General features: G+C 40.6%; 44 protein-coding genes, 1 tRNA gene and 1 pseudogene (2 of these 46 cut by a window edge). 41 read left to right on the top strand and 5 right to left on the bottom strand.

Annotated elements, in window-relative coordinates:
• Nucleotides 1–560: the 5' portion of a polysaccharide biosynthesis protein gene (locus tag EO116_RS03120; RefSeq protein WP_127160582.1), read on the bottom strand. 997 nt of this gene lie to the left of the window's left edge; only the first 560 of its 1,557 coding nucleotides appear in the window; its start codon is at nucleotides 558–560; its stop codon lies beyond the left edge, outside the window.
• 199 nt (nucleotides 561–759) lie between these two features.
• Between EO116_RS03120 and fba the strand changes: the two genes are divergently transcribed.
• The 3 genes and pseudogenes from fba to EO116_RS08765 form a co-directional block, all read left to right on the top strand.
• Complete coding sequence (gene fba, locus EO116_RS03115; protein WP_127160581.1) at nucleotides 760–1,689, top strand: class II fructose-1,6-bisphosphate aldolase; 930 nt, start codon at nucleotides 760–762, stop codon at nucleotides 1,687–1,689.
• Between the two features lie 156 nt (nucleotides 1,690–1,845).
• Complete coding sequence (locus EO116_RS03110) at nucleotides 1,846–2,028, top strand: hypothetical protein (protein ID WP_127160580.1); 183 nt, start codon at nucleotides 1,846–1,848, stop codon at nucleotides 2,026–2,028.
• A 49-nt stretch (nucleotides 2,029–2,077) separates the two neighbouring features.
• Nucleotides 2,078–2,338 (top strand): annotated as a pseudogene (locus EO116_RS08765) (type II toxin-antitoxin system RelE/ParE family toxin); the annotation flags it as partial.
• 297 nt (nucleotides 2,339–2,635) lie between these two features.
• Here the strand turns inward: EO116_RS08765 and EO116_RS03100 are convergent.
• A complete protein-coding gene (locus EO116_RS03100) occupies nucleotides 2,636–3,499 on the bottom strand; it encodes an RluA family pseudouridine synthase (protein WP_127160578.1) in 864 nt (287 codons plus the stop codon).
• A gap of 295 nt (nucleotides 3,500–3,794) precedes the next feature.
• Between EO116_RS03100 and EO116_RS03095 the strand changes: the two genes are divergently transcribed.
• From EO116_RS03095 to EO116_RS03070, 6 genes are all read left to right on the top strand, one after another.
• A complete protein-coding gene (locus EO116_RS03095; protein WP_127160598.1) occupies nucleotides 3,795–7,244 on the top strand; it encodes a pyruvate carboxylase in 3,450 nt (1,149 codons plus the stop codon).
• A 213-nt stretch (nucleotides 7,245–7,457) separates the two neighbouring features.
• A complete protein-coding gene (locus tag EO116_RS03090) occupies nucleotides 7,458–8,651 on the top strand; it encodes a PLP-dependent aminotransferase family protein (protein WP_127160577.1) in 1,194 nt (397 codons plus the stop codon).
• A gap of 251 nt (nucleotides 8,652–8,902) precedes the next feature.
• Nucleotides 8,903–9,727, top strand: a complete 825-nt coding sequence (locus EO116_RS03085; RefSeq protein ID WP_009354132.1) for an Mrp/NBP35 family ATP-binding protein — start codon at nucleotides 8,903–8,905, stop codon at nucleotides 9,725–9,727.
• Nucleotides 9,728–9,783: 56 nt separating this feature from the next.
• The gene (locus tag EO116_RS03080; protein WP_127160576.1) at nucleotides 9,784–11,100 is read left to right on the top strand and encodes a M18 family aminopeptidase; all 1,317 of its coding nucleotides are present in this window, start codon (nucleotides 9,784–9,786) and stop codon (nucleotides 11,098–11,100) included.
• A 1-nt stretch (nucleotide 11,101) separates the two neighbouring features.
• Nucleotides 11,102–11,659: a hypothetical protein gene (locus EO116_RS03075; protein WP_127160575.1), complete on the top strand. Its 558-nt coding sequence runs from the start codon at nucleotides 11,102–11,104 to the stop codon at nucleotides 11,657–11,659.
• 124 nt (nucleotides 11,660–11,783) lie between these two features.
• Nucleotides 11,784–14,693: an insulinase family protein gene (locus EO116_RS03070; RefSeq protein WP_127160574.1), complete on the top strand. Its 2,910-nt coding sequence runs from the start codon at nucleotides 11,784–11,786 to the stop codon at nucleotides 14,691–14,693.
• A 502-nt stretch (nucleotides 14,694–15,195) separates the two neighbouring features.
• Here the strand turns inward: EO116_RS03070 and EO116_RS03060 are convergent.
• The 3 genes from EO116_RS03060 to EO116_RS03050 are packed head-to-tail and all read right to left on the bottom strand — an operon-like array spanning nucleotide 15,196 to nucleotide 18,484.
• On the bottom strand, nucleotides 15,196–15,954 hold the full coding sequence (locus EO116_RS03060) for a TIGR03943 family protein (RefSeq protein WP_164725870.1): 759 nt from the start codon (nucleotides 15,952–15,954) through the stop codon (nucleotides 15,196–15,198).
• Nucleotides 15,951–17,438, bottom strand: coding sequence for a permease (locus EO116_RS03055; protein ID WP_127160572.1), 1,488 nt, complete (start codon nucleotides 17,436–17,438; stop codon nucleotides 15,951–15,953). The genes EO116_RS03060 and EO116_RS03055 overlap by 4 nt, the downstream gene beginning before the upstream one ends.
• Before the next feature lie 5 nt (nucleotides 17,439–17,443).
• Nucleotides 17,444–18,484: a GTP-binding protein gene (locus EO116_RS03050; RefSeq protein WP_127160571.1), complete on the bottom strand. Its 1,041-nt coding sequence runs from the start codon at nucleotides 18,482–18,484 to the stop codon at nucleotides 17,444–17,446.
• Nucleotides 18,485–18,761: 277 nt separating this feature from the next.
• On the opposite strand from EO116_RS03050, the gene EO116_RS03045 reads away from it, so the two are divergent.
• The 32 genes from EO116_RS03045 to hemG all read left to right on the top strand — a co-directional run.
• A complete protein-coding gene (locus EO116_RS03045; RefSeq protein ID WP_009372173.1) occupies nucleotides 18,762–19,247 on the top strand; it encodes a ferritin in 486 nt (161 codons plus the stop codon).
• A gap of 428 nt (nucleotides 19,248–19,675) precedes the next feature.
• A complete protein-coding gene (locus EO116_RS03040) occupies nucleotides 19,676–20,152 on the top strand; it encodes a CtsR family transcriptional regulator (RefSeq protein WP_127160570.1) in 477 nt (158 codons plus the stop codon).
• A gap of 3 nt (nucleotides 20,153–20,155) precedes the next feature.
• Complete coding sequence (locus EO116_RS03035; protein WP_127160569.1) at nucleotides 20,156–20,674, top strand: UvrB/UvrC motif-containing protein; 519 nt, start codon at nucleotides 20,156–20,158, stop codon at nucleotides 20,672–20,674.
• Nucleotides 20,675–20,683: 9 nt separating this feature from the next.
• Nucleotides 20,684–21,757: a protein arginine kinase gene (locus EO116_RS03030; RefSeq protein ID WP_127160568.1), complete on the top strand. Its 1,074-nt coding sequence runs from the start codon at nucleotides 20,684–20,686 to the stop codon at nucleotides 21,755–21,757.
• Nucleotides 21,754–24,180 (top strand): ATP-dependent Clp protease ATP-binding subunit, encoded by a 2,427-nt coding sequence (locus tag EO116_RS03025; protein ID WP_127160567.1) that lies wholly within the window; start codon nucleotides 21,754–21,756, stop codon nucleotides 24,178–24,180. Before EO116_RS03030 ends, EO116_RS03025 begins: the two co-directional genes overlap by 4 nt.
• A 235-nt stretch (nucleotides 24,181–24,415) precedes the next feature.
• A complete protein-coding gene (locus EO116_RS03020) occupies nucleotides 24,416–25,240 on the top strand; it encodes a sirohydrochlorin cobaltochelatase (protein ID WP_127160566.1) in 825 nt (274 codons plus the stop codon).
• 163 nt (nucleotides 25,241–25,403) lie between these two features.
• The gene (gene cobI, locus EO116_RS03015) at nucleotides 25,404–26,111 is read left to right on the top strand and encodes a precorrin-2 C(20)-methyltransferase (RefSeq protein ID WP_127160565.1); all 708 of its coding nucleotides are present in this window, start codon (nucleotides 25,404–25,406) and stop codon (nucleotides 26,109–26,111) included.
• Nucleotides 26,112–26,121: 10 nt separating this feature from the next.
• Nucleotides 26,122–27,498 carry a cobyrinate a,c-diamide synthase gene (locus tag EO116_RS03010; protein ID WP_127160564.1) on the top strand — a complete coding sequence of 459 codons (1,377 nt, stop codon included), beginning with the start codon at nucleotides 26,122–26,124 and terminating at the stop codon, nucleotides 27,496–27,498.
• A gap of 112 nt (nucleotides 27,499–27,610) precedes the next feature.
• Nucleotides 27,611–27,694: transfer RNA gene (locus tag EO116_RS03005), tRNA-Leu, on the top strand.
• 376 nt (nucleotides 27,695–28,070) lie between these two features.
• Nucleotides 28,071–28,544: a hypothetical protein gene (locus EO116_RS03000; protein ID WP_164726047.1), complete on the top strand. Its 474-nt coding sequence runs from the start codon at nucleotides 28,071–28,073 to the stop codon at nucleotides 28,542–28,544.
• A gap of 343 nt (nucleotides 28,545–28,887) precedes the next feature.
• Nucleotides 28,888–29,895 carry a type I glyceraldehyde-3-phosphate dehydrogenase gene (gene gap, locus EO116_RS02995; RefSeq protein ID WP_062402066.1) on the top strand — a complete coding sequence of 336 codons (1,008 nt, stop codon included), beginning with the start codon at nucleotides 28,888–28,890 and terminating at the stop codon, nucleotides 29,893–29,895.
• Nucleotides 29,896–29,959: 64 nt separating this feature from the next.
• Nucleotides 29,960–31,138 carry a phosphoglycerate kinase gene (pgk, locus tag EO116_RS02990; RefSeq protein ID WP_127160562.1) on the top strand — a complete coding sequence of 393 codons (1,179 nt, stop codon included), beginning with the start codon at nucleotides 29,960–29,962 and terminating at the stop codon, nucleotides 31,136–31,138.
• A gap of 6 nt (nucleotides 31,139–31,144) precedes the next feature.
• Nucleotides 31,145–31,897 carry a triose-phosphate isomerase gene (gene tpiA, locus EO116_RS02985; RefSeq protein WP_231723409.1) on the top strand — a complete coding sequence of 251 codons (753 nt, stop codon included), beginning with the start codon at nucleotides 31,145–31,147 and terminating at the stop codon, nucleotides 31,895–31,897.
• 19 nt (nucleotides 31,898–31,916) lie between these two features.
• Complete coding sequence (gpmI, locus tag EO116_RS02980; RefSeq protein WP_127160561.1) at nucleotides 31,917–33,443, top strand: 2,3-bisphosphoglycerate-independent phosphoglycerate mutase; 1,527 nt, start codon at nucleotides 31,917–31,919, stop codon at nucleotides 33,441–33,443.
• 12 nt (nucleotides 33,444–33,455) lie between these two features.
• Entirely contained in the window at nucleotides 33,456–34,742 is a 1,287-nt protein-coding gene (eno, locus tag EO116_RS02975; protein WP_127160560.1) for a phosphopyruvate hydratase, read from the top strand.
• A gap of 251 nt (nucleotides 34,743–34,993) precedes the next feature.
• Entirely contained in the window at nucleotides 34,994–36,424 is a 1,431-nt protein-coding gene (putP, locus tag EO116_RS02970) for a sodium/proline symporter PutP (RefSeq protein WP_240629115.1), read from the top strand.
• A gap of 451 nt (nucleotides 36,425–36,875) precedes the next feature.
• A complete protein-coding gene (gene recQ, locus EO116_RS02965) occupies nucleotides 36,876–38,699 on the top strand; it encodes a DNA helicase RecQ (RefSeq protein WP_127160558.1) in 1,824 nt (607 codons plus the stop codon).
• Nucleotides 38,700–38,858: 159 nt separating this feature from the next.
• Nucleotides 38,859–39,650 (top strand): thymidylate synthase, encoded by a 792-nt coding sequence (locus EO116_RS02960; RefSeq protein ID WP_127160557.1) that lies wholly within the window; start codon nucleotides 38,859–38,861, stop codon nucleotides 39,648–39,650.
• Between the two features lie 10 nt (nucleotides 39,651–39,660).
• Complete coding sequence (locus tag EO116_RS02955; RefSeq protein WP_127160556.1) at nucleotides 39,661–40,146, top strand: dihydrofolate reductase; 486 nt, start codon at nucleotides 39,661–39,663, stop codon at nucleotides 40,144–40,146.
• Between the two features lies 1 nt (nucleotide 40,147).
• The gene (locus tag EO116_RS02950; protein WP_127160555.1) at nucleotides 40,148–42,550 is read left to right on the top strand and encodes a Tex family protein; all 2,403 of its coding nucleotides are present in this window, start codon (nucleotides 40,148–40,150) and stop codon (nucleotides 42,548–42,550) included.
• Nucleotides 42,547–42,987, top strand: a complete 441-nt coding sequence (gene lspA / locus EO116_RS02945) for a signal peptidase II (protein ID WP_009353699.1) — start codon at nucleotides 42,547–42,549, stop codon at nucleotides 42,985–42,987. The genes EO116_RS02950 and lspA overlap by 4 nt, the downstream gene beginning before the upstream one ends.
• A gap of 8 nt (nucleotides 42,988–42,995) precedes the next feature.
• Nucleotides 42,996–43,913, top strand: coding sequence for an RluA family pseudouridine synthase (locus EO116_RS02940; RefSeq protein WP_127160554.1), 918 nt, complete (start codon nucleotides 42,996–42,998; stop codon nucleotides 43,911–43,913).
• A gap of 11 nt (nucleotides 43,914–43,924) precedes the next feature.
• Nucleotides 43,925–44,440 (top strand): bifunctional pyr operon transcriptional regulator/uracil phosphoribosyltransferase PyrR, encoded by a 516-nt coding sequence (pyrR, locus tag EO116_RS02935; protein ID WP_127160553.1) that lies wholly within the window; start codon nucleotides 43,925–43,927, stop codon nucleotides 44,438–44,440.
• Nucleotides 44,441–44,458: 18 nt separating this feature from the next.
• Entirely contained in the window at nucleotides 44,459–45,184 is a 726-nt protein-coding gene (locus tag EO116_RS02930) for a DUF554 domain-containing protein (RefSeq protein WP_127160552.1), read from the top strand.
• A 93-nt stretch (nucleotides 45,185–45,277) separates the two neighbouring features.
• Entirely contained in the window at nucleotides 45,278–45,622 is a 345-nt protein-coding gene (locus EO116_RS02925; protein ID WP_009353674.1) for a nitrous oxide-stimulated promoter family protein, read from the top strand.
• A gap of 356 nt (nucleotides 45,623–45,978) precedes the next feature.
• A complete protein-coding gene (locus EO116_RS02920) occupies nucleotides 45,979–48,477 on the top strand; it encodes a hypothetical protein (protein WP_127160551.1) in 2,499 nt (832 codons plus the stop codon).
• A gap of 46 nt (nucleotides 48,478–48,523) precedes the next feature.
• Entirely contained in the window at nucleotides 48,524–52,030 is a 3,507-nt protein-coding gene (locus tag EO116_RS02915; RefSeq protein WP_164726046.1) for a cobaltochelatase subunit CobN, read from the top strand.
• 10 nt (nucleotides 52,031–52,040) lie between these two features.
• Nucleotides 52,041–52,979, top strand: coding sequence for an ATP-binding protein (locus tag EO116_RS02910; protein WP_127160549.1), 939 nt, complete (start codon nucleotides 52,041–52,043; stop codon nucleotides 52,977–52,979).
• 38 nt (nucleotides 52,980–53,017) lie between these two features.
• Nucleotides 53,018–54,991 (top strand): VWA domain-containing protein, encoded by a 1,974-nt coding sequence (locus tag EO116_RS02905; RefSeq protein WP_127160548.1) that lies wholly within the window; start codon nucleotides 53,018–53,020, stop codon nucleotides 54,989–54,991.
• 327 nt (nucleotides 54,992–55,318) lie between these two features.
• On the top strand, nucleotides 55,319–56,347 hold the full coding sequence (gene hemE / locus EO116_RS02900; RefSeq protein ID WP_127160547.1) for a uroporphyrinogen decarboxylase: 1,029 nt from the start codon (nucleotides 55,319–55,321) through the stop codon (nucleotides 56,345–56,347).
• Complete coding sequence (gene hemH / locus EO116_RS02895; protein ID WP_164726045.1) at nucleotides 56,334–57,254, top strand: ferrochelatase; 921 nt, start codon at nucleotides 56,334–56,336, stop codon at nucleotides 57,252–57,254. Before hemE ends, hemH begins: the two co-directional genes overlap by 14 nt.
• Before the next feature lies 1 nt (nucleotide 57,255).
• Nucleotides 57,256–57,671, top strand: partial view of a protoporphyrinogen oxidase gene (gene hemG, locus EO116_RS08625; protein ID WP_240629114.1) — the beginning only. The gene runs 1,765 nt beyond the window's last position; only the first 416 of its 2,181 coding nucleotides appear in the window; the start codon lies at nucleotides 57,256–57,258; the stop codon falls past the right edge of the window.

Below are 57,671 nucleotides of genomic sequence, written 5' to 3'. Positions count from 1 at the left end.
GCACCACCTGCAGCCACATCTAATCCATAAGGAAGCAAGATATACGCCGCCCCCAGCATCACTACAACACGTAGTAACTGTTCTACAATTTGGCTAATAGCCGTAGGTGTCATCATTTGCCAACCTTGTAAGTAGCCACGATAGCAAGAAATAAGGGTGACAAAGAATACCGCAGGTGATAGAGCGATTAATGAATAGTATGCCCTAGGGTCTGTAATGAAATTAATGTCAATAAGCCATTGGGCAGAGCCATAGACGGCAATACTGAACAATAGACCGAGAACAAATAGCATTTTGAAAGAAATAGAAAATACTTTCTTGGCTCCCAGTAAATCGTGTTTTGCTAATTTTTCTGCGGTCATAATAGAAATGGCAATAGGAATTCCTGCGCTGGATAGCTGCAACGCCAATAAGTACGCTGGAAATGCCATTTGGTAGATACCGATACCCTCACCGCTGAGAACACGGGATAAGAAAATCCAGTTCAAGCTACCAATAGCTTTCACCACAAATCCCGCAATCGTCAAGATGAGCGTACCCTGTAAAAATCGATTAACCATGATATCTCCTATACTGAAAGATTCGATTGAATCTATGAAAGACTTACTTTTAATTGTACCATAGAATAGGCATGTTCTCAATCATATTGACAACCTTTGAGAATATAGATTTTTCTTGAATCGCTCTAGTAGATACGGTATAATAACAATATATAGTCATTAATAATGTATTTAATTATATACTACAAGGAGGCCCATTATGCCATTAGTATCTACGAAAGAGATGTTTGAGAAAGCCTATGTTGGCGGCTATGCCATTGGTGCGTTCAATGTAAACGACATGGAAATTATCCAAGGTATTGTGGATGCGGCAAAGGTAGAGCAAGCTCCATTAATCTTGCAAGTATCTGCAGGGGCTCGTAAATATGCTAAGCCTGTGTATTTAACAAAATTGGTGGAAGCTGCCTTAATCGATACAGATCTTCCTATCGCTTTGCATTTGGACCACGGTGATGATTTTGAAATTTGTAAAGATTGCATCGACAGCGGCTTTACTTCCGTTATGATTGATGGTTCTAAACATCCTTTTGAAAAAAATGTAGAGTTAACTGCTCGTGTAGTGGAATATGCTCATAAACATGGCGTTGTAGTAGAAGGTGAATTAGGACGTTTAGCAGGTGTGGAAGATGATGTAAACGTTAGCGAAAAAGATGCGTTGTTTACCGATCCAGAGGAAGCCTCTGAATTTGTTCGTTTAACAGGGGTTGACTCCTTGGCGATTGCTATTGGTACAAGCCATGGGGCTTATAAATTCAAAGGCACTCCATACTTAGACTTTGACCGTTTACAACGAGTAGGCGAATTGTTGCCGAACTTCCCAATCGTATTGCATGGTGCATCTTCTGTACCACAAGCATTCGTTGAAAAATGTAACTCCTTTGGTGGTGCTATCCCAGGCGCACAAGGGGTGCCTGAAGATATGCTTCGTAAAGCAGCCACAATGGCAGTGTGCAAAATTAACATCGACACAGACTTGCGCTTAGCGATGACGGCAAGCATTCGTGAAGTATTAGCAAACAATCCTGCTGAGTTTGATCCTCGTAAATACTTGGGACCTGGCCGTGAGGCGATCCAAGCAATGGTGCAACATAAAATTAAAAATGTATTAGGTTGCAACAACAAAATTTAATTTGATTTGAGAAAAGCTGGCATGCTCTTAGAGTATGTCAGTTTTTTTGTTATGGTAAATCATTGTAAAAGTCGTAGTTTTTATTACCAATATTGTAAAAATGGTATATAATAAAGGTATCATATATTTTATATCCATAGTAAGCGAGGTGATAGTATGGAAGCTACTGCAAGAAAACTAAATCTTAGTGTAAACGTGGAAAAGCCGAAATCGTTACAACAATTAACTAAAGAAGAATTGTACAAATGTTTACGTGAAAGTTATCAAGTGAGTATACATGATAATGATGAGACTTATGATGCTCGCGAAGTCATTAAAGGATTGCTGGCAGAGGTTTAATATGGGAACCTATCGAGTACGAATCAATAGGTGAGTTAAAAAGCAGTTAAAAGAGATTGTTCATTATATCACTAATACATTATATAACCCCATCGCGGCTAAAAATATCTTAATGAGTATTGAAAAAGCAATTGATTCTTTGGAAGTCTTTCCATATAGAAATCGGATATTTGATCCGATAGAGTTTCCTGGACTTTATAGGCACTTGATAAAAAAATATGCAATTTATTATTATATTGATGAAGATAAAAAAGAAGTTATAATTATTGGCATTCATAGAGATAATTGGAATGTCATAGGAATTTTATAAATAAGCAAATTAAAAGGACTGTATAACACGCCTAGGCATATTATACAGTCCTTTAATTTCGTTAGTATGTATATCGTCGGTGGGAATCACCGCTCTCGTATAGCTTCTCACTTTTCGATGTATCATACATACATCGTCGGTGGGAATCACCGCTCTCGTATAGCTTCTCGCTTCTCGATGTACCATACATACACCGTCGGTGGGAATCACCGCTCACATATAGCTTCTCGCTTTTCGATACACCGTAATAATAAGATACTACTGTACATAGTATCTGTCAATAAGGAAAAGGGTGTTTTAAGGGGTTTCTTTAAAATATTCTGGCAATGGTGCCTGCAATGTGATCCGCGCTTGTGTTATAGGATGGGTAAAGTAAAGTTCTGATGCATGTAAGCATTGTTTACTTTGCCACGTTACGGAGCCTCCATATAAATCATCGCCTGTTAATGGATACCCTAGAGCACTAAGGTGGACTCTAATCTGGTGAGTTCGTCCTGTGTGCAGATAACAGCGCACATGAGTATGATGTGGATGTTGTCGAACTACAGTGATATCTGTATGGGCAGGTTGCCCTAGTGGATGAGCACAACGTTCAATAATGCTACCCTCTAAGCGAGCAATAGGGAAATGAATAGATAACCTACTGATAGGAATAATACCATCGGTTATAGCATCGTACACTTTTTGAATACGTGTATGCTGCTTGGTGAAAGCATGTTGAACCAAGGCATTCTTAGCAATGATAACGAGACCAGAGGTGTCCTTATCTAGTCTATGGATGGGGTGAAAGCTAGCGTTCATACCTTGTTTTTCAAAGTATGCTAATACGCCGTTGGCAAGTGTGTGGTATCTTTCAGAGGAAGTAGGATGTATAAGCATGCCTGCAGGTTTATTGATGACCAGCAGATGGTTGTCCTCAAAGACAATGTCTAGGTCTATAGGGGTAGGGTCGATGTGTGATGTTTTAGTGAGGTGAACTTTTACGGAATCACCTGGATGTAGTAAGGTATCCCAAGTGGCGGTTTTGTCATTCACAAGGAACGAGCCTTCACGACGAAGACGGCGACGCATAGCTTGTGATACTTTTTGCTCTCGGATAGCTTGATTCATGGAGCATGGAGCATGATCTAATGAAAGTGTGAAATATAAAATAGGTTGCATAGATGTCCTTGTAGTTGAGTAAAGTATATATGTATCCAAATGTAGATTATATAATTTATCATATCATAGAAAGTGATAATATGGTCAATGATTACAAAAAATATATACATATTCCGTCTTACAGATAAAAGTTGTATATTTAGTTTTTTATATTCGTATACTTCTTTCAAGAATTTTACCAATAACCTATGTTTATTGGTAGAAAATTTCAACGTTTAGGAGTATAATGAGGTATACAAATGTCTATTCCAAATGGTAGTAATACTGGGATATGCAAAGTTGAGGAGGGATTATGATGAAACAAATACGCTCGCTATTAGTAGCAAACCGTGGTGAAATCGCTATTCGTGTACTTCGTGCATGTAACGAAATGGGGATTCGCACAGTGGCTATTTACTCTAACGAAGATGCACTTTCATTACATCGCAATCAAGCAGATGAATCTTATTTAGTAGGGGAAGGTAAAAAACCTGTAGATGCATACTTAGATATTGAAGATATTATTCGTATTGCGAAGGAACATGACGTAGATGCGATCCATCCAGGGTATGGTTTCTTATCTGAAAATGCACATTTTGCACAACGTTGTGAAGAAGAAGGGATTACTTTCATCGGTCCTAAAGTAGAACATTTAGTGATGTTCGGGGACAAAGTAAATGCCCGTATTCAAGCCAAAAAAGCAGATATACCTATGATTCCTGGTAGTGATGGTCCATTGAAAGACTTTGCAGAATTAGAAGCATTTGCTGAGAAATATGGCTATCCATTGATGATCAAAGCCGTGAATGGCGGTGGTGGTCGTGGTATGCGTGAAGTGACAAAATATGAAGAACTTCGCGATGCCTATGATCGTGCAAAATCGGAAGCAAAAATGGCCTTCGGTGATGATGATGTGTACGTAGAAAAATTAATTGTAGAGCCGAAACATATTGAAGTCCAAATCATCGGTGACGAACATGGTAATATTGTGCATTTGCATGAACGGGATTGCTCCATCCAACGTCGCCATCAAAAAGTAGTAGAAGTAGCGCCAGCCTTTGCCTTATCTCGTGATTTGCGTGATCGTATTTGTGCAGCCGCTGTGAAAATCATGAAACATGTGAATTATGTCAGCGCTGGTACAGTAGAATTCTTGGTAACCGCAGATGGAAACTTCTATTTTATTGAAGTCAACCCTCGTATCCAAGTAGAACATACAGTAACAGAAATGATTACAGGCATCGATATTGTACATACGCAAATTCGCATTGCCGAAGGTCATGCATTGCACAGTGAAGCGGTAGCCATTCCTGCACAAGAACATATTCGTTGTGAAGGGGTAGCCATCCAATGTCGTATTACTACAGAAGATCCAAATAACAACTTTATGCCAGACACTGGTAAATTAATTACGTACCGTAGTTCTGGTGGTTTCGGTATTCGTTTAGATGGTGGTAATGCTTTCACCGGTGCGGTTATCACACCATATTATGATTCCTTGCTTGTAAAAGCTACATCTTGGGCGTTGTCCACAGAAGAAGCTATCCGCAAAATGTTGCGTTGCTTGCGAGAGTTCCGTATTCGTGGTGTAAAAACGAATGTGCACTTCTTGGTAAATGTATTAGAGCATGAAGTGTTCCAATCTGGAGATTACAATGTTCATTTTATTGACGAACATCCGGAATTGTTCAACTTAAAAAAAGATAAAGATAGAGGTACAAAACTGCTTCGCTACATTGCTGATGTAACTGTCAATGGTTACAATGGACATAAAGAAGAAGTACCAACATTTGAACCTCTCATTATGCCATCTAATGTAGCCGGTGCACCAGCAGCGGGGACAAAACAAAAACTAGATGAATTAGGACCAGAAAAATTCTCTAAATGGGTACAAGAACAACCAAAAGTATTGTTTACAGATACCACATGGCGTGATGCCCATCAATCCTTATTTGCTACTCGTTTGCGTACAGCTGATATGGCTCGTGTAGCCGGTCGTGTTGCGAAGGGATTGCCTAATTTGTTCTCCCTAGAATGTTGGGGCGGTGCTACATTTGATGTGGCGTATCGTTTCTTGCATGAAGATCCATGGGAACGCTTACGTATGTTCCGTGAACAAGTACCAAATATTTTGTTGCAAATGTTACTTCGTGGTTCCAATGCAGTGGGATACACAAGCTATGCAGATAATGTAGTGCGTGAATTTATCCGATTGGCTGGTAAAAATGGTATCGATGTATTCCGCATCTTTGACAGCTTAAATAGCTTAGATAATATGAAAGTTGCTATCGATGAAGTTCGTAATCAAGGTAAAGTAGCAGAAGTGGCTTTATGCTACACAGGAGATATACTAGATCCTCGCCGTGATAAATATAATTTGGCATATTATGTCAATATGGGTAAAGAACTGGCAGCAGCAGGAGCTAATATTTTAGCTATCAAGGATATGGCTGGTTTATTAAAACCTCAAGCAGCGTATAACTTAGTAAGCGCATTAAAAGATGCAGTAGACTTACCAATTCATTTACATACCCATGAAGGTTCTGGTAATGCGATTTATTCCTATGGTCGTGCCGTAGATGCAGGGGTAGATATTATCGACTTGGCATACTCCGCTTTTGCCAATGGTACAAGTCAACCTAGCATGAGCTCCATGTACTATGGTTTGACTGGCCATGATCGTCAACCAACTATGAATGTAGCCTATATGGAAGAAGCATCCAACTACTTTGGTTCTATTCGTCCATACTACAAAGGAGTGGATCACACATCTTCTTACCCAAATACAACAGTATACCAACATGAAATGCCTGGTGGACAGTATTCTAACTTGCAACAACAAGCGAAGAGTGTTGGCCTTGGAGACCGTTGGGAAGATATTAAACGTGTGTATCATGAAGTGAGTATGTTATTTGGTGATATCATCAAAGTAACGCCATCTTCTAAAATTGTTGGAGACATGACTTTGTTCATGGTTCAAAATAATTTGACAGAACAAGATATTTACGACAAAGGGGATGCATTAGACTTCCCACAATCTGTGGTGGAATTCTTCAAAGGCTACATTGGTACTCCATATTTGGGATTCCCTGAACGGTTACAACAAATTGTCTTAAAAGGTGAAAAACCATTGGATGGTCGCCCTGGCGCTATGTTGCCATCAGTTGACTTTGAAGCGGTTCGTAAAGAATTAGCGGAAAAAGGGGCGGGCACTACAGATGAAGATGTGATTGCTCACTGCTTATATTCCAAGGTGTTTGCTGATTATAGTACGTTCAAACATGACTATTCTGATGTAAGTGTATTGGATACACCAACTTTCTTCTTTGGCATGAAACGCGGTGAAAGCGTAGAAGTGACTATCGAACAAGGTAAAACATTGGTCATCAAATACATTCAAATGAGTGAAGCTGATGAAGATGGTAATCGTCATGTGTTGTTTGAATTAAATGGTCAACCTAGAACGATTAAAGTTCATGACAAGCATATTAAAACAACAGGCGTGGTGCGTCATAAAGTGGATCCAACTAAACCTGGTGAAGTAGGGGCTACTTTATCCGGATCTGTGGTGAAAATTGTGGCACAAGTGGGTCAAGCTGTGAAAAAAGGTGATGCCCTTGTAGTGACAGAAGCGATGAAGATGGAGACTACTATTACAGCACCAGTAGCTGGTGTGGTAGGTGTCATCCATGTTCGTGAAGGTAGCCGTATTGAAAGTGGCGACTGCTTGTTAACTATTGAAGAACAAGCGCATGTAACTAACTAGGTTATATCATATGACATACGAAAACAGGAGCAACGCTGTTGCTCCTGTTTATCATATATATGTGAGAATCTGTTATTGTATAGCTATGTCGTAGAAATGAATAGAAATATATAAGAAATAAGAATAAGAAATAAGAATAAGAAATAAGAATAAGAAATAAAAATAAGAAATAAAAATAAGAAATAAAAATAAGATATAAAAGGAGTGATTCTTATGGCATTTGCATTGCCAGAGCGGTCTATTAGTAAAGGCCCTAATTTCATTCGAGATGTGTTTGAGCGGGGCGCAGGGATTCCTGGATTCATCAGTTTTGGTATAGGAAATCCTGCTGGTGAAGTTGTGCCAGTAGAGGAAATTCAAGCAGCTTTTGACCATATTGTACATACAAATCCATTAGAAATTTTACAATATGGTCCTATGCAAGGAGATGCGAAGTTAGCAGAGCAAACATTGCATCGTTTGGTACATGTACATCACATGCCTACAGAAAACCAACAGTTGTTATTATCCATCGGGGCAGGTCAAGACTTAGGGCTAGTACCCCGCACAGTATGTGATGCAGGTGATGAAGTGTACATGGATGCCTATACTTTCACCAGTGCAATTAATGCGGTGCGTAGTGTGGGAGCCAAAGCGGTGGGTATTCCTACCGATGAGGATGGTATGATTCCAGAAGCTTTGGAAGAAGCGGCAAAATCTGGAAAAGGTAAATATATCTATCTGATTCCTAACTTTCAAAACCCTACAGGTATTACTATGCCTTTAGAACGAAGAAAAGCCATTTATGAAATTGCAAAAGCTTATGATTTGTTCATTTACGAAGATGATCCGTATGGAGAAATTCGATTTGGCGGTGAGCGAGTGCCTACTTTCAAAGAAATGGATACGGATAATCGTGTGCTCTATGCAGGGTCCTATTCTAAAACGATTTCGGCAGGATTGCGAGTTGGTTTTTTGTATGGTCCAAGCGAAGTAATCCAAGCTATCCAAGTCATGAAGAATAACTGTGATGGTCAAATGCCGCTAGTCACGCAACGTGTAGTAAGCCATTTGTTAGAACATATCGATTATGATGAGCAAATCCAAAAGGTATGTAAGGTGTATCAAGAAAAATGCCATGTTATGTTAGATACATTTCGTCAATACGGTAGTTCTAAAGTGCATATGACAGAACCTACGGGAGGGATGTTTATATGGATGACATTGCCAGACTATGTGGACTGTGATGCTTTCTTTGAAGAGGCTATTGCTCGTAAAGTAGGCATTGTAAAAAGTGGTGCCTTTGCAGCAGATGGAGTTCCTTATGGACAACATTTCCGTTTAAGCTATACTGTACCATCTTTGGAAGATATCCGTAAAGGCATGAAAATCATTGGAGAATTGACACGTGAGTATTGTGGGGATTAAGTATTTCCACTGTACATGGATTTTATAAAGATGAATTACAAGCGCAATATATGCAGGGTAACTATTTTAGTTATTCACGACTATGTTGCGCTTATCTTATATGGGGATGTTACAAAATTTTTGTATCCTATGATATAATACATATATACCTATAGATATATAGGATATACATGCGTTCACAAGGGTGAATGGAATTTATTATGGTAGAGAAAGTTCTTAGGACTTTCAGACATATAGAAAGAAGGTTTATCATGGCATGTGGAGATAACGGTGGTTGCGGCGGTTGCGCATCTTCTAGCGGATGCGGTACGCAACAACCAGTAGATTTGACAGTAAAAACAAATGATAGAAGTCATGTGAAAAAGGTCATCGGCATTGTATCCGGTAAGGGCGGTGTTGGTAAATCTTTGGTCACAAGCTTGATGGCGGTGAGTCAATCTCGTAAAGGTAAATCTGTAGGCATTCTTGATGGAGATATTACAGGTCCATCCATTCCAAAAGTATTTGGCTTGAAAGACAAAGTGCGTAGTGATGATGGTAAATTGATGTATCCTATCGTGTCTAAAAATGGCGTGAAAGTGATGTCTGTGAATTTGCTATTAGATGATGAATCGGATCCAGTCCTTTGGAGAGGTCCTGTAGTAGGTAATGTGGTAAAACAATTCTTCTCCGATACAGTGTGGGGCGATGTAGATTACTTGTTCGTGGATATGCCTCCAGGAACAGGAGACGTAGCTATGACGGTATTCCAATCCTTACCATTGGACGGTATTATCGTGGTTACATCTCCTCAAGATTTAGTATCCATGATTGTGGAAAAAGCCGTAAAAATGGCGGATATGATGCAAGTACCTATTATTGGTGTAGTGGAAAACTTTGCTTATTTCCATTGCCCAGATAATGGAAAAGATTATAAAATCTTTGGTGAAAGTCACATTGATGAAGTATTGAAAAAATACAATTTATTGTTACTAGGTCGATTACCAATTGATCCTAAAGTAGCAGAGTTATGTGATGCCGGTGAGATTGAAACAATTACAACAACAAATTTAGAATCAGTAGGCTTACCAGAGTAAGCGTGGACAATACCATAGTGTACGTTGTACCTATGGTATTTTTCATAGGAGGAACTATGTGTGAACAGAATGAAGTCGCAACTATGTATGCTGACTTTTTTGAATATATTGAAAGCTCTACTTCACCATATCATACGATGGAGGAGTCGTATCGTCGCTTAGAAGAACAAGGGTTTACACCTTTATCGATGGACGAAGAATGGAATTTGGAAGTAGGGGATTATGTCATTGATGTATACGGTACTACTTTAATAGCATTCCATATCGGAGAACATCCAAGAGAGACATTACGGATTGCCTCTGCCCATACAGATTTTCCAGGGTTTCGGGTGAAGCCTAATCCGATGATTACGGACAAAGGGTATGGTAAGCTGAATGTGGAAAGTTATGGGGGATTAATTCAATATGCTTGGTTTGATCGACCTCTTTCACTGGCAGGTGTGGTAGTGACAAAAGGGAAAGACTCCCTAGAGTTAGATACACATTATGTAGATTTTGCTCGTCCAGTGGCTACGATTCCTAGCTTAGCCATCCATATGAATCGACAGGTTAATGAAAAGGCAAGTTTTAATAAGCAAAAAGAGATGTTACCGCTCATTTTAATGCGTGGTCTTGGCACGGAGTACGAAGATGACAAGACTGTATTAAAAGCTTTATTAGCTGAAGAAATTGGCTGTGAACCAGCAGATATTTTATCCTATGAGTTGACTGTGTATAATACGGATACAGTGGGAACGATTGGTTTTGATGCGGAATATATCAGTGCGCCACGATTAGATAATCTTACATCCTGTTATGCTTGCTTGCAAGGGATTGTAAGTGCCAAAGAACAACAGGCTACGGGGATTCGTATGGCATTCCTATTTGACCACGAAGAGGTGGGAAGTCGTACAAAACAAGGAGGAGCCTCCTTGTTATTACCCAATGTAGTACGCCGTGTGTACCGTGCCTTGGGGCTTTCAGAGGAAGCCTGTGAAGCGGATATTGCAAAAGGGTTCATGATTTCTTCTGATGTGGCTCATGGATATCATCCTAATTATGGCGAGAAAAATGATATTACAAATTACCCAACTTTGAATGGTGGCGTAGTTTTAAAAATAGCTAGCTCTCAATCCTATGCAGGAGATGCGGTGGCACAAGCGATTGTGACAGATTTATGTGAGACCCATGGCATTAAGCATCAAATTTATGTGAATCGCTCAGATATTCCAGGTGGATCTACAGTAGGCTCTATTTCTTCAGCACAATTAGTGATGCGGACCATGGATGTAGGTTTACCACTGTTGGCTATGCATTCCGCACGGGAGTTGATGGGTACCTATGATCAAATGGAATTAAATCGGTTATTAACTGTATTTTTAGGGGAGGTATAACATGGTTTCTATGATGGCAATTTTTGTAGCATTAGTATTGAATCGAATTTCTACACCCTTTCAACGTATGTTTTATGAACGAACTACAGTGAAAGAACAGCAAAAAGAAGAAGTCACAAAAGCATTACAATTGTTAGGGATGATTGTGGTAGCTGTGTATGGTGTGACCGGTAATATTACATTGTTAGGAATTGATGGGGTTACCATTGTGCAAACTGTTCTTGCTATTGCCTTGGGTATTGGGGCTGTGCAAGTGTTTGAAATTGTTTCGGTGTCTCATTTACGCCCTGTCCTGGAAGGACAAGAAACGCCTAAGACGGTATATGATCGCTGGATTTGGGATACTATTTTCATTGTAGGGTTATTATCTGCTCATGTACGGTATGGCTTAGAGTTTTCTTATATGGTCATTGCATGGCTATTATACATTCTGATTCCATATGGCGTTACACGATATAATATGAGCCGTGGCATAGAATTTAGCATTGGGAAAAAAGCCTATAAATGGGGAGCCCTAATCTGGATTTTTGCAGGTCTTATCCATTTGTTTGTATTATGATTCTCAGTGAGAACATGATATAATGAGTTAGCATTATGACAAAATGTTATACATATATAACAACGGTTTGAACTAGTATGCTAGTAAGAGCCGTTGTATGTTTAGTAGATAGAAAAGAGGTAGTATGAAGTTAGATACAGTCTATACAGGCTTTCGTGTAGAGCGAATTGAACCTGTTCAAGAGGTAAATGGCACAGCCTATATGTTACACCATGAGCAATCTGGTGCACGCTTGTTATACATAGATACAGAAGATACAAATAAAGTATTTCATGTAGCATTCCGCACGCCCCCTCATGATAGTACAGGGGTAGCACATATTTTAGAACATTCTGTGTTGTGTGGATCCCGTAAATTTCCTTTGAAAGAGCCCTTTGTGGAACTCGTAAAAGGCTCTCTGAACACATTCTTAAATGCTATGACCTATTCTGATAAAACTGTGTATCCAGTGGCGAGTAAGAATGATACAGACTTTCATAATTTGATGGATGTCTATTTGGATGCCGTATTCTATCCTCGTGTAGCTAAGGATCCAATGATCGTGATGCAAGAGGGATGGCATTATGAGTTAGAATCTCCAGAAGATCCATTGACCTATAAAGGTGTTGTTTATAACGAGATGAAAGGGGTTTACTCCTCACCTGATTCTCAATTAGATCATCATAAAATGGCGCTGTTATATCCTGACACTACTTATGGGCATGATTCTGGTGGATATCCTGATAATATTACAGACTTGACCTATGAAAACTTTAAAGCTTTCTATGATTCCTATTACCATCCATCTAATAGCTATATCTATTTATATGGGGATATGAATATTGAAGAAACCTTAGCATTCATTGATAAGGAATATTTGTCAAACTTCCATGCCATTGAAGTAGATTCTAGTATTGCTATGCAATCTCCTTTATCTGAACCAGTAGTGGCATCTTTCCCATACGGTATTGGTAATGATGAAAGTGATAAGGGCAAAGCCATTCATTCCTTAACCTATGTATTCCCAGAAATGACATTTACTCAAAGTTTAGCCTTTGAAGTGTTGAATCATGCCTTATTTACATCCGGCTCAGCGCCATTGAAGGAAGCTTTAGTGAAAGCAAATATTGGTAGTGATGTAAGCGGTTCCTACATGGATGGGATTCGTCAGCCATTATTTGAAATTAGTGTCACAGGTTCTGAAATCGAAAAACAAGCACAGTTACAGGAAGTGGTGGAAAACACATTACGCCAATTGGTAGATGCAGGTTTAGATAAGGAATTGTTAGAGGCATCCTTAAATCGCATTGAGTTCATTTTGCGAGAAGCCGATTTTGGAGGGCGTCCAATTGGTCTTGCTTACGGCTTACGAGTGATGGATAATTGGCTATATGACGAAGATCCTATTGAGTTGTTACGATATGAACCAGTATTGAAAGCACTTCGTGAAGGATTATCTACTGATTTCTATGAAAAATTATTGCGTACCTATATCTTAGATAACACGCATAAAGGCTTAGTTTCTCTGTATCCAGAAAAAGGTTTGCAAGAGAAAAAAGAACAAGAAGAGACTGCTGAACTAGCGGCTATTAAATCAAATATGAGTGAAGAAGAAATTGCCCATATTATTGATCAAACAGCGAAATTAAAAGAAATGCAACAAGCCGTAGATTCTGAAGAAGCACTGGCAACAATTCCTTTATTAGAATTGTCTGATATTTCTCCTGTAGTAGAAGTAACACCACGTCGTGAAATTGACCATAAAGGTATTCGTGTGCATCACATTGATGTACCAGCTCGTGGCATTAACTATGTTAGCTTGTATTTCAATATGGAATCCTTGCGAGAAGATGAATTATTTTATGCAGAGCTATTGTCAGATGTATTAGGCCGACTAGATACAGAACGTTTTACCTATGCAGAGATAGCAAAAGAAATAAATCTACATTTAGGTGGCTATACCATGGATGTATTGCCAGTCTCTATCCATAATGAACGTGATGCATTTGTACCATTAGCGGTTGTTCGTAGTAAGGCGTTAGCATCTAACATTGGTCATTTAACATCTTTACTTGGAGAGATTGTAGGACGTACAAAGTTTGATAGTCAAGAACGTCTTGTAGAATTATTAAAAGAAGGAAAGGCCATCTGGGATACAGAAGCATTCCGCCGTGGTAATACGATTGTTACTAACTTGCTTATGGCGAAAGTATCGAAAATTGGTAAATTTAGAGATCAAGATACATTAGGCTATTTCCGTCGTTTAGTCGAAGTCTTAGAGAATGAAACATTACTAGCTGGTGTGACAGAACAATTGATGAAAGTACAACAACGTTTATTCCGTAAAGATAACTTGGAAGTATCTTTTGTAGGTACTACTGAAGAACTAGAAACTTTCTTAGCACATCTAGACGATATCACTGCTGTTTTAAGTGATGATAGTTGGGAAGCACAGCTAGAGATGACTCAATCCTATGTGAATGAAGGCTTAGCTACATCTGGTAAGGTGCAATATGTGGCAAAAGGTGGTAACTTCCGTGATCATGGTGGTACACATACAGGTACTATGAGCGTCCTAGAAACTATGTTACGCTACGATTATCTGTGGAATTTGATTCGTGTACAAGGTGGAGCGTATGGAGCCTTTGCTAACTTCCATAATAATGGTAATATGGTATTCTGTTCCTACCGCGATCCAAACTTAGAAAATACATTACAAGTGTACGATGGATTGCCGACCTATTTACGTGAATTAGATTTATCTCCACGAGAAATGCGTAAATATATCATTGGTACTATGAGTGGACTGGATGTATCTAATACACCATTCCTACAAGGAGCTCGTGCTATGAGCTTATACTTTGGGAATACCAATGAAGTAAATATGACTGCTTTCCGTCAACAAGTCTTGGAAACAACAGTAGAAGACTTACGTGGATTAGCAGATGTCATTGAAAAAGTACTGCAAGATAACCATATCGTAGTCATGGGTAGCGAACAGCGTATCAAAGAAGCAGAACAGCTCTTTGATAAAGTGAGTAACCTAGTGCAATAATTTCATAAAACGATTACATATAAAAAGCCATACCCCATCTGGTACTCCAGATGGGGTATGGCTTTTAATTGTTAAGAGAATTAATAGTACCATAAATTGTCACGAATAGTATATGTCCAACCTATTCTATGCATCATATATTCAAATATTTTATGGTGTGGTATTACGACAGTAGTATGATCTCTCCTCATTGTGTTGGTATAGTATCTCCACATATCAGTTTTGAATTTTGAGAAATTCCATGTTACTGTTTCAATGACTCGGTTGTGTTTAACTATTTTTACGGATACAGTAATCCATTTTCCCGTAGAGGATGTTCCATAAGAAATAGTATCGTCCATTATATAAAGACTGGTGTTTTCTGAACTACTAATCCAGATATCAGTTGCTTTAACAGTACTTGTAAATGATAAGAATATAAAAAGAACGAAACAATAGGACAGTAATTTTGTTATAGTACGGTTCATAACATACTCCTTTATACACTATCATTTATAAATATTTAGTTAGGGAAAATATATCCATCAATTGCATCGGCTTGTGTAATTTTGCTGTTTACGATATAGGGCTGTTCTACACCGTGGAAGTTACGAGTGCCGATAGTTCCTTCCATTGTATACCAAGTATGCTCTAACAATGGTGTAGTGGAGGAGTACTCTGTAGGTAATCCAAATGGAGACATATCTGCTACGCAGCAAATCATTAAATCACGAGCTAATACAAAGTCATTGCCTTGTAAAGCTTTGTCATGATAAGAAATATAGCCTGTAGCTGTTACTGTATAGCCTTTATATTTTTCAATGTGATTAGATACTTTTAAAATGGTATCGTAATAATTTCTGGACGTTAATGTAATGTGTCGATGCGTATCATCGATACCATCACCAATGTTTTTATAATCGTTTGTTGGAACTGGTTCTTTGGTAATGGAAATGACTTGGTCCACAGGCTCTTCCGCTGGTAATGCAAAGGCTTGGGCATGGAAGATGGATGGACTTAATAGTAATGTACATAATCCGTATAGGATAGCATTTCGATACGAAGAGCCATAAGATCTACGGAATATGTTTTTGCTTGCTTTGATTGTGCTCCATAATAGTAATAATGTCAAAGCCCATAGCAAAGCGATGATATAGGAATTAGGGGCAATTAAACGATAGATGGAGCCTGTTGTTAATAAATATAACAAGGATAGGCTGCAACTAGCAGAGGCTACGATTTCTACCGCTGCGTGAATGTTAATTGTAGGAATGTATTTCATAGTGCATAACCTCCTATGATCGAAAATAGTATACATATAATCGTTGTTCCCAGAATGATGGAAATACTATATACTTTCACAAAGGAATTAGGGAACAGATTTCGTAATAAGACGTAGTTTTTAATGTCTAATAGAGGTCCAAACAGTAAGAATGCCAAGATTCCTGGTAAAGGAATGACGTTCATAAAGGACCGAGCGATAATGGCATCTGCAGTAGAGCAGATGGATACGCAAAAGGCGAGTGCCATCATACCGAAGATGACTAAAATGGAACCAGATAAGGATATATCTTGCAACCATTGTTTAGGTAAAAATAATTGTAACCCACTACTTAGTATAGACCCAATTATGATAAAGGGCAATAGGCGTAAGGTTTCTTCTTGTAATCTTCCGAAAAATCCTATGTCTTTTGACAGCGATTTTACTAGAGTTAATTGTTTCCATGGAGGGAATGCATCGGTACGACCGTAGATACGAGAGCCACAATATTGGCTTACAATAAAAGCTAGCAAAATTCCTAGTAAAGGTCGTCCCCAGAGTATCATAGGTTCTTTTGGGAACGCATAATAAGTGGAGAGTAGTACAATGGGATTTAGCAAAGGACTAATCATCGTAAAGAATAGACTAACTTTCGGTTCCATACCTTGCCGTGTTAGGCTGCGTAAGATAGGGATTACCGCGCAATCACAGAGTGGCATAGTACAAGCCATGAGAATAGCTAGTATATAGGCGAACATAGGAGAACGATGTAAATATTTTTCTATGCGATAGGGAGAGGCATATTGTTCTACGATGACGGAAATGCCAGTCCCTAAAAGCAAGAATGGTATCATCTGTAATAAGATGGCCGTGGTCATAGTTACCCAATTAGGCTGTGCATAAAACATATATCCCAAGGCCAATAGGATAGGGATGATCGCATATTGTTTCCATCCAGGTTTAGACATTTGTATAGGTTTTGTAATAGGCCATTGCTTCACATCTTGGCAGGTAATCCAAGTACTATTAGGAGCCAATTCAGTATACTCTTTAGCCTTTTCTTGCGTAGTGTTGCCCAGTATGACTGTATCGCTATAGCGAATTTGTGAAAGGGGAATTTCCCCTAAATACGGTAATTGTGACTCTACCCATTCTGGATGGGTCACATAATAAATATGTTTAATATCTAGCATATCTCCTAAGGGAGAGTGTAGAAAAAGTTCTTCAAAACTTTCTAAGGAGCCCATGCCATTCCATTCGATCCAAAGTTCACGATACTGACGATCTTGTAATACTTGCTGACAAGCGGAGATAGTGTTCTTGGGATCATCATCGATGGAGAAAGTATGTACTCTTTCGTTGGAAAGAGCAGGACTTTGTAAGCCCTGCTCAAATTGAAAGAGAAGAACATTTGAAATTTTATGACTTTCAATACCAGCAGTGATAGTGCTTGTCTTTCCTGAACCAAGAAAGCCCATCACTACATAGGCGGGGATAGTTTTCATAGGTGTTACATTGTTCCATTAATAAAAGACTGCAACGCATCATTGTTTAAAGATGGACCAATGATGGTTAAATATGAATCATGTAATGTGGTAGGAGTAATCTCTAAACCAGTGCCGTTGTATTGTACTAAGGCTTGCCCTCCAGTGGATAGAGGGATGCAACCTTTCAATCGTAAGATATGACCAGTTGTATTCGTTTCGATGAGGGCTTTCAAATGTTCTTTCCATTCATCGATGGTGCGAGGTAAGGTGCATTCTACCGTGCATGTTAAGAAAGCATCCTTGGCCTGTGCGTGATGAGCAATGTGGTCATGACGAGGAATCTCGGGGTGATTCCGTGCTGTATGATGACCTGTATGATTTTCAATATTTTTGGCAGGTGATAAAGAGGAGATGACTTGCTCTCGTGGATACATGGAAATATATTTTGAAAGTGTAATCTCTTTCCAAGGCACGATGTAAATCGGTGCAGCTGGATTTAAGAGACGAATAATTTCCAAGGTGTTTTGTAGCAAATCTTCATCTTCTTGATGGCTAATAAAGACTTGGCTTGAGTAGGCAATTTGATCTTTAAAGAAGACACCAAAGTTTTTGTAGTACATAGGAGCTCGCATGGCATCCACAATGGACACACAACCGGTGAGCTCAATGCGTTTTGCAATAGATGAATCCTTGCAAATAGCTAGAATGTCAGATAGTTGACTCACCCCAGATGGTTCAATGATAATATAATCCACATCTTGAGTGTCTAAAATATCTACTAAAGCTCTACGGAAATCGCCGGCTAAGCTACAACAAATGCACCCAGATGTGAGCTCGCGAACGGTATATCCTTTTTCACGAAGGATAGCTCCATCTAAATTGACTTGGCCGAAATCATTTTCTAAAATCAAAATTCTTGTTGGATCCGGTAATTCTTGTATGAGTTGCTGAATGAATGTTGTCTTTCCGGCACCTAGAAAACCAGAGACGACATACACTTTTACTTTATGGGAACTTAGATTTTGTTTTGCTCGAGTAAAAGCACGACTGATTAGATTCATCATACATCTCACCTCCAATGTGTATAATGTTATATATAATAAAATGAAAGTTCTTGCATGAATAGTATACTCTCTTTTAGTCAGCCATGCATGAATGATTGAGCATTTCAGTCTGTGTAACTTGCAATCATTATCAAAATATAAAATAAATGATAAAAAATCGAAAAAAATAGAAAAAGAAGATTGATTTATTTCGATTTGTCTGTTATAATGAAATCACGATGTGGAAACACATCAGTGTATTGTCAATTTATAAAAAGTATATATGAGGTATAAAAACATGAATCAAAAAGTAGCACAAGCTCTTAACGAACAAGTAATTTTCGAATTTAATGCAGCATCCACATATTTAGCTCTTTCCTTAGCTATGGCTGATGCTAACTTCAAAGGTTTCTCCGCATGGTTACGTGCACAATACCAAGAAGAAGTAACTCACGCTTTCAAATTCATTGATTACTTACAAAGCAACAATGAAAAAGTAACATTAGGTGATGTAAAAAACACAGCATCTACTTTGACTAATCCATTAGAAGTAGCAAAAGCTGTATTAGCTCATGAACAAATGATTACTGGCAAAATCCATAACTTGTATGCATTAGCATTAGAAGAAAAAGATTATGCTACAGTATCTTTCTTGAACTGGTTCGTAGAAGAACAAGTAGAAGAAGAAGCGAATGCAACTGACCTAGTAGATCAATTCACATTTGCACAAGATAGCCGTTCTGCACAATTATTCTTGGACTCCAAATTAGGTAGCCGTCAATAATTGCTACACTCACTCTTACTGTGAAGTGAGAACTTCCTATCAAACCTAACACACATAACACACACATAATACAAAACCTAACACACAACACATATAACTAAACACAATCATGATATTTGTAAGAGTGAAGTTGCTTGCTAGAATATACAATAGGTAGCCTTTCTAATAGAGGGGCTACCTATTTTGTTTTGCTGTCGATGTGGGGCACGATTCATATACGAACAGTGTCCTACATTATTTTTTAACTAAATAGTCAAAAAGTCAAAAAAGTATTTGACAAAAGTCAAAAAGTCAGATATACTTTAACCATAGAAAAGAACAAAAAGTCAAATTCAACTATTCGGTGTATATAATGACTGATGATGTGAATATTTAGGATTGCATTATAGTAGATAATACATCACAAATGGAAGAAATGAGGTTATAATATGAGCATTTTAGCAGATAAGATTGAACAGTTTATACTGACGAAACTATTAGAAGAACAGGAAGGCATTACGCTAAGGAGAAATGAACTAGCCGAGACTTTGGATTGTGCGCCCTCACAAATTAGTTATGTGCTGAGTACACGATTTTCAAATGACCGGGGATTCATTGTTCAATCCAGACGGGGATTAGGTGGCTCAATCACAATTACTAGAGTTATGGAACCGGTAAGAACAAAAGTCCTGATTCCCTTAGAAAAAACTCAAAAACGTAATGAAGAGGAACCTGTTATTACAATTGGTCACATTGACAAAGTATTATTCCAACATATGAAAGAAGCACGTCTTACAAAGCGTGAAGCAGCGATGTTACATGAAGCATTTGTTAGAATCTTACAAGATGTGCCAACGGAACGTAGAAAAGAAGCCGCAGAGCGTTTTTATCAAGCCATTATGAACATTATAAATGAGGAGGTGTAGACTATGAAATGTGATTCTTGTGGTAAAGAAAATGCAAACATTCATATGACATCTATTGTGAATGGAGCAAAAGAGGAGCATCATTATTGCCAACAATGTGCCAATCAAAAAGAGCAGGGAAGTGGAACCATGTTTTCCTCTATGTTTGATGATAGCTTTTTCAATAATCAATTTTTTGCCAATGTTATGTACCCTCAAAGTGCATTGGGTAATAGCAAACAGATTACTTGCCCACAATGTGGCATGACTATATCGGCATTTAATCATCAAGGTCGATTAGGTTGTGATAGATGCTACGAGGCGTTTCGGCAGCACTTAGTTCCCCTAATTAAGCGTATTCAAGGATCTATTTCTTATGAAGGTCGCATTCCTCAACGAGGAGCCGCAGATTTGAAAGTAGAGCAAACTATTAAGCAACTACGAAATGAGCTAATTCGGACGGTAAAGGAAGAGCAATTTGAAAGAGCTGCACAAATTCGTGATGAAATTAAGTCTTTGGAACAGTCTAAAGCATCAAATTAAGGAGGGGCTATGTTACATACTATTTTAGATGAGGCATTGTCGCCTTGGATGAAAGAAACCGACTTAGATCATCGTATTGTGTTATCTAGTCGTATCCGATTAGCAAGAAATTTTAAAGGTATACCTTTTACGAATCGAGGAGATATCAATGATTTAGCTAAGGTTGATGGGTATATGCGGTCTATGATTGCCCCTTTGCAAATAGCCTATGGTAAAAGCTTTTCAAAAATTAACTTGGCATCTTTAAGTCCTATGGAACGAGATGTGCTAGTAGAAAAACACTTAATTTCTCCTAATTTGGCGACCCAGAGTCAAGAACGAAGTGTCATCATTTCTGAAGATTCTCGTATTGCCATTATGGTGAATGAAGAAGATCATTTGCGGATTCAGTCCATGGAATTAGGATTACAATTAGAAAAAGCCTATGAACGAGCGGTAGCTATTGATGATGTGATAGAAAGTAAATACGATTATGCGTTTTCAAAAGACTTTGGATACTTAACTGCCTGTCCTACCAATGTAGGAACGGGGATGAGAGCATCTGTGATGGTTCATGTTCCAGCGTTATCAATGACGGGCAAATTACAGCGCATTATTCGTAGTATTATCCGCATGGGCTATTCTGTACGAGGTCTCTATGGTGAAGGATCTGAGGGATTAGGTCATGTATATCAAATCTCTAATCAGCAAACCATGGGAATTAGTGAGCAAGCAACGATTGAACAACTTTCACAGATTGTACAAGGCGTTGTAAAAGAAGAAGAAAAAGCACGGTCTGAATTATGGACTACAGATAAAGAAGGCGTTGAAGATAAGGTGTGGAGGTCCTATGGAATTTTGACCCATGCACGCCGTATTTCAGGAGAAGAAGCCTTGGCCTTATTGAGTGATGTGCAGTTAGGCATAGATATGAAATTAATAGATGTGACCATGAACTTTCACGAAATGCTAGTCATTACAAGACCAAATTTTCTGGCCAAATTAGTGGGGAAAGAGTCGATGGGCTCGCAAGAACGTGATAGTCAAAGGGCACAAGTAATACAAGATACCTTGTTACGAGGTTCAAAAGGAGGAAGAAAATGATAGAAAGATATACAGAAGGGGCAAAACGTGCGTTAGCAATTGCCCAAGAAAAAGCAGTTGAATATAAACATAATTATGTAGGAACAGAGCATTTGTTGTTAGGCCTTGTGGAAGAAGAAAAATCAGTGTCTGCACGTGCGTTGCTAGCCTTAGGAGTAGAAGGAAAGGCATTGGCACAAGAAGTGATTCGTGCAGTTGGTAAAGGTACGCATAGTGGAGGCCAATTACAAATGACACCGCGTACGAAACATGTATTGGATTTAGCGCAACAAGCCGCCAATGGTCGTGGACATAACTACATCGGTACAGAGCATATTTTATTAGGCCTATTGTACGATGGTGGTGGGGTAGCCATGCAATTATTGGCAGCAAAAGGAATTCGTCCAGAAGATGTAGTAGAAAAAGTAAATGCTATTGTAGGTGGAGAAGAACCAAGTTCTAATCCAACACAAGGTACAGCTAGTGATTTAGGCGAAATTTCTGACTATGCTATAGATCTTAATGAAAGTGCAAAACAAGGCAAAATTGATCCTGTCATTGGTCGTGATACAGAAATTCAACGGGTAATTCAGATTTTAAGCCGTCGCACAAAAAATAATCCAGTCCTTATCGGTGAACCTGGGGTTGGTAAAACAGCCATTGCAGAGGGGTTAGCACAACGTATTGTTAGTGGAGATGTGCCAGATGTATTACGAGATAAGCGCATTATTTCTGTAAGCTTGAGCTCCATGTTAGCAGGAGCAAAATATCGCGGTGAATTTGAAGAGCGTTTGAAAAAAGTGATGGATGAAGTACAAGCACATAATGATATGATTGTATTTATTGATGAAATTCATACTTTGATTGGAGCAGGTGCTACAGAAGGAGCCATGGATGCAGCAAATATCTTGAAGCCAGCCTTAGCACGTGGCAATTTCCAAGTGATTGGAGCTACTACATTAGACGAATATAAAAAGCATATTGAAAAAGATGCTGCTTTAGAACGTCGTTTCCAACCAGTACAAGTGGGGGAACCAAGTGAAGAAGATGCGTTATCTATTTTGAAGGGCTTACGTGATCGCTACGAAGCATTCCATAAGGTACAAATTACAGATGAAGCCTTGGCAGCAGCTGTACATTTATCAAGTCGTTATATTGCAGATCGATTCTTGCCAGATAAAGCAATCGATGTCATGGATGAAGCAGCATCTAAAGTACGTATGGCTGTGTTTACGGCAACTCCAGATGTGAAAGCCTTAGAAGATGAGTTAGTGCAAGTACAAAAAGAAAAAGAGGCAGCTGTTACAGCCCAAGACTTTGAGCGAGCAGCTACACTTCGTGATAAAGAAAAAGAATTAGAATCTGACATTGCATCAAAACAAGAAGATAGCAAAAAAGACAGCGAATCCAAGCTAGTAGTGACAGAGTCTGAAATAGCCGCTGTTGTTTCTGAATGGAGTGGTATCCCTGTATCACGAGTGGCAGAAGAAGAATCGGAACGCTTATTACGCTTGGAAGAAGAATTGCATCAACGTGTCATCGGTCAAGACGAAGCTGTCGTAGCTGTATCGAAAGCGGTACGCCGTGCAAGAGCTGGATTAAAAGATCCAAAACGTCCAATTGGTTCCTTCCTATTCTTAGGACCTACTGGGGTTGGTAAAACAGAATTAGCTAGATCCTTAGCATCTAATTTATTTGGTGATGAAAATGCTATGATTCGCATCGACATGTCAGAGTATATGGAAAAACATGCGGTGAGCCGTTTAGTGGGAGCGCCTCCGGGCTATGTAGGATATGATGAAGGAGGTCAATTAACTGAGGCTGTTCGTCGTCGCCCATATAGTGTGGTTCTCTTTGATGAAGTGGAAAAAGCGCATCCAGACTTCTTTAATATCTTATTACAAGTCTTGGATGATGGACGATTAACGGATAACCAAGGTCGCACAGTCGATTTCAGAAATACCGTGATCATTATGACAAGTAACTTAGGAGCGCAATATCTCAAAGAAGATGCGGCAGCTATGGGATTCTTAGCAGCTAAGGGAGAAGAAGAAAGTGGAAAAGATAAAGAGTCCATGAAAAAAGATGTGCTCCAAGCTGTGAAATCTCATTTCCGCCCAGAGTTTTTGAATCGTATTGATGAAATGATTGTATTCCATGCTCTAGAAACAGAACAATTGCAAAGTATCGTGCGTATTTTATTGCAATCTGTGACAACACGATTACATGAACAAGGTATGGAATTAGAAGTATCTGATGAAGCTATGGAGAAAATCGTAGCAGAAGGAACTGACTTTGCTATGGGGGCAAGACCTTTGAAACGAGCTATCCAACGGTTAGTAGAAGATCCAATTTCTGATGCTATCTTAGAAGGTAAAGCTGGAGAAGGTAAAACAATTCATGTAGTAGTAGAAAATGATGATATTGCGATTACTGTAAAGTAATATAAGAAACGAGCTATACTTAGTTGTTATGAAGGCAACTGGGTATAGCTCTTTTATGTTCACCTGAACTCTACTATGTAAGGTGTTGTATATAGATATAAGAAGAGTATATTAGAGTAGCGTAATGCATTAGTGTGGGAAGAGATTGGTTAATGACTTATATTTATTTTACAGAACACCAATTTTAATTTACACTATAGATAGGTATGTTCTTAATTTAAGTATGAGGTATAACATGAAAGAGATTATTCTAGTCACATCTTTTGGCTCTACTGTAGACAGCGCAAGAGAAAATCAAATTTTCCCAGTGGTAGATGCCATTCGTAAAGCAAATCCGAGTCATGAAGTAAGGTTGGCCTTTACATCACGTATTGTCATTAAGCGTTTGAAAGATAGAAATATTGTATTCCAAAATGAAATTGAGACTATGGAATCGATTGTAGCAGAAGGCTATGAACGGATCATTGTACAGCCTACACATTTAGTAGGTGGTGCAGAGTTTGATAAGCTTCGAAAAAATATTATGGAGTTCAACGGAAAAGGCTCTGTACAAGAAATTGTATTTGGTAGACCGCTTTTGTATTTCATGGGACAAGAAGGGGAAGTGCCAGACGATTATCAAATATTGATTGATCGTTTTATCAAGGCCTTACATGTTCCTGAAACGGAAGATTTACTTCTAGTAGGTCATGGTGGGTTTAATGTAGGAAATGCATCTTATGCAGTACTACAATTGAAATTACAATATGAAGGGTTCCGTAATACATCCATTGCTACATTAGAAAATTTTCCAACACCTGAAGATATATTAGCACGATGGGAACGAGACGACCACGAATGTAAAAGAGTACATTTACACCCCCTATTATTAGTCTGTGGTGATCATGCATTGAATGATTTATTCGGAGAGGAAGAAGACAGTTTGCTTTCTGGATTAACAGAAGCAGGCTATGAAGTGGTATCCTATGAAAAAGGCCTTGGAGAATACAAAGAAATTCAAGATATTTATGTGGAGCATTTGGCAGATGCTATGCAGGGGTTATATCAAAAAAGATTATAATATTATAATTCATAATAATTTGATGGCTAAGGGATTTTCTAGTAGTACATAGAAGGGTATTTCGTGTACATTCATGGATAATCATGATATACTAAACAAGTTATAGTAGATTGGAAGTAGTAAATCTTACTAGTTCAATGTTGATAGATAAAGAGGTGTCCTGATGAAAGGTAAATTATATGGTATCGGTGTAGGTCCTGGGGATTCTGAGTTGATGACTGTGAAAGCTGCTCGTATTGTGGGAGAAGCAGATGTTATCATTACGCCGAAAACAGAAAAAAAAGATGGTTCTGTAGCATTGCATATTGCAGAACCATATATTCAAGAACATACAGAAATCGTACCAGTTGTATTTCCAATGGTATTAGATGATAATGAACAATCTAAAGGTTGGGAAGAAGCTCGTAAAATTATTACTGGATTACTAGAAGAAGGTAAAAAAGTTGTATTCTTAACATTGGGGGATCCAATGTTTTACAGTACATATATGTATGTATATCGCTTAGTAGAATCTGCTGGTTTTGATATTGAAACTATTCCAGGTGTTACTGCATTTTGTGCAATCGGATCCCATTTGGGCTACCCAATTGTAGAAAAAGAGGAAGTGTTAGCGATTATTCCAGCGACAGCACCAAAAGAAAAAATTGATGCTGTACTTGCTGTAGCTGATGATGCAGTTATTATGAAAGTGTATAGAAACTTCTCTGAAGTGCAAGAGACACTTCGCAAACATGATATGGCAGAAGAGGCTGTGATGATTTCTCGTGTTGGATTACCAGAGGAAGAAATCTATCGTAATGTAGATGCGTTGCCATCTGATACAAAATTAAACTATTTATCTACAATTTTGGCGAAACGTAAAGATCGCTAAGAGGTATGTTATGAACACTGTACAACGACCAAGAATTGTCATAGCAGGCACCAACTCAGGTGTCGGAAAAACAACCATTGTAGCAGGGCTTTTGGCGGCTTTGACAGAGCAGGGCAAAGCGGTACAGGCATTTAAAGTAGGCCCGGATTATATTGATCCGGGCTTTCATAAAATTGCTAGCCAAAGAGAATGTTACAACTTAGATACCTGGCTTGTGCCACCACATAAATTGATTCCTTTTTTTGCCGGACAAGCAGAAACAGCAGATATTTCCATTATAGAAGGCGTGATGGGTCTTTATGATGGAGGACGTGAAGGTGTTAGTTCCACTGCGCAAGTAGCCAAAGATTTAAATGCACCAGTGGTATTAGTGATCGATTGTAAGGCGATGGGAGAAAGCGCAGCAGCCATTGCTAAAGGCTTTCGGGATTATGACCCAGAGGTACAATTTGGTGGGGTTATTTTAAACCGATTAGGATCGGATAATCATGAATATATGATACGGACGGCGATGAAGAAATTAGGTGTTCCTGTACTAGGTGCCATTCGTCGTGATGAACGCATGCAATCACCAGAACGTCATTTAGGATTGACACCAGTGACAGAAATTGATCCCACAGAGGCTATTGCTACCATTCGTGAAGCTGTAAAAGTCATGGTGGATTTAGAAGCCCTGGTAGAGTTAGCTCAAAATGCGGCGGACTTGTCTGTGGAAACTGTGGAGGTAGTAGAGGCTGTAGAAAAACGCACACGTATTGGCATCGCTTTTGATGAAGCGTTCTCCTTTTACTATCCAGCTAGCTTATCCGCTTTAGAAGCAGAAGGGGCGGAGTTACATTATTTTAGTCCTTTACAAGATACATCCTTGCCAGATGTAGATGGTATCTTTTTTGGTGGTGGTTTTCCAGAGATGTTTTTATCTCAACTGGGGAAAAATGAATCTATTAAAGATAGTATACGTAAGGCTAGTGAAAAAGGGATGCCAATCTATGCGGAATGCGGCGGTCTCATGTATATGACAGAAGCAGTGACTGATTTTGAAGGGAATACCTATCCGATGGTGGGGATTGTACCAGCTACCTGTGAAATGCAACAAAGCTTACAACGGGTTGGATATGTAAGTGCCACTATGTTGGAACCAAGTATCTTAGGGTCTGTGAAAGATACTTTGCGTGGACATGAGTTTCATTTTTCTACCATGACACCTACACAAAGTCCATTTCCTTGGGCCTTTGAATTAGTAGGTGGACGTAAACCGAAAGCCTATCAAGGTGGATATGCACATAAAAATGTGTTAGCATCCTATTTACACATTAATTTCTCTGGCAGTGAAGCGGCAGCAAAAGCTTTTGTAGATGCTTGTGAGGATTATAGTCAACGTAAGTAGTAAAAATGCAAAGATGCTAAAATGCAATTTTATATTGCGTTTTAGGCATAATATAAAAGTGAAAAAAGATTGACATTTTTTCTAGCTCTGTGTATACTAATATCGTTGACGAGCCGGAGTGGCGGAATGGCAGACGCACTTGACTCAAAATCAAGCGGGTAACACCGTGTGGGTTCAAGTCCCACCTCCGGCACCAACGATTAGCAGATACTGTATAAACAGTATCTGCTTTTTTATTTTCACCTTGATAAAAAAATTTATTTAATAAAAGAGTAGATAGTAATAGAGTGTCAAAAGCAACAGAGTTTAGAATGGGTTAAGAAGTGTGAAGAAAGGGGTTGAAAGATAGTTTATTATGATTATTTTATATGGGTTTCATGATGAAAAATAATTGACGATTTGTGGAAAATTATATATGATAGTCACAAAATAAGGTGATAACAAGTTGCAAAAAAAGTTGTGCTATAACAATAGAGTAGGCTAGGAAGTATTAGCTAGAAAAGATGCATATAGGATATGAGAAAGGAGGAACCCTATGTCGGGCGAGCGTAAAAGACTATGTATAAGAACGTATGAAATTAATAGGAAATCGAATGAGGGAGAAAGCTATGGATGGATACGAGTATACATTGGACAAGACGGGGTTTTATAAAATCCTTTTTAGCACGTCTTTGACAGTAGCCAAAGAACAATTACATAGTAGGTTAACACCGAAAAAACTAGAAGGTGCAGTGGATTATATGTGCATGCTTTGCACCTGCATGAGTTTAGCGGTTAATCAGAATCAACTAGAATGTGCCAAGTTTAATGATGGAATTGTAGAAGAATATGTAAGTTTAGTAGATGTGATCATTAGTAACGAAGGGAGTATTAATTATATAAAAGCTGCTAAAATTGATGAATTGTTTATTAAATCGGCTGAGTTGGTACGTGCACTATTGCAGGGGGGCGCATTAACTGAACAGTTAGGTGAACTACAAAGAACCTATCATTATTGGAGTATGAAGCAACGTATGTATAGTTCACGAAAAAGTTTGCTTCATTAGTGTGTAAGAATGGGTGGGCATGAAGCATATATTGAGTAATGTCTAGGTTGCAATGATGTAAATACAAAGGCACCTAATAAAATAGTTCCCACAAAAAGAGAGGAAAGTTGATCCTGGAGAGTCTGCTTTCCTCTTTTTTATATTATGCCATTCAAAGGTTTACTCTATGGTGTATGGAGAAGAGGGGAGTGTAGTGGGATATATTTTATAGGTCTAACTATGAAGTGTAGTAAAGAGGGCTCTTTCATCCAAAGGTACAAAAAGCTTGCACCAACCCCAATAGTCTTGTAAAATAGAGGTATAACAACTTATATAGTACAAGAATTATTAGGAGGAATTGATTATGGCAGTGAAGATTGGTATTAATGGCTTTGGTCGTATTGGTAAATGCGTCATGCGCGCGGCTCTTAACAACCCAGATGTGGAAGTAGTAGCCATTAATGATACTGGTGATATTGAAGGTTCCGCTTTACTGTTTAAACATGACTCAATTCATGGCAACTTAAGCTGTGACGTGTCTGTAGAAGGCGAATATTTAGTAGTAGACGGCAAAAAAACACGTGTATTCTGTGACCGTGATCCAGCAAAATTAGACTGGTCCTCGGAAGGGGTAGAAGTGGTTATCGAATGTACGGGTGTATTCCGTTCTCGTGAAAAAGCGGCAGCTCATTTAGGGGGCACTGTTAAAAAAGTAATTATTTCCGCACCAGGTAAAGATGAAGATAAAACAATCGTTATGGGTGTCAATGAAAGTGAATATGATCCAGCTACACATCATGTAGTATCTAATGCAAGTTGTACTACAAACTGTTTAGCTCCATTTGCAAAAGTATTGCACCAAGAATTTGGTATCAAACGTGGTATGATGACTACAGTGCACTCTTACACAAATGACCAACGTGTATTGGATGCACCACATAAAGACTTACGTCGTGCTCGTGCGGCAGCGATGTCTATTATTCCTACTACAACAGGTGCAGCAAAAGCAGTGGCATTAGTATTGCCTGAATTAAAAGGTAAATTAAATGGCTTTGCTCTTCGTGTGCCTACTCCAAATGTGTCTGTAACAGACTTAGTAGTAGAACTTGAAAAAGAAGCAACTAAAGAAAGCATCAATGCGGCATTCCGCAAAGCAGCTGAAGGCGAGTTGAAAGGTATTCTTGGCGTATCTGATTTGCCATTAGTATCCAAAGATTTCAATGGTGATGCTCGTAGTTCTATCGTAGATGCAGACTTGACAATGGTGATGGAAGGCAATATGGCAAAAGTAGTAGCTTGGTATGACAATGAGTGGGGCTATTCCTCTCGTATTGTTGATCTAGCTGTGTACATGAGCAAACGAGGCTTATAATCTGCCGGGGACTACGAGGGTAGTCCCTTTTTGGCATGTTTAGTGTATATACATAGGAGACAGTATGAAACTTTCACTAGCAAATATGAATGTAGCAAATAAAACTGTATTTGTACGAGTTGATTTTAATGTACCTTTGAAAGACGGTGTTATTACTGACGACACACGGATTCGAGCGACTTTACCTACCTTGCGCCATTTGATTGATCAAGGTGCCAAGGTAGTCATTGCCTCTCATCTAGGTCGTCCTAAAGGAGAGCGTAAACCAGAGTTTACTTTGGTTCCTTGCGCCAAACGATTGAGTGAACTATTAGAACAACCAGTTCGTTTCGTAGAAGATTGCATTGGTGAGATCCCAGCACAAGCCGTGTCTGAAATGAAATCTGGGGATGTAGTTGTCTTAGAAAACCTTCGTTTCTATAAAGAAGAAGAAAAAAATGACCCTGCCTTTGCGAAATCCTTAGCTGACTTAGCAGAAGTAGGTGTAAATGATGCCTTCGGCGTATCTCACCGTGCCCATGCATCTGTGGAAGGGATTACGAAATACTTACCAGTGGGAGCTGGTTTCTTATTAGAAAAAGAAATTCGCTATGTAGGCGGTGCTGTAGAGCATCCAGAACACCCATTTGCAGCTATTATCGGTGGCGCTAAGGTGAGCGACAAAATTGAAGTCATTTCTAACTTATTACCAAAAGTAGAAGTGTTAATCATCGGTGGTGGCATGGCAAATACTTTCGTAGCGGCCCAAGGTCATAATGTAGGTACTTCCTTAGTGGAAGCTGACAAATTTGAACTAGCTCGTGAATTAATCGCTCGTGCGAAAGAAACTAACACTAACCTAGTATTACCAGTAGATTTCGTAGTAGCCGATGCTTTCAGTGAAACGGCGAATCATAAGGTGGTAGATGCGACAGCTATCGAAGATGGCTGGATGGCCTTAGACATTGGTCCAAAGAGCCGTGAGCTATTCGCAGAGGCTTTGGCACCGATGAAAATGATCGTTTGGAATGGTCCTATGGGCGTATTTGAAATGGAAGTATTCGCAGGTGGTACCAATGCGGTAGCGAAAGCGGTGGCAGAGGCGAATGCAACTACAATTGTAGGCGGCGGCGATTCTGTAGCGGCTATTGAAAAAAGTGGATTAAGTAACAAAATTTCTCATATTTCCACTGGTGGCGGCGCCTCCTTAGAGTACTTAGAAGGCAAAGTATTACCAGGTATTGCAGCCTTACAAGAGGCATAGGAGGTTATCATGCGACAACCGATCATTGCTGGGAACTGGAAAATGCATATGACGAATACGGAAGCCACAGTATTCGTAGAACAATTGAAAACATTAGTGGCGGATGCTAGCTGTGAAGTGGTAGTATGCCCTCCGTTTACAGCCATTAGCACTGTAGCTGATTTAGCGGAAGACACCAAGGTTCGTGTAGGGGCGCAAAACGTGTTCCATGAAGAATCTGGTGCCTATACAGGGGAAGTATCTCCTTCGATGTTGACGGACTTAGGCGTGTCCTACGTAATTGTGGGGCACTCTGAACGACGTTCTATCTTTAAAGAAGCAGATCGTTGTGTGAATAAGCGTGTACGCATTGTTTTACAACATGGCATGAGCCCTATCCTGTGCGTAGGTGAAAGTTTAAATCAACGTGAAAGTGGAGAAACAGTGGCGTTCATTCATTCCCAATTAGAAATGGGATTGCATGGAGTGCCTGCAGAAGAAATGACAGAAGTGGTGATTGCCTACGAACCGATTTGGGCCATTGGCACAGGTCGCACAGCCACAGCGGAACAAGCTGGAGAAGTATGCCAAAGTATTCGTGAGAAAATCGCCGCTATGTACACACCTGACATTGCAGAACAAGTGCGCATTCTATACGGTGGCAGTGTAAAACCGGAGAATGCGAAAGATATTTTAGCCCAAGCCCACGTGGATGGTGCTTTGGTGGGCGGTGCTTCCTTGGAAGCAGAGACTTTTACGGGAATTATTAATGCCTGTTAACATAGTTTTGAGGTAGCGTATGGCAAAATTAAAAGGACCAGTGATGCTAACAATCCTTGATGGATTCGGTATTGGGGATGGTCAAGACCCAACTAATGCGGTGGTACAAGCGAACCCCCGAACATTTTTAGAATTATGGGATAAGTGCCCTCACACTCTATTGGATGCATCTGGTATGGCCGTAGGCTTGCCAGATGGACAGATGGGAAACTCTGAAGTGGGGCATTTGAATATTGGTGCCGGACGTATTGTGTACCAAGAATTGACGCGCATTACGAAAGAGGCAGAGGAAGGGACCTTATTTACTCGTCCTACCTTAGTGAAAGCCTATGAAGAAGGGGCTAAACAAGCCTTGCATCTAGTGGGTTTGTTGTCGGATGGCGGTGTCCACTCGCATATTGATCACTTGAAGGCATTACTTCGTGGCGCTAAAGAGGCTGGTGTAGGAAAAGTCTATATCCACGCCTTCTTGGATGGTCGTGATGTACCACCACAAAGTGCGTTGGCCTATATTGACGATATCGCTCACTACTGTGACGAGTTGGATCTAGGATCGATTGCGACAATAGGTGGTCGTTATTATGGTATGGATCGTGATCAACGATGGGAACGAGTGCAACTGGCGTATAATGCCATAGTATGTGGTAGTGGCACAGAAGTAGGTTGTGCTCATGAAGCGGTAGAACACAGTTATGCTGATGAAACGACAGATGAATTTGTCATTCCATCTGTGGTGGAAGGGTATACAGGTATGCAGGATGGAGATGCGATCTTGTTCTTTAACTTCCGTCCTGATCGGGCTCGTCAATTAGTGCGTGCTGTGGTAGATCCTGATTTCACTGGATTTGAACGAAAACATGTATTGCAAGGTTCCTATGTGGCGAGTATGACTCGTTACGAAGCGGACTTACCAGTGCCTGTGGTGTATGATAAAGAACTGCTAACAGATACCTTAGGAGAAGTGTTATCCAAGGGGGGGTATCGTCAACTGCGCATTGCAGAAACAGAGAAATATGCTCATGTGACGTATTTCTTCAATGGTGGTAAGGAAGATGTATTCCCTGGGGAAGATAGAATTTTAGTACCATCCCCTAAAGTGGCTACCTATGATTTGCAACCAGAGATGAGTGCTCCAGAGGTAACAGAAAAGGTAGTTGCCGCCATCCGCAGTGGCGAGTATGATATGATTATTTTGAACTATGCGAACCCAGATATGGTAGGCCATACGGGTGATTTTGAAGCGGCAAAACGAGCTATTTTAGCCGTAGATGCGGGGCTTTCAGAGATTGTGAAAGCCATTCAAGATAGGAATGGTCAATTATTAATTACAGCGGACCATGGAAATTCTGAGGTCATGGTGGACCATACCACAGAAATTCCGCACACGGCGCATACGACGAATCCGGTGCCACTCATTTTAGTGGGAGCCCCAGAGGGTGTCACCTTGCGACCAGGTCGACTATGTGATTTAGCACCAACTATGTTGGCTTTAGGTGGTATTGAGCAGCCTGAAGCTATGAGTGGTGAAAGTTTGTTAGTACAATAAGGAGAAATAACAATGGCAGTAATTACTGATGTATACGCAAGAGAGATTATGGATTCTCGTGGCAATCCAACAGTAGAAGTAGAAGTATATTTAGAAGACGGTACGATTGGTCGTGCAGCGGTTCCATCTGGAGCGTCTACTGGTCAATTTGAAGCGGTGGAATTGCGCGATAGCGGGTCTCCTCGTTACTTAGGTAAAGGTGTATTACAAGCGGTAGCAAACGTAAATGACATCATTGGACCTGCTATTTTAGGGTTTGATGCATCTGAGCAAGTGGCTATCGATGGAGTGATGATCGAGTTAGATGGTACGCCAAATAAAGCAAAATTAGGGGCCAATGCAATTTTAGGTGTATCCATGGCAGTAGCTCGTGCAGCGGCTGAATCCTATGATTTACCATTATTTCAATACCTTGGTGGCACGAATGCAAAAGAATTGCCAGTGCCAATGATGAATATTTTAAATGGCGGAGCTCATGCAGATAATAACGTGGATATTCAAGAGTTCATGATTATGCCAATTGGTGCATCTAGCTTTATGGAAGCATTGCGTTATTGTGCAGAAGTATACCATACATTGAAAGGTGTATTGAAAGCAAAAGGCTTGGCCACTGGTGTAGGTGATGAAGGGGGCTTTGCTCCGAACTTAGGTTCCAATGAAGAAGCATTACAAGTGATTACAGAAGCTATTGAAAAAGCAGGTCTTGTAGTGGGTAAAGATATTGTATTTGCTATTGATGCAGCATCTTCTGAGTTCTATAAAGATGGTAAATACCACTTAGCTGGCGAAGGCAAAGTAAAAACAGCTGCTGAAATGGTAGAATACTATGCAGAACTTTGCGAAAAATATCCAATTTACTCCATTGAAGATGGCTTGGCAGAAGAAGATTGGGAAGGCTGGAAATTGTTGACAGAGCGCCTAGGTAAAACTGTTCAATTAGTAGGTGACGATTTATTCGTAACGAATACAGAACGCTTGTCTCGTGGTATCAAAGAAGATACAGCGAATGCAATCTTGATCAAAGTGAACCAAATCGGTACGTTGACAGAAACATTTGATGCTATTGAAATGGCAAAACGTGCAGGCTATACAGCTGTAATTTCTCACCGTTCTGGTGAAACAGAAGATTCCACAATTGCTGATATCGCTGTAGCAGTAAACGCTGGACAAATCAAAACTGGTGCCCCAGCTCGTTCCGAACGCGTAGCGAAATACAATCAATTACTTCGCATTGAAGACATGTTGGCAGAAACGGCTCAATACCGTGGTAGCGATGTGTTCTATAACATCAAACGATAAGAATATGTGAAAATGAAAAAGGACCCTACGGGGTCCTTTTTGTTGTAGCACTCGCTTTGTTTTATACAAAGCGTTTATTTTTTGCGTAAAATCCGTGAAAGACGATATATATAATCTGTGATATAATAGAAAAGATTAATGCTGAATGCATTCTATAGAATTTTAAGTAAAGGTGAAAGGATTAGGAAAGGAGGAGTAGGGTGTATAACAATTTTGAAGTGATTGGGGCATTTGCATTGTATTTAGGCCTCATGATGTACATCGGGGTATATTATTACCGCAAGTCTAATAGCTTAGACGACTATATTTTAGGAGGTCGCCAGCTAGGCCCTTGGATCACGTCCATGAGTGCGGAAGCATCAGATATGAGTGGATGGATGTTGATGGGTTTACCTGGATTTGCCTACTCAACAGGGATATCGGCCTTATGGATTGCCATTGGTTTAGCTTTGGGAACGTGGCTGAACTGGGTATTCGTATCGAAACGATTGCGCAATTATACAGAGGTAGCGAATAATAGTTTGACTATACCGGATTATTTGAAAAACCGTTTTCATGATACATCAAGAATTGTGCCGGTAGTGTCTGCTATCTTCATCGTTATTTTCTTTTTAATTTACACGTCTTCTGGATTCGTGGCAGGTGGTAAGTTATTTAATACTATCTTTGGACTAGATTACATGACATCCCTCTTTATTACAGCAGGGGTAGTTATTTTCTACACCTTCCTAGGTGGTTTCCTAGCTGTAAGTTGGACAGACTGTATCCAAGGTATGATGATGTTCTTCGCCATCTTATTGGTACCGGTGACGGCAGCCATGTATTTAGGTGGTCCTGTGGAAACATCTCAATTAATTGCTACGGAGTTCCCAGCAGGCTTGTCGATTTGGGGACCGGAACAAGATACTTTCACCTTGGTGGTAGGTATCATTTCTAGCCTAGGATGGGGGCTTGGTTACTTTGGTCAACCTCACATCTTAGTGCGTTTCATGGCGATTTCCGATGCGAAAGAATTAAAAAAAGCTACAAATATTGCCATGATTTGGGTGGTTATTTCCTTGTTGGCGGCAGTGGCAGTAGGTCTTGTTGGTAAAGTATATTTAACAATACCTCTAGTAGATGCTGATGCAGAAACAGTATTCCTTGTGATGAGCGAGCATTTATTTAACCCATTTGTGGCAGGTTTGATTTGGTCCGCTGTATTGGCAGCCATCATGAGTACAGCCTCTGCACAATTGTTAGTAACTGCATCTTCTGTGTCTCAAGATTTGTACCGCAATGTGTTTGCCCGTGATGCAGGAGACCGTGAACTAGTTATGGTTAGCCGTGCTACGGTATTGATCGTATCTGCTATTGCCATCGTGATGGCGGTGAATCCACAAAGCTATATCTTGACGATGGTAGCCTATGCATGGGCAGGGTTTGGCGCTGCTTTCGGTCCGGCTATCTTGATCTCTTTGATTTGGAAACGGATGACTCTGAAAGGTTGTATCGCTGGTATCTTGGTAGGTGGTATCACCGTTCTTGTATGGAAACAATTCGGTTGGTTCGGCTTGTATGAAATCGTACCAGGTTTCATCTTATCTGCCATTGCTATCTTCGTGGTTAGTTTGTTAGACCATGAGCCAAGTAAAGAAATCCAAGCGGAGTTCGATGCATCAGAACGCATGCATATTTTATAATTATATACACATAGTAAACGAAATGTTGGGGCTACTCCTTTGGGGTAGTGCCAACATTTTTTTGTAGAAGATACTTATAGAGGAGACGCTTATAAAGCACACTTTTAGTAATCATGGGGGGCTGTATGAATTAGCATATTTTTTTACCAATATGTATGGATACAACTATAAGTCCTAGTAGGTCTTGTTAGGAAGTTATAACGTGCGGTAAGGAAGGTACTGCCTTAAGAGGAACGTGTAACAAGATAGGTATGTCTACTAGTTCATGATGAAGGAAATAGTTGTACTAGGTGAATAGTATAAAAACTGTAAGGTGCATATAACGATATAGGCAATGACTATGGAAAAGAAAGGAGAGTTCTTGGTGGAATAGTTTATAGGTATCTATAAAAATGGTATAATAAATAGATACAATTAGATGAATGAGTGTGTTAGAAAGGAGGAAAGATATATGGATGCTAGAGCCTTACGAGCATTGCAACATTTTTATGGATATTCTAGTTTTCGCCCCGCTCAAGAGGTGCCTGTTACAGCTTTGTTAGAGAACCAAGATGTGCTAGGGATTATGCCTACAGGGGCAGGTAAATCGATTTGCTTTCAGATTCCTGCTATGCTAAAGGCGGGCATTACCATTGTATTTTCTCCGTTGATTTCCTTGATGCAAGATCAAGTGGATACCTTGAAAGAGCAAGGTATGCCAGCGGCTTATATGAATAGCACCCTCAGTCGAGAAGAGCAGAATAAAATTTTGTACTATTTACGGGAAGGGCGCATTAAATTATTATATTTGGCGCCAGAAAAATTAGAATCCGAAGGGTTCTGTGAGTTTTTAAGAGGACTGCCAATTAGCCAAGTGATTATTGATGAAGCTCATTGTGTGTCACAATGGGGACATGATTTTAGGCCTTCTTTCACGGCTATAGGACCTTTTATTAAGAGCTTGCCCCATAGACCTGTGGTAGGGGCTTTTACCGCCAGTGCTACGGAAGAAGTAGAACGTGATATGAAACAACTCTTAGGATTGGAGAATGCCCGTGTGCATATTACGGGATTTGATCGTCCTAATTTAGCATTTTCTGTGATTCACGAAAGCAAGCGTATGGAATATGTACGGGATTATGTGCTACACAATCCAAATGATGTGGGGATTGTCTATTGTGCCACTAGGGCGAATGTGGAAAAGGTATATCGTGAGCTTTTACGGTACGGCGTGAAAGCAGGCTATTACCATGGTGGCTTATCTGATGAAGAGCGTAAGTATCAACAGAATCGTTATGCTTTTGATGAAGTACAAGTTATGGTAGCCACCAATGCTTTTGGCATGGGCATCGATAAAAGTAATGTGCGCTATGTAATCCATTACCAAATGCCACGAAATATGGAAAGTTATTACCAAGAGGCAGGCCGTGCTGGACGAGATGGAGCGCCTGCAGATTGTATTTTGCTTTACAATGGGCAAGATGTGGCAGTTCATCAATATATATTAAGTCAAAGTGACTTGCCACCAGAACGACAACGGATTGAGCGGAATATGCTACAATCCATGATCGATTATTGTCATACGCCGATGTGTTTACGTAAGTTTATGTTGTCTTATTTTGGAGAGCAAGTGCCTTGGGATCAATGTCATCATTGTAGTACTTGTGATGAACCACGAGTGGCAGTGGATGTAACAGCCGAGGTGAGCGCAGTATTGCAGACGATTTGGAATACAGAAGAGCGATATGGTGTAACCATGATTGGAGATATTCTATGTGGGAATCGGACGGAACGTATTGAGAAGTTTCGCTTACACCGCTTATCCGTATTTGGCAAATTAAATCGTTGGGCAGATAAAGATGTAAAAGGCTTTATTAAGCGCTTAATGGCAATGGGGTATGTGACATCTTCGGGAGGACAATATCCTATTTTATCCGTTACGGAACAAGGTCATGAGGTACTAGCTGGTCGTATTACAGTGAAAGATGTACCTATTGAGGGAGGGGAACATCGTCCTATGCAGGGGCGTTCTAAATCAAATGCTTCAGGGCTAGCAAAAGCCACTAAGAATAACTCCTTATTTGAGGCTCTGCGTGTGCATCGATTGGAACTTTCAAAAATAGAAGGGGTAAAACCGTTCATGATTTTTTCAGACGCTACTTTATTGGATATGGTAGCAAAAGAACCATTGACCTTAGGAGATATGGCGAATGTGAAAGGCGTAGGAGATATGAAGCTGCGCAAATATGGCAATGAATTTTTGAAGGTTATTGCTGATTTTAAGGGTAACATATAGCTATAGCGAGGCAGCTTGATATTTATCTAAATGTAGATATACATATACATTTAGACACAGATACTGATATAAATACAGATATACATACTGATATAAATACAGATATACATACTATATGCTGATACAGCTTAGTGTAGTTTCGTATACAAGGAGGCATAGATGAGTTTAGCAGATACGCAATATTTACAGATTATAGAGAATATATTAGATCATGGGTATTATGCCAACAATCGTACAGGCATTGCGACCTATAAATTACCGCATCAAGTGATGCAATTCAATTTAGCAGAAGAATTTCCTATTTTAACCACAAAATTTGTGGCTTTCAAAACGGCTATTAAAGAGTTGCTTTGGATTTGGCAATTGCAATCTAATGATGTGCGCCAGTTGCAGGCTATGAATGTAAAAGTTTGGGATGAATGGATGCGTGAAGATGGTACGATTGGTAAGGCTTATGGATACCAAATTGCCAAATATAAACAGTTAGATAATTTATTGGACATGCTACAAAAAGACCCGCAAAGTCGACGTATGATTGTGACTTTGTGGAATATTGAGGACTTGCCAGATATGGCGTTGCAACCATGTGCCTATGAAACATTATGGGATGTCACAGATGGTCGTTTAAATTGTATGCTGGTCCAACGCAGTGGAGATATGGGTTTAGGAGTGCCTTTTAATACGGCGCAATATGCAGCGTTGGTGCATATGATTGCCCAAGTATCTGGATTACAGCCGGGACAATTCACGCATGTTATCAATAATGCTCATATTTATGAGAACCATGTAGAAGCTTTACGTACTCAATTAGAACGTAAACATGAAGCCTTAGAGGCTCCGATGTTACGATTAAACCCAGATGTTACGAATTTCTATGATTTCAAACCAGAAGATATAACTCTAGAAGGCTATGAGCATTTAGGAAAACTATCTATGACAGTAGCTGTATAAGGAGTTATTTATGTTAGCAATGATTGTAGCAGTGGCTGAGAATGGCGTTATAGGCAAGGATAATCAACTGATTTGGCGTATTCCAGAAGATTTAGCGTATTTTAAACAGCGCACTACTGGGCATGTCATCATCATGGGACGGAAGACATTGGAGTCTTTACCGTTTTTGTTGCCTAATCGTGAACATTGGGTGATTACGTCGCAATTGGATTACATACCACCCTATGAAGGAGTGAAAGTATTTCATAGTCCAGAGGAAGCAGCACAAGCGGCGCAGGACTTAGAACTAGCGTATTGTATTGGCGGTGCGCAGGTATATGCCAGCATGGCGCCTTATGCTGATCGTTTGTATGTGACGGAGTTACATAGAGCTTTCACAGGGGATGTGACATTTACTGAGCATACCAAGCCAGAATGGATGGAGATAGAGCGTATACCCGGCGCTGGGCAAGAGGACTTGTCCTATGATTTTGTAACCTATGAAAGGCGGAAATAGAATGGAAATACATGTAGTGATAGCCCAAGAGTTAGGGGTAAAGCCACATCAAGTAGAAGCAGCCATTACTTTATTAGATGAGGGCAATACAGTACCATTTATTGCACGGTATCGAAAAGAAGTGACTGGTGAGTTAAAAGATGAACAATTGCGTGACATCGAAGAGCGGATGAAATATTTACGCAATTTGTTACAACGTAAAGAAGAAGTAAGAAAATCTATTGAAGAACAGGGCAAACTGACGGAAGAATTGTCCCTAGCCATTACGAAAGCCATGAAATTACAGGAGTTAGAGGACTTGTATTTGCCGTTCCGTCCGAAAAAACGAACTCGTGCGTCCATGGCCAGAGACCGTGGTTTGGAACCGTTGGCACAGGCATTGTTTACAACGGCTACAGAAGAAGAGTTACGTCAAATGGGGACAGAGTACCTTAATGAAGAAGTGCCTACTGTGGAAGATGCCTTACAAGGGGCGATGGATATTGTAGCAGAAGAAGCGAGTGAACGAGCAGATATTCGCCAATATTTGCGTAAAGCCATGTGGGAAACTGGTCATATGAAAACGGAGCTAGTAGGCGAAGAAGAAGTAAACCAAGGATTCTTACAATACAATGAAGAATACAAAGAACCTATTCGCCAAGTCCCATCCCATCGTGTATTGGCGATGAACCGTGGGGAAAGCTTGGGCGCTTTAAAAGTTAGCTTTGTGGTACCGGATGAAACGTTTATCCAATATATGGTAGATACGGTACAAGGTACTGCTAGGGTAGAGCATTCGTATATTGCTGAGGCTATTGCTGATGGATATAAACGACTATTGTATCCATCGTTAGAGCGTGAAACACGAAATGCTATGACAGAACAAGCAGAAGAGCAGGCTATCAAAGTGTTTGGTACGAACTTGCGCAATTTATTGCTCCAAGCACCTTTATCTGGACATGTTATCATGGGCTTAGACCCAGGATATCGTACAGGTTGTAAAATGGCCATCATCGACAGGGAAGGTAATGTCCTAGATTATGGCGCTTACTATCTTACGATGAGTGATAAACAAGCAGAGAGGGCTAAACAAGAATTGGCTAAGAAAATTCGCCAATATGGTGTTACTTTGATTTCTATCGGCAATGGTACTGCTTCTTATGAAACAGAGCAATTTACATCTGCCATGATTGCTGAAGAAGGCTTAGATTGTCATTATATTATCACTAATGAAGCAGGTGCCTCCGTATACTCCGCTTCTAAGTTAGCTATTGAAGAATTGCCAGATTTAGATGTATCTATCCGTGGTGCCGTATCGATTGCGCGCCGTGTACAAGATCCATTGGCGGAATCTGTGAAGATTGATCCAAAATCAATTGGTGTTGGTCAATACCAACATGATGTGAATCAAAAACAATTGGGGGCTACCTTAGATCAAGTGGTAGAAACTGTGGTCAACCATGTCGGGGTAGAGCTTAATACAGCATCTCCAGCGATTTTAAAGCATGTGTCAGGTATTTCTAGCACCGTGGCAAATAATATTATTGCCTACCGTAAGGAACATGGTGCTTTTACTAGTCGTAAACAATTATTAAAAGTAGCTCGTTTAGGTCCTGCGGCCTTTACACAATGTGCCGGTTTCTTGCGCATCGGTAAAGGGGAGGACCCTTTAGATGCGACGCCAGTTCACCCAGAGTCCTACGAGATTGCTCAAGGGGTGCTCGCACAATTGGGGATGTCCTTAGAAGATTTGCGAGATAAAGGGACGTTGGAAACGGCAAAAGCAAAACTGCAAGCTGTGGATGTGGAAAAGTTGGCGAAACAGCTAGATGCAGGTGTACCTACTGTGCGAGATATTGTAGAAGCCTTACAAAAACCAGGTCGTGACCCACGGGAAGATTTGCCAGCACCGATGACTCGCAAACAAATTATGAGTTTGGAAGATATTCAAGTCGGTACCGTGGTAAAAGGAACGGTTCATAATGTGGTAGACTTTGGTGCCTTTATAGATTTTGGTGTAAAAATCAATGGACTGCTGCATAAAAGCGAGTTTTGCGCCTATCATGAACATCCATCTGATGTATTGGCAGTAGGAGATATTATCGAAGTAGAGATTATTTCTGTCGATACAAAACGGAACCGCATTGGTTTATCCATGAAACGAGAAAAACCAAAACATCTAAACCGTCAAGGTCATAGACGTAATGGCGATGGAAATCCCCGTCGAAATACACCACATAAGGATGGTCAACAACCAAAAGGCGAAAGACAACAGGGTCGAAACTCTAAGAACGTTAAGGATGTAAGAAGTGGCTCAGGCAATCCTATGCGAGATAGAAACAATCGAGGAAAACGGCAAGAAAAAGAGCAGGACTTAGGTGCTTTATTACAACAATGGGCTGACCGTGGAGGACGTAAACGATGATCTATATCATAAGTATCTTGACCTTCCTATTGGATCAAGTAGCAAAATGGTATGTACGCAGCCACTTTCGGTTGGGTGAATCTGTGCCAGTTGTACCTGATGTTTTTCATTGGACCTATATTGTGAACCATGGAGCAGCCTTTGGTATGTTGATGCACCAACGATGGATATTGTTGTTGGTCGTGGTGCTGTTGCTAGGCGCTATGTACGTAGGTCGTAAGAAATTAGCTATGGCACCGTTATATGCACGAATTGGGACAGGTACGCTCTTGGGTGGCGCCTTGGGCAATGCCTGGGATCGTTTGTACTTAGGTGGTGTGGTCGATTTCTTTGATTTCCGAGTATGGCCTATCTTTAATATTGCGGATATTGGTATTTGCATTGGTGTACCTTTGTTGATTCTATATTTTTGGTCCTATGAAAGCCAGAAACAGTGAGGTAAATAATGGAAACAAAACAATATATAGTAGAGGCTCAAGATGAGGGTACACGATTAGATGTGTACCTCACAAAAGAGCTTGGTCAGTCACGTAGCTATGTGCAATCCTTAGTGAAAGAGGGGCATGTACAAGTGAATGGCAAAACAGGAAAATCGAACTTGAAACTTTCACCATCTAGCGAAATCCTTGTGACGATTCCAGAGATGCAGGAAGTAGAAGTAGAACCAGAGGACATTCCACTAGATATTCTATTTGAAGATTCGCATATGATTGTTATTAATAAAGCTCGTGGTGTGGTGGTACATCCAGCGGTAGGCAATCATTCAGGGACACTGGTGAATGCTTTGTTATACCATTGCAAAGATTTATCTGGCATCAATGGAGAAATTCGCCCTGGCATTGTGCATCGCTTAGACAAGGATACGTCGGGTGTGATGATGGCAGCCAAACATGATGAATCCCATTTAGGCTTAGCAGAGCAAGTGAAAGAGCATAGTGCGACAAGAACCTATTATGCATTAGTACAAGGCAATATTGCGGAAGAAAAAGGGACTATCAAGGCCCCTATCGGTCGCCATCCTAAAGATCGTATGAAAATGGCGGTAGTTTTTGAAAATAGTAAAGACGCGGTGACCCATTTCCGTGTATTAGAACGATATGGGAAGCACACATTAATAGAATGCCAATTAGAAACGGGTAGAACTCACCAAATTCGTGTACATTTAGCGTATATTGGACATCCTGTGGTGAATGATCCGTTCTATGGATTCCGTAAAATGGATTTTCCTATTGTAGGGCAGGCTTTACATTCTAAAACATTATCTGTGAAACATCCTATCACAGGGGAAGCGTTACACTTTGAAGCGCCATTGCCGGAAGATTTTTTGGCATGTATTGAGTATGCGAAAGAGCATAATCGATAAGGAGTGATACTATGGAAGAACGTATCTTAATTGATGAAGCTGGTATGATGCGTGCCATTCGTCGTATTGGGCACGAAATTTTAGAGCGTAATAAAGGCTTATCCAATGCCTTAATCATTGGCATTGAGCGCCGTGGTGTATATCTAGCAAAACGATTACAAGCTCAAATTGAAGCCATTGAAGGAATTCAAGTAGATGTGGCAACCATGGACGTTTCTCTGTATCGAGATGATCGTGGAGAGACTGCGAAGGAAGGAGCTCCTTTCACCTTGGATACGACAGGTAAAATTGTGATTCTTGTAGATGATGTATTATTTACAGGTCGTACGATTCGCTCTGCCTTGAATGCCCTTATGGATGCAGGTAGACCGAGTGCCATCCAATTAGCTGTATTAGTGGATCGAGGCCATCGAGAACTACCTATACGAGCTGACTATGTAGGGAAAAATATTCCTACGTCCCACTTGGAAACGGTGCAAGTTCGTGTGCACGAAGTGGATGGGGATGATAGTGTAGTGATTTTTTAGAAAGATGAGGAACAACCAATGCATGGTATGGGAACCATCCTTAATGTGGTGTTGATCATTTGTGGTAGCCTATTAGGACTCTTTATTCGACACCGTATGAAAGATAATTTAAAAGAAACGCTCATGATGGTGTGTGGCATCATTATCCTTCTATTAGGCATGAGTGGTACTATGCAATATATGCTAGTTATCGTCAGTGATAGCCTTCATACAACGGGACCTATGATGATGATTATCTCTATGGTGCTGGGAGCTATTATTGGAGAATTGATTGATTTTGATAGGCGTATTACTGCCATTGGAGAATGGCTAAAGTTGAAAACAGGTAACAGTCGGGACCCACAGTTTACCAATGCTTTTATTACGGCATCCATGACATTTACCGTAGGAGCTATGGGCGTCATCGGTTCTATTCAAGATGGTTTGACTGGTGATTACAGTACGATGGTCGTCAAAAGTATTCTAGATGGTATTATTGTGATGGTCATGGCATCCTCCATGGGAAAAGGGGCATTGTTCTCCTTTTTACCAGTGGGGATTACCCAAGGGATCATTACGGGATTAGCTCATTTGGCAGCACCGCTTATGACTCCAGAGGCGATTGATAATTTATCCTATGTGGGTTCTATCTTAATTTTCTGTGTAGGTATTAATGTATTGTGGCCCAACAAGATTCGAGTGGCTAACTTGCTACCAGCAATATTTATAGCAATGCTCATGACATTCTTGCCGATTACACTGTAAATTTTAGGGGGACTATAAATATCCCTTACAGTACAGAGGAAACGTGAGTACAACATTCATAACTACTGAGCATTAAATAGTGAGGAGTTAGTGATGAAAGAACGTGAGAAACAGCAGGCTATCGAAGATAAGCGATTAAAAGAATTAAAAACGGTGCGCAAGATGATAGAAATCTACTGCAAAGGACAGCACCGACGTAAGTCCGGTGAGCTCTGTGAAAGCTGTGCAGAATTGATGCATTATGCAGAAGCAAGGGTAGAGCGATGCCCGCATATGGAAGAAAAAACATTTTGCGCTATGTGCAAAACACATTGTTACGCACCGACCTATCGGGAACGAATTAAAGAAGTCATGCGCTACAGTGGTCCTCGCATGTTATGGATACATCCAATCATGACCATACGACACATATTGTTAGGGAAAGGCTTGTTGAAATAATATGTGACTGGTGGTTTCACTCGTAGTAGCCCTCAATTTGGAGCTTCTTTTATACCGGTGTGGGATATGTACCAGGTGTTCGTACAGTAGAAGCATTAAAACGTTTAGCTGAAGAAATCCATGGTATTAAAATCGACTAATTATATAGGTTGAGACTTATCAAAGCCGTCACAATGTGACGGCTTTTTTGTATGTACGAGAGAAAGAAGCTGGGTGGGAGTGGTTAGCTAGTATAAGGGCATTCTATTTGTGACATAGTGAAGTAGGAGTTTTATGATTCTTGTCGAATAGTAATAAGATATGACCTTTTTTATGTGGGGCCATGTAGGTTAGATTTGGTATAGGAGAAGAGAGACATGTTATTATACGCAACGCAAATGCCAGTAGCCAAAGGGGTTTCAGAGGAACGGTTTGTACAAGTCGTCATAGACTGGGTACAGTCAGAACAGGTGAACCGAGTGTACCATCACATATGGGGAGACGCGCATCCGCAGTTAGATGATATGAACTGGGGCATCTTAGATGGCCCCGTTACATGGGGTGATGAAAGGCTCAGTTTGTCCATACAACGAGTACGACCAGTGGTAGCAGCCCGATCGTCGATTGTCATCCAAGTAGGGAAATACGTATTAGATGTCATATACAACACGGAAGAGCAATACATTACTATGACTGTTCACGGGGAAGGTAAGCCAGTAGATAAGGAACATTTTTTGCCAGTCTTAGCAGGCGATTTTTGTCGATTTTTAATTGATGCAGGACAAGGTGGTATTGATAACAATCTACGTATGTTAGGCACACCTCGCTATGTAGATAATCCTGCCCGTCATATCCAAAAGGTCTTAGATGGTGACAAACAATGTAAAATGCCTATCCTCATGGTGACTCTCTCCAAATCTGGGGAACCGCCATTAGATGTGGACGATTTGGCGATGAGTACCTTAGGGTTGGCACATGTCATTGTCGTGCCTAGTGACAATGGTAAAATAAATGAAAGCTTAGCACAATGGGGCACCAATAAAGAACGAATGAAACATGTGATTCTCTTCTTCCCAGCTGATGCTTACGGTACAAAGGAACCGCAGTTCATTTCCATTGATAAGCAGGGACATCATGCCATTGAATCCTGTGTGACTGCCTTACAATACTATTCTCGCTTGCGTTCCACCGATTCTTTACAAACTTGGGATGGAGTGACTATAGCTAGGTTAGAAAGACAAATGACATCTATACATCTTGATGAAATCAAAAGTGAAGATGTGGGTCCGCTTGTTGATTTTTCAATGCTTTCAAAAGAATTACGAAAACAAGATGGGGCTACACCAGCATGTGTATCTATGGAGTTAGATGATTCTAGTGGGAGCCAAGTAGAATATATTACTACTATGGAAGAAGATGTGCTAGATGGCAAGGAGGATGAGGAGATAATTCCTACAGATACAATGAGTGCTGCTTTAGAAGCTGCCAATGTGGAACACCGCAGTGGGGCTTGTGGAGAAATGCTGGCACAACTGGTGAAGGAAGGCCGCAAAGAAGGTGTATTCGACGTGCCACAAATGTTACAAATTACAGCGGGCATGACATTGATGCGCTTACTTCACATGCATCATAAAGAAGTACATGAGCGTGTATTTGAAATGACACCGATACTCAAACGAGGCATGATTAGAGGTTCACGGTATACAAAAGTAGGCTCCGTGGAGATGATGGAGAAAGTGAACACTGTTATGGAGCGGTGGGGTATCATTTGGACACGCCAAGATGCATACGCTTTAGTAGATGGTGAGTTAATACCATTGCGGGCGATTTGTGGAGAAGATAGTGTGTTTCCATGGAATACAGCGCAGTCTGAATCTTTAATCTCCATGGAAGCACCATCTGTCTTTGACGTGGCGAAAGCCTTGCAAGAAGGGGCACCTGCTTCTGTGTACAACGCCTATGCAAGAGGTGTGGCGAAATTAGTGCTCTTAGATGAACAAATGGTGAAATTAGAAGCAGACCGTCTCCGTGAAGAGGAAGAACGACAAGAACAATTACGCTTAGAAGAAGAGCGGAAAGCAAAAATTCAACGAGATCGCGAGGAAGCACAACGGAAAGCGGAACAAGAGGCAGAGGCAAAAAAATATGAACTTTCACCAGCGGAAGTCAAAGTATTGTTGGCGAAGTTGAAAGAGTTAGAAGAGGAAAATGAATCCTTACGAGAAGCTTATACATCCTTGGAAGATAAAAATGAAAAGTTGTTGGCTGAAAATAATGAATTGCATAAGGAAAATAAACAACTTCGTATCGATTACGACCGTTTGTTAGAAGACTTAGAAGACCATACGGATCCAGAGGGACCAGATACAGTGCAAACACCACATGGCGTGGCGTACACGGACGAACAAGGCAATTTGTATATGTCCAAAGTGGGACGCTTGTTTGAAGGTGACGAGTTTGATGACGATGTACCAGAAGGAGAGTTTATTTTATTACGTGGGGAAGAAAAAGATTTATACCCTCATGAGGTGCGTGATTTAGTGTTGGATATGTTGGCAGATTATAAGAAATTATGTGCCCCTAATTCTCGCCGTGAACATGTTATCCAAGATTTATTAGAAGCGAATCATTTTAACAACTCTATCCGTAAACGTCGTGAAGAATTGAAACATAAAATTCGTACATATCGTAAAATGGACTCCAGCTTTGAATCTTACTTGCGTAGTATCGGTTTCCATGTGACAGGAAAAGGTAAACATTATAAATGGACTTACTTTGATGATCCGCGGTATGTGATCACAGCAGGTAAGACCATCAGTGATGGTTGGTGTGCGGGATTGAATATCTATTCTGTTATCGAACGATTGATGTTGTAGTAGTGGTACCTAAGATATGAAATATTCTTTTTTAATCATTACGTCCATGACGAAACATTGGCAATGGGCTAAAGAAATAGAACAGAAGTATACAGATGAGATTATGTCCTTGGGCATAGTCTTTCTGGCATCTGAAAATATAGAGTTAGAAGATGTTCAGAGGGCGATTGATGGTACGGATATAGTACTATTTACTCATGTAGGAAGTACCTTAGATACTCCTTTGGTAAAAGGAATTCACAAATATATTACACAGAAACAAGTTTCGTATGTATTACTATTCCATGATTCAGCGTCGGATGTACAGCGATATGGTGTTGCAGATGAGGACATTGATCAAATTAAGGCTTATTTGCACCAAGGTGGGACAGAAAACTTTTATGGATTGTGCCAATATATGCTATCTTTACAAGGTTATACAGGGCCAGTAGAACCGGTGAAAGAACTACCATACCAAGGTATTTTAGGCAGACAAGGGGAAGTGTATCCATCCTATGAGGCATACCGTAAGGACTATGATCATGGCGGTCCAGTGGTGGGCATTTTCTTTTATCGAGATGAATGGGTGCAAGGTCAATTAGACTATCCCTATGCACTGTATGATCGTGCATTAGAACAAGGGTTATCACCGGTATTAGTATTTGGTCAATACAGCAGTAAATCTGGTGGACAATTACGGTGGTACGATTGTTGGCACACGTTGTTTGATCATCAAGTGAAAGAGACCATATCTCTCATCATTAATACATGCAAGTTCTCCATCATTGGCTTGCAGGGGGCGAGTCGTGATGAAATGACGGATTTAGGAATCCCTATCTTGCAGGGCTTTGTTACCTATACTACTCTTGAAAGCTGGCAAACACGTTCACAAGGATTAGAGCCTATGGATATATCCTTTTCCTTGTCATTGCCGGAAATAGATGGCATTTTAAACGGTCATATTGTAGGGGCCAGAACGTACTCAGAGGAAAGAGGCTACTATTTCAAACCATATTCTGAGGGAATTCAAAAGTTAGTAGACCAAGCGAAACGATGGATTGCATTGCAACAGAAACATAGGTCAGAAGTAAAGATTGCTCTATTCCTTCATAATTATCCTCCCAAAAATTCACATATTGGCAATGCCTGTGGGCTAGACACACCAGAATCTGTACTACGGTTGTTGAAAGAATTACAACAGAACGGATATACAGTGGATGGTATCCCTCAAACGAGTGAAGATCTAATGACGATACTGACCAAACATGCTACGAATGATGTAGATTGTTTGACCGATTCAGCCGTAGAGAAAGCCCCGAAACTACCGAAAGAAGTGTATAGGACGTGGTTTTCAAAGCTGGATAGTGCTACCCAAGAATCACTACTACAACATTGGGGACAGCCCATAGGGGAGATATTTGTAGAAGAGGATGAGCTCATCATTCCCGGTGTGGCCTTTGGCAATGTGTGGGTTTTAGTACAACCACCACGTGGATTTAGTGAGAATCCAGATGCACTGTACCATTCACCTGATATTCCGCCTACGCATCACTATGAGGGAGTATATCATTGGGTGCGTACTGTATTTCAAGCCGATGTGGCGATTCATATGGGGACACATGGCAACTTAGAATGGCTACCTGGTAAGGGAACGGCTTTAAGTTCCTATTGTTACCCGCAGTTAGGTATCGAAGATATACCTAATCTCTATCCGTACTGGACAACCATTGTCGGTGAAGGTATTCAAGCAAAACGGCGTAGCCATGCTGTCTTACTTAGTTATTTATCGCCACCTATGAAACGGTCCGGCTTATATGGTGATTATGAAACGCTAGAACGGTATTTGGATGAATATGACCATATGAAAGCTCAGGAAACAAACCAAGAGCAAGTGGTGCTAGGGTATATCTTATCTTCTGTGAAAGATTGTCATCTGGAACGCTTGTGCGAACCCTTCGACTGGTATCAAGAGGGCGGTCAGGCACACTTTGTGGTAGATAGATCTGTCAGTGAAGAAGAGTGGCGCTCTTTAGCTGACTCCATTCATGCAGACGAGTCAGAAGAACTGTTAGGGGATATTCATAACTATTTGATGGATATCCAACATCGTCATATTCGTTGTGGCTTGCATATTTTAGGACAAAATCCAACCACAGAGGAAGAGGAGGGGTATATAGATGCTTTCATAGACATGCATGGTGTGCAAGACGATGCACAGAAAGAAACGCTGTGTGAGACCTACCTCGCAGGGTTGCGCCAAACCACAGAAGAAATGTGCCAATTGTTACGAGGTTTAGAAGGAAACTATATCCCGCCTAATATTGGAGGTGCTGTTACTAATGGTGGGATTGATGTGCTACCGATGGGGCGCAATTTTTATGGCGTTGATGAACGGACCTTGCCAACCGTGCCTGCCTATGCCATCGGTTGTGAACTAGGCGATGTGTTGCTCAATGAATATATTCGAGAAGAACAGCGATATCCAGAGGAAATTGGTATTGTCTTGTGGGCAGACAACACGCAACGCACTCATGGACAATGTATTGGTGAAGTATTCTATTTATTGGGTGTACGACCAGTTTATACAGGTAGTCGTGTGTCCGATTTAGAAGTCATACCTCTCGAGGAATTAGGGCGACCACGCATCGATGTAACAAGCCGTATTAGTGGACTATTCCGAGATATGATGCCTTCCGGTGTCATGTGGATTGCAAAAGCGGTGCAAATGGTAAACGCCATTGATGAGGATCATAGTGTGAATTACGTAAAAAAACATATAGACTTGGATATAGCTGCATTAGTAGAAGACGGTATGGACTATGAAGAAGCTATCAAAGCTGCTACGATTCGTGTCTTTGGCGATGCACCAGGTGCCTATGGGGCAGGAGTGAATCAAATTCTAGAACAAAGCAACTGGTCTACTCGTGAAGATTTAGCCAATGCCTATGTCACCTGGGGTGGCTATGGATATGATGAGCAAGGGGAAATTATTCCAAGCCATCAACAGTTTTGCAAGCGATTAGGTTCCATCGAAGTGACTGTGAAAAATGAAGATAACCGAGAGGTTAGTTTGTTGAGTACAGATGATTTCAATGCCTACCATGGGGGTATGATCGCTGCTGTGGAGGCGGTGAAAGGTACTAAGCCGAAATCATTTATAGGAGATACCACGTACCGCAAAGATATTTTGGTGCGGTCCTTAGAAGATGAAATTCAGCGTCAGTTCCGTAGTGAACCAATAAACCCTATTTTTATAGAAGGCATGATGAAACACGGTTACAAGGGAGCAGCGGATATGGCGTCCTATGTTCAACATACCTATGAATGGGATGCCACTAGTGATATGATTCAAGATTGGATGTATGATGCCTATACAGACGAATATGTCATGAATCAGGAGGTACAGGACTGGATGCGTCAAGCCAACCCTTGGGCATTAGGGGCTATTTGCCATACTTTATTAGAAGCAGAACAACGAGGACTTTGGAATGCCAGTGTGGAGCGCAGAGAAGGATTGCGCGATGTGGCAATGTCTTTGGAAGATGACCTAGAGGGGTATTATGATGAAACGTAAGGAGACTAACATGAGTACTATATATCCTTTTACAGCCTTAGTAGGACAAGATCAAATGAAATTGGCCTTACTCCTCAATGCGGTAGACCCACGGGTAGGTGGTGTGTTGATACAGGGTGATAAGGGAACGGCAAAATCGACGGCGGTACGAGGCTTAGCCAAGGTGCTGCCTATGCATCGTGATGGCACACCGATGAAAGTGGTGGACCTTCCATTGCATTGCACGGAAGACAGATTGGTGGGAACCTTGGATATTGAGCGGATGCTGCAAGAGGGGAAGCAAGAGTTTTCTCCAGGCATTTTATTTGAGGCTCACGAAAATATTCTCTATGTGGATGAAGTCAATTTACTAGAGGACTACTTAGTGGATACATTGTTAGATGTGGCGGCCATGGGGGTGAATCGCATCGAACGGGAGGGCATTAGCCATAGTCATCCATCACGATTTATTTTGGTGGGCACCATGAACCCCGAAGAGGGGGGTATTCGTCCACAATTGTTGGATCGCTTTGGTCTATCGGTGACTGTGAAAGCAGAAACTGATGTAGCCTTGAGAATGGAAGTATTGCGTCGCCGATTGGCCTTTGAAGATACTCCACAAGCATTTATTGAGCCCTACAGGAAGGACGATGAAGCGTTGCGTAAAACTATTGAAACAGCGCGCAAAGTATTGCCTACCATTGGGGTAGATGCAAATCTATTAGAATTGATTGCCAATATATCTATTACCCTAGGCGTAGAGGGACATCGTTCAGATATTACCTTGCTCAATAGTAGCCGTGCTTTGGCGGCCTTACAAGGGGAGCCCCATGTGACCATGGATCATCTGAAACAGTTGACACCGCTTGTGGTATCTCATCGGATGAAGCGGAAACCCTTTGAGCAACGTGAATTTGATGAAACTATGCTGGACAATCTATGGGCTACCTATGAAGGGATACAGAAGTAGTAGAATCATCAAAGATTTTGTTAAAGGAGGTGAATGGTATGAGTGTACAACTGAATACAGGCATTCACCTCTTTTTGCAAGAACCTTTGTTGCGGACATTACTGATTTCAGGTGAAGTGGGAACGGGAAAAACGTATGCTCTGTTACAAACATTGCATGATAGGGGCCGAACCTATACGACGATTACATCCCACACAGATGTGAGTGCTATACAGGAAGCGGTGGATATACAAAGGTCCTTAGAAACAGCTCAAATTGTAAAACAAGCACATCCTTGGGACGTGTATGACTTGCTTATTTGCGAAGGATTGGATCACTTTGACCGGTCCATGTGGTTACGGATTCTTTACGAGCAAAATCGTCGGTACGAAGCGAGAAAACCGCTACAAATCATTGGGACCTATACGGGGGCAGAAGGGCTTTCAGAATGGGTCTATGATATGGATTTGTGGATACCCATAGAATCACCGGATGCGAACACTAGAGTGCGAGTCCTAGCAGATAGAGAAGATGAGGAAATCTATGAGATAGGTGTGGCTCGTGAAAGTCACTACAGTGTGGAAACTCTTCGTACGGGAACCGCAATAGATGTATATGGATTCCACAGAGAAGAACAGATTCCTCCTGAGAGAAAAGTAATGGCTGCATTTAAAACCCATAAAGAAGATCCGACTCATCCTGAGGGGAAATTAATGGATGCACCTAGAATCCCGACGGTGCATGATAGTATATATACATATATTTCCAGTCTAGTAGAGAGATTTAACATTTCCTTTATGGGTATGGAATACATTTTGCTAAAAGCGGCCATCGGTTTAGCTAGAGAAAAAGGCCATCTGTTTGTTGAGCCTACTGATGTAGAAACAGTACTCCCGTGGACATTACCACAAAAGATGAAGAAGCCAGTGAACTCTCAAACACAGCAAGAGGGAGAGTCACAGGATTCATCTGACCGAATGCCATCCGATGAGACAAGAACCGAACAAGAGAAATCGAAAGAGGCCAGTTCAAACCGAGAACAAGAAGATAATGGCTCACAAGGGATAGATAGGGAGAACGACCGTGATGAGTCAACGGGAAAGGTGACTCAAGGGATGACAACAGATAGGGATAGTTCTCACGAGGAACAACCAATAGAGCAAACTACTCTAGAATCTGATCAGACAGAAGAGGAATTAGCTACTAGATATGATGGAACAGGGAAAGAAAAGGATACGAGCGGAGAGGGCCAACGTGAGTCCCATAGAGGTAAGGTAGAGGAGTCCTTTGCACTTTCAGAAGCAGTGGAAACGCAGGTGTTACATTTATATGGGATGTTGCAATCTGAGCCGGCAAAGAAACACATAGACATCAGTGATGACGGTCGAGGCCCTAAGGTACATCGTCAAGGAACTAGGGGGAGAACCATTGCATGGATACCAACGATAGTACAAGGGATTGTACGTAGTCGGCAAGTACCGATTCGGCTAATTATAGAAGATGTCAGATATGCTATGTATCAGGAAATGCCAAAAGAAGCCATCTATTTAGTAGTTGATACAAGTGGATCTATGGGGCAGAGACAACGATTAAAGAGGACGGAGAAGTTACTTTCACAATTGGTACAGATGATGTATGTAAAACGACAGTATGTATCGCTCATCACCTTTCAAAAGCAAGGTGCTCAATGCGTGGTGCCATTGACAAGGCGAATCGAGACCATCCCTAAAGCATTGGAAACGGCTCGGATTGGAGGGAGAACGCCCTTTGTAAAAGGTATTGAGGAAGCGGTCAAACAGATAGGCAACGACATGTCTCAAATGGGGCATGTACAGGCAAAGGTCGTAATTATTACAGATGGGAAGGTCACCTCACAAGCACTGCAGGGACTAGACGACATCGGTAGATGGATTGCGAATCAGGGAATACAAACGACGGTCATCGATACAGACACCAGTTTTGTTCGCATGAATCGAGGGAAAGAGATTGCGCATATGCTAGGAGCAGAGTATGTAAGGGTACAAGACATATAACAAAAGAATATAGGTATTAAGGGCTTCTTGTTAAATGAGGTATTAACCCTATAAAGGGATTTGAGGGCTGTGACAACATGTACGTTTTACATGTTTGTTACAGCCTCTTTTTACATGCATGGCTTACAAAATATACTGTATATAATGAAGATCTGTACAGTCATACTAAGTAAGAGTATTTTTAACCAGTTAACGATACCTTATAGATAGAAATCGATATGCACTTTATATGTAGTGACAGAATCTATAGGTAATTATAGTGACCATATGCTACAATAGAATATAGAATCCAAGTTTGGTTTGGTAAAAGGTAAGGTGTAATTATATATGGAAAAACGACAAGATTATTTGCAAATGATTGCAGGTGAGCCGGTGTCTCGCAGACCAGTTTGGTTTATGCGTCAAGCGGGACGTAGTCAAGAGGCGTATCGCAAGATAAAAGAACGATATAGCCTATTTGAGATTACTCATCAACCGGAATTATGTGCAAAAGTGACAGCTCTTCCCGTTCATGAGTATGATGTAGATGCGGCTATTTTGTACAAAGATATTATGACGCCTTTGGTACCTATGGGCGTAGATGTGAACATAAAATCTGGTATAGGGCCAGTGATTTCTAATCCCATTCGATCCAAAGATGATGTGGAAAAGCTGCGGGATATTGTGGTAGAAGAATCGTTGGACTTTATGGTGAAAACGATCCAAATATTGACGAAAGAAATGCTCACAGTTCCCTTAATTGGCTTTGCAGGGGCTCCTTTTACATTGGCTAGCTATATGATTGAAGGTGGACCTTCTAAAAATTACCAGAAAACTCGTCAATGTTTAGTGGCAACCCCTGAGATTTGGCATGCTTTGATGGAGCGATTGACTACTATGTCCATTACTTATATGGAAGGTCAAATTCAGGCGGGGGTGAATGCAATTCAAATTTTTGATTCATGGATTGGAGCCCTTTCCATGGAACAATATGAAAGTGGCGTATTCCCGTATATGAAACATATTATTGGGACTATTAAAGAACGATATCCTCATATTCCTATCACTATGTTCGGCGTAGGTACTAAGCATTTATTTCCAGTGTGGAAAGAATTACCATTAGATGTAATCGGTTGCGATTGGAGATGCTCCATTGCAGAAGCAAGTGCGATGGGCATCAAGCAAACATTACAAGGGAATTTGGACCCTGCCTATTTATTTGCAGATTGGAAGACAATTCAAGGTGAAATTGATCGTATTTTGGAAGAAGGTGCTGCTCATGGAAAGCATATTTTTAATTTAGGCCACGGTGTTGTGCCAGATGCGAATCCTAAAGTATTGCGAAACATAGTGGAGTATGTACATGACAGAGGATAAAGAGATACAACAAGTTTGTGTATTGGTATTAGATTATGGCTCTCCCCGCTCCTTAGAAGATGTGAAAACATATTATACCCGCATACGGAGAGGTCACGGGCCAAGTGACAAAGAATTACAAGGATTGCGACATAAGTATGAACGCATTGGTGGACAATCTCAGTTAATGGAGTCTACCGTATGGCAAGTAGAGCGGTTACAAGAAGAGTTACAAAACGAACTACCCTTTGCAAAGGTAACGGTGGTACAAGCACATAAATATATAGAACCACTCATCGGGGATGTAGCGAAGGAATTGGGCCACTATGATACAGTAGTGGTACTTATGATGAATCCTTATGGAACAGACATATTAAATGCATCCTATTTAGAGCCACTGAAACCGTTTATGAATGACCGATGGAAGGTAGTGCCACATTGGGCGGACGCACCCACATTAGTTTCGTCGTGGGTAGACCGAGTGAAAGATACATTGTGTACACTGCCAGCTGGAGCTAACCCGCAGTATGTGTGTACGGCTCACAGTGTACCGCTCATGAAAGGGATTACCTATGATGGGTATGTTCATAGCTTACAACAAGTGATGCAATCCATAGCAGATCAATTGCAGTTGCCTCATCCTACCTTAGCTTGGCAAAGTGCAGGTACTCGTGGGGAATGGCTAACACCTACAGTAGAAACGGTGACAGAACAAGCGGGCGTAGAAGGGCATACCCATGTGGTATATATGCCTATCGGATTTACTTGTACCCATATGGAAGTGTCCTATGATTTAGATATAGAACGGCGGGACCAATGTGAACAGTTGGGGATGACCTATGTGCGAGTGCCTATGCCAGATCGTGACACTCTCTTTGTGAAAGCCATGGCGCATGGTGTATTAACAGCTCTCTTGAAGGAGGGGTAATATGAAAGTAGCAATTATTGGTGGTGGCCTAACAGGCTTATCTGCAGCGTATTATATGGGCAAAGCATTTCCTAACTGGGACATTCATGTCCTAGAATCTTCGAATCGTTGGGGTGGAAAGGTACAAACAAAACGTCGCGATGGCTATGTGGTAGAAGTGGGTCCTGATTCGTATTTAGCCAGAAAAACATCTATGACAGATTTGGTACAGGAATTGGGATTAGGTGATACCTTGGTACGTAATGCTACGGGAGAATCCTATATTTATCATCAAGGTCAAATGAAGCCTATCCCTGGAGGATCCATCATTGGCATCCCTACAGAATTTCTTCCTTTTGCTATGTCTAGCTTATTAAGTTGGTTTGGTAAATTACGAGCTGGATTAGATATTTTTAAGAAACCATATCCAGGAAATGA

The organism is Veillonella sp. VA137 (assembly GCF_003992015.1).
Lineage (GTDB): Bacteria > Bacillota > Negativicutes > Veillonellales > Veillonellaceae > F0422.
The sequence above is the reverse complement of the archived record's forward strand: the minus strand, read 5'-3'. Positions and strand labels throughout refer to the sequence as shown.

Bases quoted from the DNA above. Each gene is read 5' to 3' on its own strand.
- eno (WP_127160560.1), top strand. From the start codon at position 33,456: ATGGCAGTAATTACTGATGTATACGCAAGAGAGATTATGGATTCTCGT.
- EO116_RS02950 (WP_127160555.1), top strand. From the start codon at position 40,148: ATGGAAATACATGTAGTGATAGCCCAAGAGTTAGGGGTAAAGCCACAT.
- EO116_RS02940 (WP_127160554.1), top strand. From the start codon at position 42,996: ATGGAAACAAAACAATATATAGTAGAGGCTCAAGATGAGGGTACACGA.
- EO116_RS03070 (WP_127160574.1), top strand. From the start codon at position 11,784: ATGAAGTTAGATACAGTCTATACAGGCTTTCGTGTAGAGCGAATTGAA.
- EO116_RS03035 (WP_127160569.1), top strand. From the start codon at position 20,156: ATGAAATGTGATTCTTGTGGTAAAGAAAATGCAAACATTCATATGACA.
- EO116_RS03095 (WP_127160598.1), top strand. From the start codon at position 3,795: ATGAAACAAATACGCTCGCTATTAGTAGCAAACCGTGGTGAAATCGCT.
- EO116_RS02905 (WP_127160548.1), top strand. From the start codon at position 53,018: ATGAGTGTACAACTGAATACAGGCATTCACCTCTTTTTGCAAGAACCT.
- EO116_RS03050 (WP_127160571.1), bottom strand. From the start codon at position 18,484: ATGATGAATCTAATCAGTCGTGCTTTTACTCGAGCAAAACAAAATCTA.
- EO116_RS02930 (WP_127160552.1), top strand. From the start codon at position 44,459: ATGCATGGTATGGGAACCATCCTTAATGTGGTGTTGATCATTTGTGGT.
- EO116_RS02955 (WP_127160556.1), top strand. From the start codon at position 39,661: ATGTTAGCAATGATTGTAGCAGTGGCTGAGAATGGCGTTATAGGCAAG.
- EO116_RS03080 (WP_127160576.1), top strand. From the start codon at position 9,784: ATGTGTGAACAGAATGAAGTCGCAACTATGTATGCTGACTTTTTTGAA.
- EO116_RS03040 (WP_127160570.1), top strand. From the start codon at position 19,676: ATGAGCATTTTAGCAGATAAGATTGAACAGTTTATACTGACGAAACTA.
- EO116_RS02915 (WP_164726046.1), top strand. From the start codon at position 48,524: ATGACGAAACATTGGCAATGGGCTAAAGAAATAGAACAGAAGTATACA.
- EO116_RS03010 (WP_127160564.1), top strand. From the start codon at position 26,122: ATGAACACTGTACAACGACCAAGAATTGTCATAGCAGGCACCAACTCA.
- hemE (WP_127160547.1), top strand. From the start codon at position 55,319: ATGGAAAAACGACAAGATTATTTGCAAATGATTGCAGGTGAGCCGGTG.
- EO116_RS03000 (WP_164726047.1), top strand. From the start codon at position 28,071: ATGAAATTAATAGGAAATCGAATGAGGGAGAAAGCTATGGATGGATAC.
- EO116_RS03110 (WP_127160580.1), top strand. From the start codon at position 1,846: ATGGAAGCTACTGCAAGAAAACTAAATCTTAGTGTAAACGTGGAAAAG.
- EO116_RS03075 (WP_127160575.1), top strand. From the start codon at position 11,102: ATGGTTTCTATGATGGCAATTTTTGTAGCATTAGTATTGAATCGAATT.
- EO116_RS02910 (WP_127160549.1), top strand. From the start codon at position 52,041: ATGAGTACTATATATCCTTTTACAGCCTTAGTAGGACAAGATCAAATG.
- EO116_RS02920 (WP_127160551.1), top strand. From the start codon at position 45,979: ATGTTATTATACGCAACGCAAATGCCAGTAGCCAAAGGGGTTTCAGAG.
- pgk (WP_127160562.1), top strand. From the start codon at position 29,960: ATGAAACTTTCACTAGCAAATATGAATGTAGCAAATAAAACTGTATTT.
- EO116_RS03020 (WP_127160566.1), top strand. From the start codon at position 24,416: ATGAAAGAGATTATTCTAGTCACATCTTTTGGCTCTACTGTAGACAGC.
- EO116_RS03090 (WP_127160577.1), top strand. From the start codon at position 7,458: ATGGCATTTGCATTGCCAGAGCGGTCTATTAGTAAAGGCCCTAATTTC.
- gap (WP_062402066.1), top strand. From the start codon at position 28,888: ATGGCAGTGAAGATTGGTATTAATGGCTTTGGTCGTATTGGTAAATGC.
- EO116_RS03025 (WP_127160567.1), top strand. From the start codon at position 21,754: ATGATAGAAAGATATACAGAAGGGGCAAAACGTGCGTTAGCAATTGCC.
- EO116_RS02960 (WP_127160557.1), top strand. From the start codon at position 38,859: ATGAGTTTAGCAGATACGCAATATTTACAGATTATAGAGAATATATTA.
- EO116_RS03030 (WP_127160568.1), top strand. From the start codon at position 20,684: ATGTTACATACTATTTTAGATGAGGCATTGTCGCCTTGGATGAAAGAA.
- lspA (WP_009353699.1), top strand. From the start codon at position 42,547: ATGATCTATATCATAAGTATCTTGACCTTCCTATTGGATCAAGTAGCA.
- EO116_RS03055 (WP_127160572.1), bottom strand. From the start codon at position 17,438: ATGAAAACTATCCCCGCCTATGTAGTGATGGGCTTTCTTGGTTCAGGA.
- EO116_RS03085 (WP_009354132.1), top strand. From the start codon at position 8,903: ATGGCATGTGGAGATAACGGTGGTTGCGGCGGTTGCGCATCTTCTAGC.
- EO116_RS03060 (WP_164725870.1), bottom strand. From the start codon at position 15,954: ATGAAATACATTCCTACAATTAACATTCACGCAGCGGTAGAAATCGTA.
- EO116_RS02925 (WP_009353674.1), top strand. From the start codon at position 45,278: ATGAAAGAACGTGAGAAACAGCAGGCTATCGAAGATAAGCGATTAAAA.
- EO116_RS03045 (WP_009372173.1), top strand. From the start codon at position 18,762: ATGAATCAAAAAGTAGCACAAGCTCTTAACGAACAAGTAATTTTCGAA.
- fba (WP_127160581.1), top strand. From the start codon at position 760: ATGCCATTAGTATCTACGAAAGAGATGTTTGAGAAAGCCTATGTTGGC.
- recQ (WP_127160558.1), top strand. From the start codon at position 36,876: ATGGATGCTAGAGCCTTACGAGCATTGCAACATTTTTATGGATATTCT.
- putP (WP_240629115.1), top strand. From the start codon at position 34,994: ATGATGTACATCGGGGTATATTATTACCGCAAGTCTAATAGCTTAGAC.
- cobI (WP_127160565.1), top strand. From the start codon at position 25,404: ATGAAAGGTAAATTATATGGTATCGGTGTAGGTCCTGGGGATTCTGAG.
- pyrR (WP_127160553.1), top strand. From the start codon at position 43,925: ATGGAAGAACGTATCTTAATTGATGAAGCTGGTATGATGCGTGCCATT.
- EO116_RS03100 (WP_127160578.1), bottom strand. From the start codon at position 3,499: ATGCAACCTATTTTATATTTCACACTTTCATTAGATCATGCTCCATGC.
- gpmI (WP_127160561.1), top strand. From the start codon at position 31,917: ATGGCAAAATTAAAAGGACCAGTGATGCTAACAATCCTTGATGGATTC.
- hemH (WP_164726045.1), top strand. From the start codon at position 56,334: ATGACAGAGGATAAAGAGATACAACAAGTTTGTGTATTGGTATTAGAT.